Consider the following 46,423-nt stretch of genomic DNA (forward strand, 5'->3'; position numbering starts at 1 on the left):
GAATATCCGGCAGATTGAGTCTAGGTAGTTCGTCTTGTAGCTCCAGGCCAACTGAACCTTCGGGTATCTCAAGCTGAACGCTCTCTTTACGTCCTCAACGACTTTCCGAATTGTCCGTTCGGAAAAAACGTAAAGCGGAGATCCATACTTATCCAAAAGGTCATCCACCTTTACTCCATCAATAAGTGGCATTGGGGCAATTACTGTTCCAGCGCCATGCTTGGATGGCATACCCGGAGTTAAGCGGGTTATTGCTGGTCGTTCAAATGGTAACTTTATCATAGCGTTATATTTTTTATTGTTCAACATTTTAATCGGCCCCTACAGCTCCCCATTAATGGTTAGCGAAGAGTAACGGTCTAAATCGACAATCATGTCGTAGGAGTATCTCACAAACATTTTGCCCACATCATACCGGCTGTATGGCTTAACATCCATCCCCAACGCCAACTTCAATAAAGCCTCGGGAATATTTTGACCAGCTCCAACGGCTAGGTATACCCAAGCTGGAATCCGTGGGTTTATTTCAAGAAGGTAGAGCTTATTATCCGAAGTTCGAATCAGTTCCAACTCCAAGCCCCCTCTCCACTTTGTTTGGGATAGTATGTGCTTTGCCAAGTTGAGCATTTTGGGTTCATCAATGGTGATTCCACCCCAAGCCTTACCCTTATCGGTAATGTATTGCTTGCGCATGGGCACTGCAGCTACTAAATTCCCCTTTCCATCGCCAAGGGCTATAACATTCACCTCTGTTCCCTTAATAAACTCCTGAACAATAACTGGGAGCCCCCACTTTGCCGACATCTTTGAAAAATACTCATCAGCCTGCGCCTCCGAATGTGCTACATACGCGTCGTAGTATTTCCCCTTTATCATCACCGGATACTCCATCGACTTCATCGCATTATGTAAATCAGCATGGCTGAAAACATCAACGCCCTCAGGAACCTCCACACCATATTTCCTCCCAAAGGCAGGAAGATTTGACTTGTGCCGTTCCTCAAACTGCGCCAAAGTTGGGAGGTAGGTTCTAATACCTGCGTTTGCAAGCTGCTGTTCCAACTTAATAAACGAAAAAAGTTCGGCATCGAAATTTGGAATAATAACATCGATCCTCTCCTTGGCATGTATCTCCAGTAATCGTTTCAAGAGAGCATCCTTTCCTTCCGATGGATATGGAATCATATAGGTTTTATCAACCAAGTCGCTCATATAAATTCCTGGCTCTAGATGCTCGTATGCCAGCCCAATAATCCTAGCCTCAAACTCTTTCGATTCTCGAATCCCACGAATTACGGGAATTCCAGGTCCGGGACTATCGATGTTATTAAGCCCCGTTACGGCAACCGTTACCTCCATTCGGCTCATCGCTATTCCTCCAATAGATTGTTAACTCTAAGGTCATTTACAAAGTCAGCCAAGTAACGATCCAACGTTACCTCGTCCACATCGTATTCCTCCTTCATGAAATTGGTAATTTGCTTGAGGCTCTTCCCATCCTTAATGAGCGTAAGCACCACCTTACCCGTTTCATTCAAAGTGAATGAATCTCCAGTCGCCGGATTGAAAACAAATCCGTTGTCGCTCAACGCAATGTTCGCTTTTACTATCATAGCTGTAATATTAAAATCGTATTTAGTAAATCACTCTTTGCATCTTATACAATCCATCTCAAAAACACCCTACTACGCAAATCAAAAGCATTAATTTACAATAAATTACCAAGCAGACCAAACAGGATGATGATGGTCGAAAAGAAGGAACGAATATTAAAAAACAGGATACTCCCGTAGTGAGAAAAGAACGGCGTTTCAGTAAGGCGATAATGGACAGGGGGGGGTAAAAACGCCCGCACAAAAGCAATTGCAAAAAAAGGCTGATCTCCCAATCAGCCCTATACTCCCATTTATGCGATATTTCCTACTGTGCGTTCTTAAACGCCTTCTTGCCTGCAAAGCGTGAAGCCTTGCCCAGCTGGTTCTCAATACGCATCAGCTGATTAAACTTCTCGATGCGCTCGCCTCGACAACCGCTACCGGTTTTCAGGTGTCCGGCATTAACGGCAACGGTTAAGTCGGCAATAAAGCTGTCGATAGTTTCGCCGCTACGGTGCGATACGAAACAGTTATACTTATTGTGGTAGGCAAGCTCTATGGTCTCCAACGTTTCGGTTACGGTACCAATCTGGTTTAGCTTAATCAGAATGGAGTTGGCCACACCTTTCTCAATACCCTCAGCCAGAATTGCCTTGTTGGTGCAGAAGAGGTCATCACCCACAATTTCAATCTTATTTCCTAGGGTTTGTGTAAGGTTTTTCCATCCGTTCCAGTCGTTCTCGGCCAAACCGTCCTCGAGCAGCACAATGGGGTATTGCTTTGCCCAACTCTCCCACAACTTAATTAGATCATCGCTTGTGATGAGCTTACCAGTGCTCTTAAACATCTTGTATTTCCCATCCTCCCACAGCTCGCTGGCAGCAGGGTCGAGGCAAATACTTACCTCTGCTCCTGGCTTGAACCCAGCCTTGGTAATGGCTTCAAGAATAACCTCCACGGCTTCATCGTTCGACTTCAGGTCGGGGGCAAAACCGCCCTCATCGCCTACTCCAGTACTGTAGCCCTTGGCCTTAAGTACTCCCTTAAGCGTGTGAAAAACCTCAATGCCCATCTGGATGGCCTCGGTAAACGAAGAGGCTCCATGTGGGGCAACCATAAATTCCTGAAAGTCAACATTGTTATCGGCATGCTTACCACCATTAATAATGTTCATGCATGGCACAGGTAAGAGGTGGGCATTGCTGCCACCCAGATACTGGTAAAGAGGCATCTTGGCGCTCATAGCCTCGGCACGAGCATACGCCATTGAAACACCCAAAATAGCATTGGCGCCCAGCTTCGACTTATTAGGAGTTCCATCAAGTCCAACCATAAGGTAGTCAAGCTCCCTTTGGCTAACAAAGCATTTACCAACAAGCTCCTTTGCAATTATTTTGTTGACGTTGTCAACCGCTTTAAGCACACCTTTTCCTCCATAGCGTTTCTTATCGCCGTCGCGTAGCTCATAGGCTTCGCGCTCACCGGTTGATGCACCGCTTGGGACCATAGCACGCGCAGTTGTGCCATCCTCAAGCTTCATGTTGACCTCAACCGTTGGATTGCCCCTCGAATCGAGAATCTCGATTGCACTAACTTCTTTAATTTTCATAACCTACATCTTAAAGTTTTACAAATTATGATTATCGATAATTTTTCTTCTTTTCCCATGTCGACCTTATGAGTGAAGAGCATTGTCGCTTTCGGAAAGCAGGCAGAAACTAAGATACAGGAGAAGGAAAGGGGCAACACCCTTTAGCCGACTCTCAAATTTACGGTAATAAATGCTCACATGGCGTTAAAAACACTAAAAAGGTGTTAAACTTAACTTGGTTCCGACTCGGTATGATTTAACATTTCAAGGGTCTCCAATCATTTCACTATGCCACCAGAAATGGCTATCTTGCCATCCATTAGTTAAGTCAAACCAACAGAGCGAAAACCATGTCACCCATACTAATTGCAGGAACCATTATTGTTAATTTTGCACTTTTAGCTTATACCATAGCCATAGTTATTGAACAGCGGAAGCGGCTTATCAATAACCAAGTGCTCACCTTTCTAACCACAGGAGTTCTACTCGATATAACCGCCACCATTTGTATGATTGAGGGTTCTACCCACTCCGCCATTACGCTGCACGGTATGCTGGGGTACTCTGCCCTCCTTGCCATGCTGGTTGACTGCATTTTGCTTTGGAGACATAGACAAACTCAGGATGCAGAGGCACAGGTAGCTCGCACACTACATCTCTATTCCCGTTATGCCTACATCTGGTGGATTGCAGCCTATATCACCGGAGCAGTGCTGGTTGCAGTAAGGCACATGGCCTGAGCAAACCACTTCAGACATCTAGATTGCCAAATGCATTATCCCATTTTCAACAGCCACGGGGATGGTATGCTCATGGACTATTTTCAATGTGGCACCTCGAAAAAAGGCCTTCTCATCTCAACAAAAGAGTACAATTAATTTAGTATAACAATTGTCCAAAACGGCTCCTGCTCAAGCATCTGTATATAATCCACACAAAACTCTTAAGCAGCGAACATTATTAGCTTACATTTAAAACAACATTTGCTGGTAATACCTTATATTTAAGAGCCAAATACCAGACCAGCCATGATTAAATTTTTCATTGACGAAAATTCTCACATCGTAAGCGCCACGTATAATGGAGATATCTCCATTGATGATGTTGAAGAATATTATCGCTCACTCATCAAAAACACCAATCTTCCAAAAAATCTCAGGATTCTTCAAGATGAACGAGTTGGAAATTTTATCGATTCAGATAGAACTATCGATAAAATTGTTCAAATGCTACCACTGATGGTTGAGCGGTTTACAACCGTGCGAATAGCCATTTGGCAGACAAAGCCATTGGAGACAGCCTATAGCAAGCTCTTCATAGGACAGATTAAAACAAAAAATGTTGCAGTGGCTGTTTTTTACACACAGGAGGCTGCGCTGGGATGGCTGTAGTGTTGATCTAATTTTCTACACTTATAAAATCCTCAACTATTTTTCTATTCGCCTGAATAGGACTAAGCCACCACTAACTTACCAAACATGATAAAAAAAGAACCCGTGATAAACACGGGTTCAATTATTAATAGATGAATTCAGGGAAACTATTGCTTCACAAACTGCTTTGTAATTGGTTGTTTCTCCTCATCAATGGAGATAATGTAAACACCCTTAGCAAGGTCGCTCACATCAACGTCGGCTTGACGATCAGTTACAGGCATAACCTTAACCAATGCACCACGCATATCGTAAATGCGCAACATTACCTCTCCATTGATACCATTCAGCTGAACAGTAACATGATCAATTGCTGGATTTGGGAAAACGGTGAATGAAGAAGGAGCCTCGTTGCCGAGAGTTATAGCAAATGGGTTGTTAAACACTGGTGCACCCGAACTTTGAGAAATATTTACTGTATAGTCCTCAACTTCGCCATACGAGAAGGTTTCGCAAGCAGTAGGTGCTGCGTTATACTTCATGGTTACACGCATACGGGTATTCCCAAGCAGTGCTGTAGAAGGAATGGTTACATTATAGGTAAGCGTTGCACTACTTGAAGACGAGCCAGAAGCAACCTTTTCAGCGGTATCGAAGGTACCGTTTTGGTTGAAGTCAATCCATACAGCCCAGTATTCGGTGTAGGATGAGCTGCTGAATCCAGCACTGAGGTAAATTGGTACAGTTGAATTGAGGGATACATTACCAACCATGCTGGTATTGTCTTTATATCCACCATCGGCAGTAGAGGTTCTGTTAATACCTGCAAACTGAACTAGGTCAATCCACTCGTAGCTAACATTGCTACCCTTCGATGCACAGTAGGTTATGCTACCAGCAAGGGTAGTAAAACTCAGCTGAGCGCCGTAGGATGTTCCATTGGTATTAATTGCATAAGCCCTAACGTAGTAAGTAGTGCTGGCAGCCAAACCGGAAAGATTTGCCGTAAACGTACCCGTTCCCGAACCGCTAGTTACCTTGGAGCTGGAGGTGGTTGGGTTCTGCGATGTGCTGTAGCAAACACCTCTTTCTGTAACCGTTGCACCACCATCGGAAGTTACGTTGCCACCAGTAGCAGCAGTGCTAGAGGTAATGCTTGAAACGGTAGAAGTAGAAACAGTAGGTATTGTAGAACCCGTTCCTGCACTAATATACACATTATCAACATACCAGTAGTCGAACTGATAAAGGTTGCCATCTACTACAAATGCAATGTAGGTGGTGGCCGAGTTCAGGTTATGGGTAATGGTGGTGTTAACCGTTGCTGGGCCAACATTGGAGTTGGAAACTGTAGCCAACGACCATGTTTCGTTTGTCCAAGTCACCTTATCGGTGGAGGTTTGAATCCGAAGCGTTGCACCAGCGCCGTAGTCGTCGAGCATGTGCTTAAAGCTCAATGCCAGCTGCGATGCACCAACGGTGTTAATTGCCGGAGTGATTACGCGGGTTGTGCCAGGATTTAGGTTCTGATATGAGCACTTAAGTTCATAGGCAGCACCACCAGCATTGGCAGTATTGGAAAGACTCCAACGTTCCGTAATACCTGTACCTACGTTCTGAGTTGTCCAACCAGTAGGTAGCGAAGAGGTGGCAAAGTTTTCTGTAACCGGCAATGTAAGCGACGTAGGGTTAGCAGAAGTAGTAAAAGTCATATTGCTACCGTAGGTTGTTCCTACTGAGTTAACTGCCTTCACCCTAAAATTATAGGTGGTATTGGCCGCAAGACCAGTAAGTGCAGCTGAAACACTAGTTACTGTAGAACCGGTAACTGACGAAGGTGATCCACTTACTGTGCTACCGTAGCTGGTGGTAGTACCATACTCAAAGGTAACGGTAGTGGTTGCATTGTTAGCATTTACCGTTGCATTAAGAGTTGCAACGGTGGTGGAAATACCCGAAGCGGCCACCGTTGTTGCAGACGGAGCTGTAGGGGTAGCAGATCCACCCATAAAGCTAAAAGTAATAGTCTTTGTGGTGGTGTTCTCTACAATACTGGTAATTGGTTTGGCAGTATTTGCCCCTGCCCACGACTTCATGTTGGGCGTAGTAGCATCGGTAAACGACGTCTTGCTGCTAGTACCAGGGAAAGGACAACCACCACCATTAATGGTTCCGTAGGTGGAAGCCGTTGTGCCTGGATTTGTTGTAGCGCTAGCGCATACCGGATACATCTTCTGTGGATAGCTGGCATTGATGGTGTTGCTTGTGGTAGCTGTGGCAATGCCGCTATGCACGTGGTAAATCATAAGGCCATGGCCAGGAATGTTGGTATCAAATCCAACCTTCTGGCGGTTCTCCATAATCCAGTATTCACCCGAAGTGGTTGAGTTAATCTGGTAGAAGCTTTGATTGGTCTCAGCATTGGCAACGGTTACATTAGCAGCCGAGGAAAGTACAGTAGCCGTAGCCCAACCATACACCTTCACCTTGGTGTAGACATTGTGGTGAGCGGGGGTAATACCGTTGTTGTTCCATGATCCGGCAGCCATAAGATCCCAATAGCCAGTTCCGTCAAACTGTCCACCTGTGCTGTAGTCGGTATCATAGTAGTCAGGGGCTCCAAGCACGTGTCCAAACTCATGGCAAATTACCCCAATGGGACAAATGGTTGTTCCAGAATTTCCGCTAAGTTCGGCAGAGCAGGAGTACTTGCTAATGGTTTTGCCATCCTTGGTAACGGGGGTAATGCTCCAAGCATGGGCCCAAATTGCATCTGCCGAAGCGCCAGCCTCTTCGCCATACCCAGCATAGATAACATAAACACCGTCCACGGTGCCATCGTTATCGTTATCGAAATCGGCAAAGTTAACGGTTGCATCGGCAGCGTTTACCGCCTCTGTAACCAAAGCACGTGGGTTAACATCGTTGCCAGAAGCATCGTTTGCTCCGTAGTAGCTCATGTTGTTAGCCGCTGTGAAAGGGCCTGCAACGGTAACCGTAAGGTTAAACTGGCCCCAAGAGTTCTCTGTGTAGAAGTCCTTTACAGAGCCGGTAGCACCATTGGCAGAGTAGCCAACCTGGTTGAACAGATTGTTCATGTCGGCTTGGGTTTTGGTAAACGCTTTATCCTTATAGCCCATCAGGATACAAACTAGCTTGCGAGAGCCAGTTGTTGGGAATGTCCGCTGGGCATTCTCTCTATCCCGCATTTGCCGAATGGATCGAATCACATCCAGTTGACTGCGGCTAAAGAACAAGCCCTTAGGGGTGGTAGTGAGCAACTGAGCTTCAGCCGCGGTTCTACGAGACTCCTCGCTTACCTTTACTCCTGAAGGGACGATGTCTCCCTTAGAATCAAGCACGGCATACTCATATACGCCTCTGCTGTTGTAGAGAAGAGTATAGCCATCGAGCGTTTGCGCCCACTTGGCAAATTCATCTCCTTTTAGAATAACAGTAACCGTGGTGCCATCGGGCTGGGTTACCTTAACTGGATTTGGGTACGCTGGCGAAGCAGCAGTTGGATTTCCCATGATGCCCATAATAAATAGGCATACAAGGCCAAGTAAAGTTTTCTTCATAAACTTTAGGTGTAGGTTAGTAATTAGGTTTTTGGAAATAGAAAATTATTGGAATCACACTTCCGGAGAAGTTTCTTTAACAGGCAACTGGCGCATAAATAAAGTAATTAGGGTTAGGGACCACTTTTACTAAAACACAGGTGCAATATATGACGTTTTTCGATATAATTATCCATTCGTCAAAAAACACCATGTTATTTATCAATTTTTTTCAGGAAATATTGACAAAATTAATCCGTAGAAATACGAAAAAAGGCTCACGACTATAGCCGTGAGCCTCAATATGAATAAAAAGTAAAAGTGCTACTTTTCTTTTTCTTCCTCAATAATATACTTCTTTGCACCTGGAGTTGCATATATCTTATATGCCCCGGTGGAATCAGAATAGATAAATATGGCATCAAGGCCCTTCACTCGTTCAATAATCTTATTGGAAGGCTCCAGCCCAAGAACCATAAAGGCGGTTGCATAGGCATCGGCGGTACCACAATCATCGGCAAAAACCGAAACGCTAAGCACGCTATGCTGAACTGGGTAACCCGATTTTGGATCAATCTCGTGGGCATACTTAACACCATTCTCCTCATAGAACTTCCTGTAATTGCCCGAAGTCGCCACAGCCTTTCCTGAAAGACCTACTAGTATTTGAAGATCATCACCAGGTAGTGCGTTGTCCACCGGCTTATCGATACCAATAACCCACGGCACACCTTTGTGGTTTACCCCTTTGGCATAAACCTCGCCACCTATTTCAATCATATAGTTCCGAATGCCTTTACTCTCTAGATACTTGGCAATCACATCAACCGAATAGCCCTGAGCATCAGCATCCACATCGATAAACATGCGCGGATCGGCCTTAATTACACGTCCATTCTCAATACGAACTTTGTCCATGCCCACCAGCCGCTTGAGGCTATCAACCTTGGAACTATCGAGCTTTATTCGCTTCTTAAAACCGAATCCCCAAGCCTCAGTGAGCGGACCAATTGTAATATCAAATGCGCCATTAGTATTCTCCCACACCTTGCGCGAAAGATTAAAAACTCCTGTAAAAAACTTATCGGCACGAACCGTAGTGTCGTTGTTATTTATTCGCGTAATGATGGACTTGGGATTGTAGGTAGAGCAGGAGGTATCGAACTCTGCCAGCAGGCTATCGATTTGTGGCTGCAGGTTTCTATTGGCCGAATCAGCATAGGCCATAGAGTAGGTTGTCCCTTGTGCAAATCCCTTTATAGCGATATAGTGCTTTGACCTAGAGCAAGCTAAAGTTGCAACACCTAGCACAGCAAGCAATAAATACCTCTTCATAACAAAATCATATTAGTGGTTGAGAACGAATATAACAGGCTTACTAATACTTTTTCAGCAGCTAAATTACTCACGATTGCTGTTTACGCGTTACCTGAATGAAATTAATCTACAAAAAAACCGGGCGCTATGAGGCCCGGCCTATGTTTATCCACCAAAGTCGTCATAAGCAACCATTTCGTTGGGTACGCCAAGATTGTAGAGCATTTTTTGCACTGCATCGTTCATCATGGGTGGGCCGCAGAGATAGTATTCAATATCTTCGGGGGTTTCGTGCTTCGAGAGGTAGTTGTCGTAAATTACCTGATGGATGAAGCCCGTTTTACCTTTCCAGTTATCTTCCTTTTTTGGCTCTGAAAGGGCAATATGAAAAGTGAAGTTGGGAAACTGCTTTTCTATAGCGCGGAACTCATCTTCATAGAATATCTCCCTTTGGGAACGCGCACCATACCAAAAGGTAGTCTTACGACCAGTTTGAGCGGTTTTGAAGAGGTGGAAAATATGCGACCTCATGGGAGCCATGCCGGCACCACCTCCAATAAACATAATTTCGCTTTCGGTGTCCTTAATGAAGAACTCACCGTATGGACCCGAAATGGTAACCTTATCACCCGGCTTACGAGAGAATATAAAGGAGGAGCAGATACCAGGGTTCACATTCATAAATGTTCCCTTGGCTCTATCCCATGGTGGCGTAGCAATACGAATGTTGAGCATCACAATGTCACCTTCCGCAGGGGAGTTTGCCATGGAGTAGGCCCGAAAGGTTTCCTCTGTGTTTTTGGCCTTGAGGTCCCAAATCTTAAGTTTATCCCAATCCTCATGAAATTCAGGTTCAACAAAGATATCTTTGCTGTAGTCGATCAGGTCATATTTGGGTACGTCAATTTGAATGTATCCGCCCGACTTAAACTTGAGGTGTTCACCAGCAGGAAGTCGAACTACAAACTCCTTTATAAAGGTGGCCACGTTCTTGTTCGAAACCACCTCGCACTCCCACTTCTTTATTCCCATCACCTCTTCAGGTACTTGGATTTTAATATCCTCCCTAATCTTCACCTGACAGCCCAATCGCCAGTTGTTTTGCTGCTGCTTCCGGGTAAAAAAGCCCGTTTCTGTTGAAAGGATACTCCCTCCACCCTCTTCAACCTGGCATTTACACATGCCACATGTTCCGCCTCCCCCGCACGCAGAAGGAAGAAAGATGCCATTGCTGGCTAGGGTGCTCAGGATGGATGAACCGGAGTCGACCTCCAGTACCTTCTCCTCATTAATGGTGACCTTAACTTTTCCCGATGGAGTAAGTTTCTTCTTTGCAAATAGCAACACTGAAACCAGCACCAATGTTACCAAGAAAAAAACGATAACGCCAGACCCAACAATAAGATTATCAACGCTTAAAAGTATCATCACGCAATTTTATTTCGGTTATAACTTAATTCCCATGAAGCTCATGAAGGCAATCCCCATTAATCCAGTGAGAATAAACGTAATTCCCAAACCGCGCAGCGGTGCTGGCACGTTGGAGTATTTCAACTTTTCCCTTATGGCAGCAATGCTCACAATGGCAAGAAACCAGCCCACACCAGAGCCAACGCCAAACACAGAAGCTTCGGCCAAGGTGGCATACTCCCGTTGTTGCATAAAAAGCGAACCGCCAAGAATTGCACAGTTTACGGCAATCAGAGGAAGGAAAATACCCAACTGATTATAGAGTGCTGGAGCAAATTTTTCCACCAACATTTCCACCAGCTGCGTCATGGAAGCAATAACTGCAATAAACATGATAAAGCTAAGGAAGCTAAGGTCTACCGTAGAAAAACTTTGACCAAGCCACGAAAGGGCTCCAGGCGATAGCAGATACTTATCGAGCAAGTAGTCAACCGGAACTGTAATTCCCAGCACAAACACAACCGCTACGCCAAGGCCACTGGCGGTCTTCACTGTTTTCGACACGGCAAGATAGGAGCACATACCTAGGAAGTATGCGAAAATCATGTTGTCGATAAAGATTGACTTGACGAATATGTTAATTAAATGTTCCATAGTTCAAATCTAGTTGTAGGGGTTATTTTTCAATGAGCTTGCTATTGTAGGACCGATGAGCCCAAATTATTATACCCACCAAGATCAGCGCCATTGGAGGTAAAATAAACAGCCCATTGTTAACGTAAAATCCGCCATGTGTAACGTAGATGGATTCAGGAATTACTCTCATGCCCCACACTGTTCCCGAACCAATAAGCTCACGAAAGAAGGAAACAACCAGCAAGATGGCGCCATATCCAGCACCGTTACCAATTCCATCGAGGAAAGAGGGCCAAGGCTTGTTAGCCAAAGCAAAGGCTTCCAAGCGTCCCATTACAATGCAGTTGGTAATAATCAGCCCCACAAACACGGAGAGTTGCTTGCTCACGTCGTACACAAAAGCCTTGAGTAGCTGATCAACCAAAATAACCAAAGCGGCGACAACCACCAGCTGCACAATAATCCGAATCCGGGAAGGGATGGTGTTGCGGAGGTATGAAATAATGAGGTTTGAAAATGCAGTAACCACGGTAACCGACAAAGCCATTACAAATGCAGGCTTCATCTTTACAGTAACGGCTAGAGCGGAGCAAACGCCAAGCACCTGCACAGTGATGGGGTTGTTGGCATTAAGCGGCCCCGTGAGCAGATTAAGGTTTTTTACGGAAAAAAGAGGTTCTTTCTGGCTCATAGCTATTTCTTTTTATTTTTCTGAAAGTAGTATTCGTAGGGACGAAGGCAATCTAACAACATAGCCTCCAGCCCTCTACTGGTGAGAGTCCCACCCGAGATGGCATCTACCTCGTGCATGTTTCCAGGAGTAGCTCCTCCCTTCATCACCTTGATGGAGGTAAAAGTATTTCCCTCAAATATCTTCTTCCCCTTAAACTGGGCTTGGAAAGCGGGAGTATTGATTTCAGCCCCAAGACCTGGAGTTTCACTCTCGTGGTCGAAGGTAGTACCGGCAATAGTATTGAAGTCGGATTCCAACGAAACATATCCCCAAATTGGTCCCCAAAGTCCACGACCTCTAACAGGAATAATGTATAAAACCTGCCCTTTGTCGTCCTTGTACTCAAACACAGGAAGATCCCTGTCTTTTCCAGGTTTAGCAATTTCGGCCTTCATGTCGATGCTAAATGCATCGATGCCTTTCTTGGGATTGCCCAGCGAGTCGATAACAAAGGTATTAACGATGTGCTTGCTGTAGGCATCCTCCGTCCACTTGTCCTTAGAAGCAACATTTTGTGGTGCAATAAGGCCAACCGACCTTAGAATATTCGACTTCTTCTCAATCTCGACATTTTTATCCTGGAATGGCTTAAGGACAATGGATGCTATGGCTAAAACTGCAGCCACCAAGATAACCATTACCGAGGAGTATATAAATATGTAGCGATTACTCTGCTTATTCATGGCTTTTAAAGTTAAAGTTATGCGTTAGTAGCCCTGCGTAACCTGCGCCGGATATTGGACTGCACCACGTAGTGGTCGATAAGCGAGGCAAAGGTATTCAGCAGCAGAATGGCCAACATCATCCCCTCGGGATAAGCCGGGTTGAGCACGCGAATGAGGATTGCCATAACACCGATTAGGAAGCCATATATCCACTTTCCTTTTTCAGTTTGAGCACCAGTAACCGGATCAGTTGCCATGAACACGGCCCCAAAGGCAAAGCCACCCATAATTAGATGGTAGTAGGCAGGAATTTGCATGTATGGATTTGCACCAAACGCATTAAGCAGCAGTGCCATCCCAAAACCTCCAGCAAACACCGAAACAATAATCTTCCAACTCCCGATGCCGGTAATCATAAGTATGGCAGCACCAATAAGAATGGCAAGTGTAGATGTTTCGCCAATAGACCCGGGAATAAAACCGAGAAACATATCGGACGCACTTGGCAAATGACTCACCAACTGACTAACAGTCATATTATGAGCAGTTTCACCAGCACCAGTGGCAGCAATTGCCAAGGGTGTTGCACCTGAAAAGCCGTCGACCATGCCATGCCCCCCGGCTAGTCCAGAAATCCAGACCAAATCACCTGACATTTTCGAAGGGTATGCAAAAAACACAAAAGCCCTAGCCAGCAGTGCCGGATTAAAAACGTTCATGCCCGTTCCGCCAAAAACTTCTTTTCCAATGACAACGGAAAAGGCTGTTGCCAATCCAACCATCCACAAAGGAACGTCCACAGGCATAATGAGCGGAATAAGCATTCCCGTCACTAGGAAGCCTTCATTAACCTCATGATGTCTTATTTGAGCAAAGGCAAACTCAATACCTAAGCCAACAACGTAGGAAACAACTATAATAGGGAACACCTTTAAAAATCCAAACACGAAAGTTTGAATTAGGGTCCAATCTTTAATACCAAATGCGATAGAGTGCTGGTATCCCACATTCCACATACCAAATAACAAGGCTGGCATTAGGGCTATAATCACCACGGTCATGGTGCGCTTCAGATCGATGGCATCCCGGATATGTGCTCCACGGTTGGTAACCTTATCGGGAACGAAGAGGAATGACTCAAAGGCTTCAAAGCTGGAATGAAACATCTGCAGCTTTCCTCCTTTTTCGAACTGTGGCTTTATCCGATCCAGAAAACTTCTAAGGAATTTCATTATATTTTAGGATTTTATTAGCAACTAGTTCATTTCCTTAATCATCAAGTCGAGGCCTTTGCGAACAATTTCTTGCACCTCAATCTTGGAGGTGCATACAAATTCGCATAGGGCAAAGTCTTCCTCGGCAACTTCATAGATGCCCAGATTCTCCATGGCCTCAACATCCTCCGCCAAAATTGCCTTGAGCAGATGAACCGGATAAATGTCCATGGGAAATACCTTTTCGTACTGACCAGTCATTACGAATGCTCTTTCGCCCCCATTCATGTTGGTGTCGAGGCGAAATGATTTTATCGGCAGTAATTTCGAAAAAAAGGTACGGGAAGCGCTATACTTATTGAAACCAGGAGCAGCCCATCCAAGAAACTCAAAATGCTTCCCTTCTGGAATAACAGTAAGTTGATTGTCGTAGAAGCCGAGGTATCCATGCGAAGGAACTCGTTGCCCAGTTAGCACGTTGCCACTAATAAAACGGTTACTGCCATCAGACACCCTACCTTCAATCAGCCTACTTATGGAAGCACCACTAATTAACCTATAGTAGCGAGGCTTGAGTACCTCCGATCCAGCAAGCGAGATAACCTTGCTGGCATCGTAAACGCCATTCAAGAAAAGGCGACCAATAAAAATCACCGTCCATGGGTCAAGTGTCCAAACTACTTCTCCCTTATTTAAGGGTTCAATATGATGAATTTGAATGCCAACATTTCCTGCCGGATGTGGGCCGGTAATTTCGTGCATCTCCACCCCTTTTATCTTTGCAAATACGCTGGTGGCAGAACGATCGGCAGGAATAGTGAGGTGCACCTTCCCGTCGGTGAGCTTATGAAGAATATCAAAACCCTTTTGAAGGGCGCCCTCTTCCCCATTCACAGAAAAATCAAGATCCGGGGCAAGTGGCGATGTGTCCAAACCAGAAATAAAGATTGCTTTTGGTACATCGACAGGGTTGGCCACAATGGCGTATGGTCGTTGCTTGATGCCCGGCCAAATGCCACTCTTTAGCAAAATGGTCTTTACCTCCTCGCGTGATTGCGATTCCTGTGAGGCCACTTCAAACTTTTCGTAATCCTGTGCGCCATCAGCCTCAATAACTACCTCCAAAATTGCCCGGCGCTCACCCCTATTTACCGCCTTAACGCTTCCGCTTATGGGAGAGGTAAAAAGTATTTCCGGTTTATACTTATCGAAAAACAAAGGAGTTCCGGCCTTCACTTTGTCCTCCGGCTTTATCAGCAGCTTAGGCACTAAACCGGTAAAATCGGTAGGCTTTACCGCATAGGTGCTTGATATTTCCAGCCGCTCCAGCACCTTTTCTGCCTTGCCTGCCAATTTAATATCAAGCCCTTTCCGTATTTTTATTACCTTAGACATCCTATATTTGTTGATTAGTTTGAGTTCACAAAAATAGATATTTTGTGTCAAGTTATCTGATTATTGACAAATATCACATGGACATATAATTATATTTTCAAAAACACCTGTTTGCCCATTAAACTGTTAGTTTTAACCACTATCAAAAATTATGAAAGCAAAACATATATTATTTCTAAGTTACCTAACAGCGTTGAGTTTGCCAACAATTTTCTGTTACGCCAATAACAATATTGAGTGTGGAAATGTTCTATGCGGCTCCGAAAAAAATGGAAATTTTACCACGCGTAACGATATTTGCACGGTGCAGGTTTATCCCGAAGGGTTTGAGTTGGGCGATCCCATTCTCGAACTCAATGCCACCAACCCCCTAATTTTCTCATTCGACCAGATAGGTGACACCCCTGATTACTTTACCTATACCATTGTGCACTGCGATGCTGACTGGAATGAGTCAGGGCTTTACTATGCCGACTACATGGATGGTTTTCAAACCAATACGCTGAACGATTACCAGTACTCGTTCAACACAAAAGTGAACTACATTCACTTTTCGCTTAAAATTCCCAACAACCAAGTGCAAATAAAACTTTCGGGCAACTACGTAATCCGAGTTTATGGTCCCGACTCATCCACAGAGCCAATTATTCAGAAGCGCTTTTGCGTTGTTGAGCAGCTTACAACCCTTGCTTTGCGATTGAGGCAAGCTTCGGATCCCAGCCTCGTCCAAACCCACCAACAGCTTGATTTGGAAGTGTTTTATAATTCGCTACAGATAACCGATCCCTATACAGAGATGAAGGTTGTAGCCATTCAGGACAATATTCCTGCCAAGCAGGAACCCCAGCCGGTATTTATCCACAGCAATTCAGTTGTATACAGCAATCCAGACCGCTTACTCTTCAATGGACTAAACGAATGGCGAACGTTTGACACTCGTAGCTTAAACTACAACTCCATTAATGTTGATGAGATTTCCTTTGTAGCCGACAAATACCACGTGCTGCTCAAGACCGACAAAAGCAGGGAGTTCTCCAAATATATGACTCAGCCAGATTTTGATGGTAAAACCGTCATTCAAGCAGAAAAGGGCTACAACCCAGATATCGATCTCGACTATCCAATAATCTACTTCACGCTAGCAGCGGAAACTCCGCTTTTTGGGGATGTCTTTGTTGTGGGCGACTTCACCAACTTTTCGTGCGATGATCGCTACAAAATGGTTTACAACCCAGAAAGGAAATCTTACGAATTAGCGCTTCAGCTAAAGCAGGGCTACTACAACTATATGTATGCCTTTCGTGAAAAGGGCAGCAACGAGCTAAATCTTTCAACACTGGAAGGCACTCATTCCGAAACACAGAATACATACGCCGTATACGTTTACTACCGACCAGCCGGAGGGCGCTACGACAGGCTAGTTGGGTTTGCACATATTGGACAGTAAGCGAATGCTAAAAGCCAAGCTCAGCCTCGATCGGTGTCAGAGCCTCAAGCGAAAGCTGCACAAAGTCGGCCAAGGGAATGCCAATTAGCTCGCATTCCAAAATGCTTTCCCTGCGTACAGAAGCGGCAAAAGCCTTTTCCTTCATACGTTTAACTACCGATTTGGCCTTTACCACAGAAATCTTCTTCTCGGGATAAACATAGGCTGTTGCAAAGATAAGACCGGTTATGGTTTCCCCTGCGGCAAGCGCATGTTCAAACTCGGAAGTTCGGGTTCGGTTAACCGCACTCTCGTTATGCATCCTAATGGCCTCAGCAATCTCAGCGTCGAAACCCAACTCGAGAAGCATGTCCGCACCTATGTTGGCGTGGCGGCACATATCACCCTCACAAAGGTCAATGTCGATATCGTGCAGCAATCCAGCTAAACCCCACCGCTCAACATCGCGTCCCAAATGCCGGGCAATTGCGCGCATTACCGCTTCCGATGCTAGGCTATGGGCAACCATCCTTGTATTTGACACATGTTTGTTGAGCAATTCCAGCGCTTGCGTTCTTGAATATTCAGCCATAGTTATGGAACAATTTTAATTTTACAAATGCGTTATTAGCTACATACAAAGTAAATGATCCTTACGATTCTAACAAATTAGATTTTTTGCAATTCGCTTAGGAAATAATTATGACTGAGTTTATCCAAAATGATGCAGCATTTTTAATGTCAACTAGTTTTTATGCTCGGCTGTATCAAGCTCGGCATGTAGCACGTAACCCCGTTCATCGGTTCACAGGCAGGCTTCATCGAGGATAATTCATTGGTTATCGACTTTATCAATCATCGAATGCTATCAAATCTGTAACTTCGCATTAATAAAATGTAGGAATAACCCTCAAAACCTGAACAACAGTATACTTCAACACAGTAATTTTCAGCAGAATGATTTCATTACAACGATACAAATTCTAAAGAATAGGCCAGGATCGCGCAAAAGCCAAACAAGCAATGAATAGGTAGGCTAATTTCGCAATTGTGTCAAACCATCATTCAGCAATATCAAAACCTAAGACAAATGATTCGACGAAACTTTTTGATAATTCTAATACTAATGATCGCCCACTGCTCCTATGGTCAGGAGAAATATACAGTAAGCGGTTACCTCAAAGATAAAAACAGTGGAGAAACACTTATAGGTGCAACCGTATTTGTAAAAGAGTTGCAAACTGGCGCAGCAGCCAATGCCTATGGCTTTTACTCCATCACGCTTCCAAAGGGAACTTACACTTTGCAGTATTCCTTTATTGGTTATTCGCCTGAAGAAGAAAGGTTAGTGCTTAACTCTAATATTGTAAAAACGATTGAGCTGGCTCCACAAAACATTCAGTTGGAAACTGTAGTAATATCGAGCAAGAAGAAGGATGAGAATGTAACAAGGACCCAAATGAGCATGGTAAAAATGGATACTAAAACCATGAGCACTATACCAGTTTTGATGGGTGAATCGGATATTATGAAGACCCTCCAACTCATGCCCGGAGTGCAGGCGCCTGTTGAGGGATCGAGCGGCTTCAACGTTAGAGGAGGTTCTGCCGACCAAAACCTTATCCTGCTAGATGAAGCACCTGTTTATAATGCTGCCCATCTTCTGGGGTTCTTCTCAATTTTCAACTCCGACGCTATTAAAGATGTTACGCTATACAAAGGTGATATTCCTGCAGCCTATGGTGGGAGACTCTCTTCGTTGCTGGATATTCGAATGAAAGATGGCAACGATAGGGAGTTTCACGGGTCAGGTGGAATAGGCATAATTTCGAGCCGACTTGCGCTGGAAGGCCCCCTAAAAAAGGGAAAAGGTTCCTTTTTTATATCGGGTAGAAGAACCTACGCCGACCTCTTCCTCAAGCTGTCTACCGACTCTACCATAAATAAAAACCAACTTTACTTTTACGACATCAACGCAAAACTGAACTACCAGCTCAACGATAACAACAAGCTCTTCCTCTCCGGGTACTATGGTCGTGACTTCTACGGCTATGGTAAAGACTTTTTCTTCGGATGGGGAAATGCAACGCTTTCGGCCCGATGGAACCATCTGTTTACAAGTAAACTTTTCTCAAACTTCACCGTGCTCTACTCTAACTACCACTATGGCTTGGGCACCAACAGTTCCACACCAAATTTTAATTGGACCTCATCCATGGACAACCTTTCGGCAAAGTATGATTTTACCAACTACTACAGCCCGAACTCTACCATTCGATTTGGCTTGCAAGGCATACTGCACTATATTCAACCGGGGAAGTTTACCGTAACCAACCAAAATAGCGAGTATAAAGTTCCGGATAGAAAGGCATTGGAATACGCTGCCTATATCCAACATGAGCTGAAAGTAAACGAAAAACTTAGCCTGAACTACGGTCTGCGATTTTCCATGTTTCAGAATATTGGTACTGCCACCATTTTTGAAATTCAAAATTTTCAAGTTATTGATACCGTTCACTATGGGCAGAGGTATATCTACCACACCTATATGGGCTTGGAGCCGCGCTTAAGTGCCACCTATCTGCTCGATAGCACCTCTTCGATTAAGGCCTCCTACAGCCGAACTCGACAATACCTTCAGCTGGCCTCCAACTCCGTTGGTGGTTCGCCTCTCGACGTTTGGTTTCCCGCCTCCAGCTATGTAAAGCCTCAAATATCGGATCAAGTAGGAATTGGCTACTTCAGAAATTTTAAACACAATACCTATGAATGCTCGGTTGAAGGATTTTATAAGTACATGCGCAACCAAATAGACTTTAAGGATAACGCCAATCTCATCTTGAACAATCAAATGGAAACCGAACTCCGGTTTGGCAATGCAAAGTCGTATGGAATTGAGGTTTTACTAAGAAAGAATACTGGAAAACTGACTGGTTGGATTAGCTACACCCTATCCAAAGCGTTGCGCGATTTTCCAGACATCAACAACGGGAAGGAGTATGTTGCCGGCTACGACCATCCCAACAACATAGCCATTGTAGCCAGCTATAACCTTTCGCCGCGATTAGTCCTCTCGGCCAACTGGGTTTACTACAGTGGAACACCTGTAACCTACCCAACCATGCGCTACACCTACGGTTCTACAAGCCTGCCTGTATATGGAGATAAAAACGGCAACCGTCTCCCAGCCTACCACCGGTTGGACCTATCTCTTACACTCAAAAATAGGAAAAAGCCAAATCGCCATTGGGAGAGTGAATGGAACTTTGCAATTTACAATGCATACAACAGGGCCAATGCCTACTCCGTTTACTTTGAGCAAGACAAAACCAACCCAGACATTATGCATGCATACAAGATGGTAATGTTTAGATTGATTCCTTCCATCACCTATAACTTTAAGTTTTAGTAAAACTTCTTACTTGTGGAAATGAATTTCAAAAAGGCTTTTCTGCATAAATGCAAACACAGAAAGAAAATGAACCAGATAAAGAAAATACATTTAGTGGCCGTTGCAACATTGCTCCTGTGGGGATGCGGAAAGATTGAATTTGACCCCGGCATTGCTAACCAAAACCAAAATCTGCTGGTAGTGGAAGGCCAAGTTACCGACCAACCTGGGATGCAGTATGTTAAAATCAGCCGTACGGCTAGCTACATGGATGGAACATCTCCAACAAAAATTGACGACGCACTTGTAACCGTTACCAACGATGGTCAAACGGTGGTATTCACCAACAGCGCACCTGGATACTACACCCCACCCTCAGACTTTCTTGGCGAAGTGGGCAAAACCTACAACCTCAACGTACTCGTGGATGGTAAAACTTATGAGGCATCATCAACCATGAACCAAGCGTTAGCACTTGATTCAGTTGGCACCAAAGATTTTGAATTCGACACAAAATATTTTGAGATTAATGCATCATTTACCGACAACCCACAAAAGGGTGAGTATTTCATGTTCAAATATTCGCGCAACGGCGTCCTGAACGACTCCATTGCCAGCTGGTCATACTACGACGATCTTATTGCCAACGACCTTCACTTTACCAACACCCGAATTTTTGCAAATATTTATGGTCATGTGGGTGACACCGTGGTTGTTTATACCTACTCCACCAACAAACTCTACAACACTTTTATTGAATCAGCACAGAAGAGTTTGCAGGAGCCAATCCCATTCATGTCCCAACCCGGAGGTGAGGCGGTTACTAACGTAAGCAACGGTGCAGTTGGCTTCTTTCTGGCTACGGCTGTTAGAATGAAAGGTACGCTACTGCAGCACTAACCATTCACTCATAGTTCTGGAAGGTGCAACTCGCATTACGTGAGGTTGCGGAGCTTTTCGTTGGAGCGAGATGCCTCCCTTAAATCTTTTTTTGGGTGAAATTTCATTCCACACCTCCCTTGCAGCATAGGTTATGGCAAACACCAAAACCCAATAGAAAACAATCCACTAACATTTCTAACCAAAATTATGCCCGGTGGCGAACAACAATTGAAGTTCAACTTAGGCTTTTTATCATTCGGTTTACATTATTGAATTACTATCTTTGAAAAATTCTAACCGAGCCATTCATGATTAGCTTCGAAAAGGCACAGAGCATTGTTCAAAGCTCTTGCAAACTGATGAGTAAAGAGGAGGTTGAGCTGCACCAACTACTGGGTCGCGTGCTGGCACAGGAGGTAGTTTCGGACATGAATATGCCCCCCTTCGACAAATCAGCCGTTGACGGCTACGCTTGCCGAAAAAGTGATATGATGGACCTCCTAGAGGTGGTTGAGGTTGTTCCCGCAGGAAAGGTTCCACGGGAAGTTGTTGGAGAACATGAGTGCACCAAAATAATGACTGGGGCCATGATGCCCAAGGGTGCAGATTGTGTGCTGATGATTGAAGATACAGCCCAAGTTGACTGCCTCCACATTCGCTATAAAAAAGATAGCGTTAAGAATAACATTTGCCTTCTGGGTGAAGATATGAAAACTGAGCAGGTGGCCATCGCCGCCGATGTGGTAATTCAGCCACAGCACATTGCAGTATTGGCGGCTCTTGGATACACAAAAGTCTGGGTATATAAAAAACCAACTGTAGCAATTTTATCAACCGGCGATGAGCTGGTAGAGCCATCGGAAAAGCCAGAGCAGGGACAAATTCGCAACAGCAATGGACATCAGCTGGTTGCTCAGGTGATACGGGCCGGAGGAGTACCAATCTACATGGGCATAGTTGAGGATAACGAACGAGCCACCTTCAACGCAATAAAAAAGGCGATCGACGAAAGCGACATACTGCTGCTCACCGGTGGTGTATCCATGGGAGACTACGATTTTGTTCCATCCGTACTCATCCGCTGTGGAGTGGATCTGCTTTTCGATAGCATAGCCGTGCAGCCCGGAAAGCCAACCACTTTTGGCAAAACGGATAGCGGCAAGTTGGTTTTTGGTTTACCCGGAAATCCGGTATCCTCTTTTGCACAATTCGAGCTGCTGGTTCGCCCAGCCATGCAAGCCATGATGGGTGAAAAGCCAAAGGAACTATTCAAACGTATGAAGCTTGGTGCTGACTATCGGCGTAAGAATACTGAGCGGTTAGCTTTTGTTCCCGCAACCATAACCTTAACTGGAGAGGTATTACCAGCCGAATATCACGGTTCAGCCCACATATTTTCACTTCCAAGTGCCCATGGACTGCTCGCCGTTCCGTTGGGAGTTGCCGAACTAAAAAAAGGAGAAGAGGTAGATGTACGACCCATATAACCGAAACATTTCCTACCTGCGCATCTCAGTTACCGACAAGTGTAACCTTCGCTGCCGGTATTGCATGCCTGAGGAGGGAGTTGTTCATCTTCAGCATAAAGATATACTCACGTTTGAGGAGATAGTTGAAGTGGTAAAATATGCCGTTGCCATGGGAGTATTTAAGGTGCGGCTAACCGGAGGTGAACCACTTGTTCGAAATGGCATTGTTGACCTAGTTCGCATGATCGCAAACAGCCCCGGGATTAAGGACCTCTCCATGACCACCAACGGCGTTTTGCTCGACAGGTTCGCTCAGGAACTAAAGGACGCTGGCTTAATGCGAGTAAACATTAGCCTAGACACCCTCGACCCGGAACAATACACCTATATAACTAGAGGAGGTAACATCGACGATGTATTTCGTGGAATTGAAGCCGCTAAACGGGTTGGCCTCACCCCCATCAAGTTGAACGCGGTGGTGAAGGGACACTCTAGAACACCCGAAGCCGATGCGCTTAGAAAATATGCTGCCGAAAATGGTCTTGAGGTCCGCTTTATAAAGCAGATGAGCCTAGAGGAGGGCAGTTTTTCGGTGGTAGAGGGCGGCGAAGGTGGCGACTGCACCTTTTGCACACGCCTACGCCTTACAGCCGATGGTATTGTTAAACCATGCTTATTCAACGACCTAGGCTATAACGTTAGAGAGTTGGGGCCTCGCGAGGCACTCTATAGCGCCATACGAAATAAACCGGAATGCGGAACACAGAATAGCAGTGGAGAGTTTTACAGCATTGGTGGATAGCCTCTCAACTAAAATATGGAGATTCAGAATTTGCCCATTCCTTGTAATGGCCAAATAATATAGAAGATGGAAAAGAACGAGCTGTCGCACATCGACAAAGCAGGCAAGGCCAATATGGTAGACGTAGGCAACAAGCCACAGCAAACTAGAGAAGCAAAAGCAACCGGCTTTATCCGATTGAATGCCGAAGCAGTAAGGCAGGTGCGCGAGAATGCCAACAAAAAGGGTGACGTGCTCACGGTTGCTGAGGTTGCGGGTATTCAGGCTGCCAAACGAACTGCCGATCTCATTCCACTTTGCCACACCCTGCTCTTAACCAAGGTAGATGTTAAGGCCACCCTTACCAATGAGGGAGTGGAGATTACCTGCACCGCCAAGTGCATTGGCCAAACAGGTGTAGAAATGGAGGCCTTAACCGGCGTAAGCGTTGGACTACTCACCATTTACGATATGTGTAAGGCCGTGGATAAGGCAATGGTCATTGAAAATATCCACCTACTAGAAAAGACAAAAAAGTAAGCTCACATCCAATTAATCTATTAATTAACTGAACAAACCATGTCGACTGTTACGCTAAACGTAGTTTCCGTAAATATTTCAGAGAAGAAGGGCGAGATAAAACATCCAGTAAGCAAAATAGAGCTCAACTCACTTGGTGTGGAAGGTGATGCCCATGCTGGCGACTGGCATCGACAAGTAAGCCTGCTTGGGAAGGAGAGCTTCGACCGGTTTGCCGAAATGGCTGGACGAATGCCTGCATGGGGCGAGTTTGCCGAAAACATCACCACCGAAGGTATGGACGTTTTTAAGACCCACCCAGGTGATATCTTCACCTGTGGCAAGGTGGTTTTAGAAGTTACGCAAATTGGCAAAAAGTGCCATGGCGACGGTTGTGCCATTTACCGCGAGGTGGGAAACTGTGTAATGCCTAAGGAGGGTATCTTTGCTAGGGTAATTCAGCCTGGCACCATACTCCCCGGTGAAACCTTAGAATATCAACCAAAAGTTTATAAAGCACTTGTAATTACCCTTAGCGACCGCGCCAGCAATGGCACCTACGAAGACCTCAGCGGACCGGAAGCGGTAAAAATGCTCACAACCTACTTTCAAAACCTAGGCCTTACCCACGAGGTAACCTACAGGCTAATTCCTGACAATGAGCAGATGCTGCGTGATCTTTTGGAGGAGGCACAACGCGATGGAATAAACGTAGTAATCACCACCGGCGGAACAGGCATAGGTGTTCGCGACATTACCCCCGAAGTGGTTTCCTCCATGCTAGACAAAGAGCTACCCGGTATAATGGAGATGATTCGCGTTAAGTATGGCGCAGAAAAGCCCAACGCTCTCCTGAGTCGTAGTGTGGCGGGTTTAATGGGAGATACTTTTGTTTATACCCTGCCCGGCAGCGTAAAGGCAGTAAGAGAGTATATGGACGAAATTACCAAAACGCTCTTCCACCTCTTCCTTATGCGCTTGGGGATTGACGCCCACTAAATAGTTAACTCATCAAGATGTTAGAACGTGCAAAACCATAGTGAAAAATAGTATCACCACAGATACTCAAGAATTTTTTTCCCTTTTTCACAAATAATTACTGACCGATAAGCATAGGTTTTTCACAATCTTGCCAAACGAACTATATATAAAGGTCTCAAGAGAAACGGAGGCCTATTTCAATTAAACTAATTGATTTACACCACCTCACAGAAAAAAAATCAATACAATTTGTTGTATTATTGTGCGTGTCTGGTTCCTTTTCACTGTTGCGTTATCTTAAGAATGATTGAAAGAAAATTTTCAACCTACAATTCGGCTTTTATGATGTGGATATTATCATCTTTTGTCAAACACAATTTGAAGAAGAATATTATATGGCTGCTTACCCTACTTTGCCTACTCCAACTTCCCCAAGCAAGATTATTGGCGCAAGAAAAAGATATTGAAGAGATGATTCGACAATTAAATGACTCCTCAAAAAATATCCGCAATCCAACATATTTGCAAATTTCAGAAGATCAACTTATCCAACTGTTCGACAAACAGCCAAGTTTTGCAATGTATAAAGACAACTATTTTGTAAGTGGCATACCAACCAACAAAGAAATTAACCATCACACCGCTGATGCAAAATTTCAATTTAGTATACGTCAGCGATTAACAAAATCAATACTTCCGCTACAAACTTTTTTGATGCTGACATACACTCAGAAGTCGTTCTGGAATGTATATGAAAACTCTGCCCCATTTGCAGACAACAACTACAACCCAGGACTTTTATTAGTAAAGCCAATTGTTCAAAACAATGAATTTAAAGGAATTGCCTCATTCTCCATCGACCACGAATCAAACGGACGTGACTCCATCTATTCCCGCAGCTGGAACTACGTTGAATTTTCAGGAGTCTACTTCTTCAATGCTGAGATTTCACTTCAAACCAAAATTTGGTATGGCTTGTTAGCTTCTGAGAACAGCGATCTTTTTAATTATAGGGGCTATGGATTAATCGCAATAAATTACCGCAGCGAAAACGACAAGTTTTGGTTTTCAGCAATAATCAATCCCAATGCAACTTTTTCGAATATCAACACACAGGTGGAGCTTAATTTCAAACCAAGTTACAATGCCAACCAATACTTGTTTGTGCAATGGTATAATGGTTATGGTGAAAGTCTCTTAGATTACAAGGAGTATGGTTCCATGATTCGGTTTGGGATATGTATAAAACCTGCAATGAGAAACTTTTACTAAAAGAGTTGTTTGGAATAAACCTTTACCTTTGGCTCCGATCAAAATGAACGATCATTTGGTTATACTGCATTAGAGATAAAGATATGATAAAGGGAAAAATTATCCTTCATTGCACCGCAATACTGACCGCTTCGGTGCTAATTTCATGCGAAACATCGCACAAGCCCAATAGTAAGGTAAAAGGTAACGTTACCTACGTGGATGCCCTTGTGGTAAAATCTTTACCTGCCGAACGCGTTCTTCAACTTCCAGGAACTATCCTCCCCAACGAGCAGGTTGCACTACAAGCGGAAACATCTGGAAAAATTGTGACGCTAAATCTTGTTGAAGGGACCACCGTAAACAAAGGCGATTTACTGGCACAAATAAACGATAGTGATATTTTGGCAACTCTCGAAAAGAAAAAACTTGACGAGAAACTTGCCGCAGAAGATGTAGCCCGAAAGAAAAAGTTGCTGGATCTACAAGCGCTAAGCCAGCAAGACTACGATGCCGCACTCAATACGCTAGAAGGTATTCGTGCCGACATTGCCCTGAGTAAAGCACAAATAGCAAAAACCGAAATCAGAGCACCCTTTAGCGGAAAGGTTGGTTTACGTAATGTGAGCTTAGGTTCCTATGTTTCACCCAGCACGGTGGTAGCCACCATGGTGCAGGATAACCCTCTCAAGGTGGAGTTCGATGTTCCAGAGCGCTATGTTCAGTTTATTCATAAGGGAATTGAAATTAAGTTCTCCCTTGGCAACAGCGCCGAGCAACATACGGCTAAAGTCTATGCCACCGCCTCAGTCTTAGATCCTGACACCAGAACGCTGAAGGTGAGAGCACTTTTTCAAAATATTGGGGGAAAAATTATCCCTGGAACCTATGCTAGGGTTACCATAGCATTTGAAAATCTGCCCAATGTAATCTCCATCCCGCCACAGGCAATTGTACCAGAGATGAACAAGCAGACCGTGTTTATTGTCAAAAATGGCACAGCCTCAAAAAGAATGGTAATTCTTGGTGAACGTACAGGTGAAACTGCTGAGATATCGAGTGGCATTTCGATGGGAGATACTCTAATTCTTACTGGGCTAACATCACTGCGCGATGGAATGCCAGTATCAATTGAACTGCAAAATTAAGTCGGTAAGTAAAGACAGGCTATGCCTAGGATTAATCCTAAGGTGTAAGGCCTCCTAACTCTCTTGGTTCAACCGTTGTAAAAAACAAAAGCGTGAACATATCATCCCTCAGCATTAACAGGCCCGTTTTGGCCTCAGTGCTATCAATCGTAATTGTTCTCTTTGGGATTATCGGCTTTGGCTACCTTGGGGTGCGCGAGTATCCAAGCGTAGACCCGCCAATAGTAACAGTATCGACCAACTATACGGGAGCCAACTCCGACGTCATTGAGGCCCAGATTACGGAGCCACTCGAAGCCTCCATTAATGGTATTGCCGGCATCAAATCAATAACCTCCGCCAGCTCCGATGGTCGTAGCTCCATCACTATTGAGTTTGACTTAGGAGTGGACATGGAAAGTGCCGCTAACGACGTACGCGACCGTGTTTCAAGAGCCGTTAGAAACTTGCCACCCGATGCCGACCCGCCCATTGTTACAAAGGCCGACGCCAACGCCGAAACCATATTGGCTATTACCGTCCAGAGTAAAAAACGCAACCTCCTTGAGCTCACCGACATTGCCAACAATGTTATAAAGGAGCGAATACAAACTATTCCAGGTGTTAGTCAGGTAAACATTTGGGGAGAAAAGCGCTACGCCATGCGCCTCTACCTCGATCCCAGAAAGCTGGCCTCCTTCAACCTCACCCCGAGCGATATTAAGAATGCTCTTGCACGTGAAAATGTGGAGCTACCTACTGGGCAAATTGAGGGCTACTACACCGAACTCTCCATCAGAACCCTTGGGCGACTAGAAACACCAGAACAGTTCAATAATCTAATCATTAAGGATGTAAAGGGCATACCTATTCGACTTAAAGATGTTGGAGAAGCAGGCTATGGTGCCGAAAATGAGAAAACGCTTTTGCGTGGAAATGGTCTAATACCCATGGTTGGTGTGGCCATAAACCCTCAACCCGGAGCCAACTACATTAATATTGCCGACGAAGCCTACAAGCGCATAGAGCAGCTTAAGAAAGAGTTGCCCTCCGACATCATTATCACCTACGCGTACGACTCCACTGTCACTATCCGCAAAGCCATTTCGGAGGTGGAGGAAACCATACTGCTTGCCTTTGGCCTTGTGGTGTTGGTAGTGTTCTTCTTCCTCAGAAGTTGGAGAACCACCCTCATTCCCATGATAGCCATTCCCATCTCGCTGATTGGCTCCTTCTTTGTAATGTATGTTGCAGGCTTCTCCATCAACATTCTATCGCTGCTGGGAATTGTGCTTGCAACCGGCTTGGTGGTGGACGATGCCATTGTGGTGCTGGAGAATATCTACGCCAAGATTGAGGGTGGCATGGACAACTTCAAGGCCGGCCACCGAGGCAGTCACGAAATTTACTTTGCCATTATCTCTACTACCATTACCCTCGTAGCGGTTTTCATGCCCATAGTTTTCCTGCAAGGAATTACCGGAAGGCTCTTCCGTGAATTTGGACTTGTGGTGGCCAGCTCGGTGCTAATATCTGCATTGGTCTCCCTTACCCTCACCCCCATGATGAGTACCCGGTTGCTGAAGCGGAACCAGAAGGAAGGGCGTATTATGGCATCAGTTGGACGTGGTATCGATAAGCTTTCAGCCTTCTACGGTCGTTCGCTCATAGCCTTTATGCATCGCCGCTGGATGGCCTATGCCATTATGCTGGTTGCCCTAGCAATAATAGTTCTTATTGGACGTATGATACCATCGGAGTTGGCTCCCATGGAGGATAAGAGTCGCCTTTCCATAATGGCTACGGCCCCAGAAGGAACATCGTACGAAGCCATGGATGCCTACATGATGAAGCTAGCAACCTACGTTGATACCATTCCAGAGAAAAAGGCAATTATCGAAGTTACATCTCCCGGCTGGAGCGGTGGCGGTAGCAACAACGGGTTTATTCGGTTGCTGCTCACACAGCCCAATGAGCGTGAACGAACACAAAACCAGCTGGCCAACCAAATATCAGGATTTCTCAAAAAGGAAAGTTTTGCCCGCTCGTTCGTGGTGCAGGACCAAACCATCAGCACCGGACGTGGTGGTGGCCTTCCGGTTCAGTTTGTAATTCAGGCACCCAACTTCGAAAAGTTAAAGGAGGTAGTGCCCGTATTCCTTGCCAAGGCGCAAGCCGACCCCCACTTTCAGGTGGTGGACGTTGACCTTAAGTTTAACAAACCGGAACTAGTTGTAAAAATAAACCGCGATAAGGCTCGAGCATCGGGCATTGCGGTGCGAGATATTGCAGAAGCACTTCAGCTCTACTTCAGCGGACAACGCTACGGCTTCTTTATCCGTAACGGCAAACAGTACTACGTTATTGGTCAGGCCGACCGCATTTACCGCGACAAACCCTCCGACCTCTCGGGAATATACATCCGCAGTAGCAGTGGCGGCTTAGTGGACCTAGGTAGCTTGGTAACCACCAACGAGCAAAGCATTCCGCCGCAGCGCTACCGTTACAACCGATATGTGTCAGCAACCTTTAGCGCCTCAACCGCTCCAGGATACACCCTGGGTCAGGGTATCGATGCCATGCGGGCCATTGCCAAGTCTACGCTCGATGACACCTTTGCCACCACCCTTACCGGAACATCGCAACAGTTTGAGGAGAGTTCCAACAGCTTAGCATTTGCATTCTTCCTAGCGCTAGTGCTGGTTTACCTAATACTATCGGCACAGTTCGAGAGTTTCCGCGACCCACTAATCATTATGTTTACCGTGCCATTGGCATTGGCAGGAGCCGTGCTATCGCTCTGGTTTTTCGGACAAACGCTCAATATATTCAGTGAAATTGGGATTGTGGTGCTGGTAGGTATTGTTACTAAGAATGGAATTCTAATTGTAGAGTTTGCCAACCAAAAGAAGCAGGAGGGAATGAATAGAGTAGATGCCGTAGAGCATGCAGCCCGCCAACGTCTACGCCCCATTCTCATGACCAGCTTAGCAACCATCTTTGGAGCACTTCCTATAGCACTGGCACTCGGTGCCGCCTCCACCAGCCGCGTTCCAATGGGTATAACCATTATTGGAGGATTGCTCTTTGCGCTTGTGCTCACCCTTTACGTTATCCCTGCACTATACACCTATCTTTCCACCACAAAGGCAAATGTTATTAGTCATGAGGAGTAAGTTTAACACCATAAAACTGGCAGCAATGCTTATTTTTCTGCCGGTTGTAGTTTCAGCACAGGATACCCTTAGCCTTGGCACTGCTGTGAAGCAAACGCTGGAGAACAACTTTTCTATCAGAATGGCTCGCAACGATGCCTCCATTGCCAAAAACAACAACAGTCTTGGCAATGCTGGATTTCTTCCTACGGTAAACGCGAATGCCTCTACCAGCAATAGCCGCTCCAATCTCAGCCAGAGTTATTCGGGTGGCACCTCCTACGCTAACTCCGCCTACCCAACCCACAACCAAGCTGCAGGAGTACAGCTGAGTTGGGCACTATTCGACGGTTTTGCCATGTTTGCCACCAGAGAACAGTATGCCACCATGGAGCAGATGGGCGACCTATCGCTCCAAATGGCGGTGGAGGATGCCGTTTCGTCAACCATTCTGGGTTACTACACCATTGTGCAGGAGGAGAAGTTGAAGGACAACTACCGCGAGGTGCTTAACCTTTCGCGCACAAGGCTTAACATTGCCCGCGAAAAAGCAGAAATAGGCGCCGGCTACCAGCTCGCAGCCATGCAAGCCGACGTTGACTTCAGGGCCGACTCTGCCCAGCTACTGCAGCAGAGTAATAACGTTCAAAACTTAAAGGTAAACCTCAACAAGCTGATGGGTCGCGACCCTGAAACCGAGTTTGAGGTTGCACCGGCTATGCCCGAATCGCAGCAAATGGAATTAAGTCAGATATTCGATAAACTGCTAGCCCAGAACAAGGAGTTGCTGCTGGCCAAGATGAATCTGTGCACCAAGGAGCTCTCGTTACGACAGGCACAGGCAAAACGCTATCCAACCATAAGCCTATCGTCGGCCTACAGCTACTCCCGAATTAGCACACCCGACGGATCTACTGAGGTCAATCGTTCCTTTGGCCCATCGTTTGGACTTGGTGCCTCCATCACCCTCTTCAACGGGATGAACGCTAACCGAGCCATAAAGAATGCTCGCCTGCAGCGCGATAATCAGGACCTATCGAACCAGGCCACAACGCTCAACCTGAAGGGTGAGGCCGTTAGCTTCTTTAACGATTTGAGGCTAGCCATAGCGCTGGTCGATCTTGGAAAAAAGTCGGTGGAGATGGCCAAGATAAACGCTGAGGTTGCGCTCGAGAAGTATAAGATTGGTGTGTTTAGCGACCTAGAGCTACGCGATGCCCAAAACCGCTACCTCGATGCCGAATACCGCTACCTTAACGCCCAGCTACAGGCCAAAACTGCCGAGGTAGAGTTGCAGGTGTTAATGGGTGCAGTGGTGATGCCTTAAAAAAATCGTTGGATGGGGAAATACACATCCAACGATCAAACAATTATTTTTCCACTTCAAACACTTTGCCTTACTCGTACTTGAGCGTTTTGGCTGGATTGAGGTGTGCAGTACGAATGGCATGGTAACCAGTAACGAATAGGGCAAGGAGCAACGTAAAGATTGTTGCAGACGCATACAGCCCCCAAGGAGTTAGAATGTGTCGTGAAAAAGTCTCAAGCCAGCGCGTGGTAATAAAGTAAGTTATTGGCCAAGCAATAATGTTGGAAATAAGCAGCAGCAGTGTAAACTCGCTAAACAATAGTCTTACAATATTCATTGTTGTTGCGCCTAATACCCTACGAATTCCAATTTCACGGGTCCGCTGCTCAGCAAGAAACAGGGTTAGCCCTATCAACCCCAAGCTCGCAATCATAATGGCTAGCAGCGTAAGCATGAGCGAAAACTTGCCAAATCGATCCTCATCGGAGTAGAGAGCCTGCAGCTGCGAATTGAGTATCCTATATTCAAATGGCCGAGTCGGGTTAAACTGTTTCCACTTCTCCTCAATAAACTTAATCAGCTCAGGATAGTTATCGGAATTCACCCTAATGGCAATAACGTTTGCAAACACGGCCGGTCTGCGGAACATGTCGAGAATAAAGTTATTCACTGGTCGATGGAGCGACATGGCATTGAAATCACGGAAAACTCCAATCACCCGCTCATTACCGTCCTGCGACTTTACCCGGCGCCCAATGGCCGATTCATTGGTCCACCCCAAATTCTTTGCCATGTGCTCATTAATCATTACGGCGTTAACCGTGTCGCTAGGGAATCTCCGGTCGAATCCACGACCCGAAACAACCTTAATACCGAAGGTTTCCAGAAAATCCCAATCCACCAAAAACGTTGGAATGTAGAAGTTTTGACCAACCGCCGTAAGGCCCTCAACTTCATAGGCCCGTGTATTATGGTTCACTCCCAACACATCTTCAGATCCTGTCACATATTGAATATCCTTGTTCTTGAGTAGCTCCTGTTTAAATGCCTCATAGTTTTGGAACATTTGCCCTGTTCGCTGAACGGTGATGATGTGATCCTTTTTGAACCCCAACTCTGCGTTTCGGAGGAAGTTGAGCTGCGAGAAGACCACCATGGTGCCAATTATTAGGCTTATGGAAATGGTAAACTGAACAACAACCAGCACCTTTCTCGCAACGGACGATCGGGAACCAGCCGAAAGTCTTCCTTTTAGTACAACTAGCGGCTGAAAAGAGGAGAGGTAAAAAGCGGGATAGGCTCCGGCAAGCACTCCTACAACGAGACCTAGAAAAACTAGGTAGGCTATTGATATTGGCTGAAACAGCGCAGCTTCCTCAATACTTTTCCCCGTAAAGCTATTAAAGCTTGGCAGCAACAGTTCTACAAGTACAATTGCAAAGATTAACCCAATATAGGTTTGAAAGATGGCTTCGCCCAGAAACTGTCGTACTAGCTGCGCACGGTTTCCTCCAAACACCTTCTTAATACCAATCTCCTTGGCTCTTCCTGCCGATTTGGCCGTTACCAAGTTCATGAAGTTAATGCATGCCATGAGCAAAACAATAGCAGCAATAATTGAAAGAATATAGACATACATGCTGTTGCCATTCTGGTGCATTTCATATACATGATGCGACTTCAGGTGAATATCGGTTAGGGGCTGCAGATAAATTTTTACATCTTGGTCCTTAAGATCGTCATAGTGATTTTTATAGAACTGGGGAAACTTAGCATCGAGCATTTGCTGGGTAATTCCTGGTCTAAGGAGCACGTATGTCCAGCAAGGATTCCAAATCCACGTTTGTGGAAGCCTTCCACCAGCCAGCAATCGGAAGGTGGTGAGTGAAGCAAGAAAGTTAATTTTAAAGTGCGATTGAGAAGGAATATCCTTAATAACCCCGGTGACCTCAAAGTTTACCCCTTCCTCTATTCGAAGCGTTTTTCCAATGGGCGATTCATTGCCAAAGTAGCGCTTGGCGGTTGATTCGGTAATTACAACGGTGTTGGGACGGTCGAGGGCCGTTCTAGGATCTCCGTCCACAAATGGGAACGAGAATACATCGAAAACGGTAGAGTCAACAAGAAAGAAGCCCTTATTATTGAAACGAACCACCTCGTTGCTGTCCTTCATGTACTCAACGAAAATATCATCGCGCATGAAGTTGAAAAAGCGCATGGCCCTTTCCACTATATCGGGATAATCGAATTCCAACGCCGGAGCACAAGGAAACTCCATGGTAGCAGCATCCTCATTCACGTTGTTGGAGTTATACAACCGATTTACTCGGTAAATACGGTCAGCCTTGGCATTAAACTTATCATACTGTAATTCATCGCTGATGTAAAGCACAATGAATATTACACATGCAATGCCAATGGCCAATCCGCTAATGTTTATCAGCGAGTATTTCCAATACTTGTTGATGTTGCGAACTGCAATGATGATGTTGTGATTATTCATGGCTGCCAATATTATATGAATGTCGTCTTATCCTCCAACTCACACACCCTCTTCTTGGGTAAAAGCCACAATTCTATATAAAGAGTTCAAATAATCAGCATCTTGCAATATGTCCTTGGCTAAAAATGCACCACATCATTTAAATTAACAGCTAAAATGCCGAACACGTCAAAACCATGATTAATAATTAATTGGAAATTTTATCCCCTGTGCTTACTGTTCGGAAACGTTACACATGGTGCTCAAAAACGAACAATGGAAAATGGAGGAAGAAATGGAGCAATATGCCAGAATGCCAATGGGACATTTGGCTGTTTTCTAAATCTTTAAATAGTGATGGGGAAATAACGGAGGTTCGAAAATTGGAGTTGTGCGGTAGCGCACCCACCGTATTTAACATAAAACCACTTCGGGGATGCAGCAAACAATTCCAGGAACAGTTTCAACGAGCCGTCATAGCCCACGGTTTTAACCGTGGGAACCCAATGCAGCAGCAATACCTTAAGATTAATCCATTTCTAGCTATTCCTAGATGCATTATGGAGCATAATAAGCTCATCATACTCCTCAGGGAAAACATCATATTTATCAAATCAACCCTGTGCCAACCGCTTTGCCATTCCTCTGAATATGCAACCATGCAGGGGCAATACCGCGTACCAATATGCCCTACCGAGTAGCCCAAGCGGTCGAAAGGTAGCCGTTTGGGTAAGCACGCTGTTCTCTATCCTAAACTCCAGCCAAGCCTCGCCGGGCAGCTTCATCTCGGCATAGAGCAGCAATCGCTTTTCTTCCCGGTTGGCCAGCAGCACCCTCCAAAAGTCCAAAGCCTCCCCTGCCGCAATATTGGTATCGCTCTTCCGACCGCGCCGCATGCCCACGCCACCCCAAAGCTGGTCGAGAAAGCCGCGAATTTCCCATAACCAATCGCCATAGTACCAGCCCGTTTTTCCACCGATGGCCCAAATGCGCTGCAACGCCGCGTTGGTGTCGACCACGGGAACCTTGCGTATATCCCTAAAGCAGCCGTTCACCGGCATCTCCACAAAGTGCGAAATACCCTTTTGCAGCAGTGCGCTGGTTTGCGCATCCTTCCAGCTCGAGAGCACTTGGTTTTGCTCAATTTTATCGAAGGCCATCCGAATGGAGGATTGGTAATCGATGAGCGAAATGCCGAGCATGGCAGCAAGGTTGTTGGGTTGGCACACCACCTCCACCTTCATGCTGTTAACCAGATTCTGCGCCAGCGCAAAGGAGGTTGCGGTAACAAAGTAGAGCCAGTAGGACGATATTTTCGGAGTCATTACCGGCACCACCAAAATCCGTCGCTTGAGGCCCCGCACCTTGGCAAACTGCAGGAGCATCTCCCTATAGCTCAGGATATCGGGTCCACCGATATCGAAGCTCCGGTTGTAGGTCTCCGCATTGCCCATCACTCCACTCAAAAACTCCACCACATTTCGAATGGCAATGGGTTGCGTGCGAGTTTTTAGCCAGCGCGGCGTAACCATAACGGGCAGCTTCTCCACCAGGTCGCGAATAATTTCGAACGATGCGCTACCCGAGCCCACAATGATACCCGCGCGCAGGGTGGTCAGCGCAAAGCTACCCTCCGACAGGATATCCTCCACATTCTTTCTGGAGGCAAGATGCTTGGAGAGCGCTGCATCGTTTACAATGCCGCTCAGGTAAATCACCTGCTTGGCGTTGGTTTGCTCCAATCGCTCGCGGTAGTTAAGGGCGCACTGCTGCTCCATATCGCCAAAGTCGCCCCCCTGCGTGGCCATGGAGTGAATGAGGTAGTAAGCCACATCAATGTCGTTGGGAATGCTGCTCAAGGTCTCCCTCTTCAGAAAGTCCGCCTCCACCACGCTCAGGTTTTGGGTTGAATAGCCATGGTAGTTGAAGCGCTTGCCATCGCGCACGCAGCAAACCACCTGATGGCCATTTTGCAGCAGAACAGGCAGCAATCGCTGGGCAATGTAGCCGGTTGCTCCGGTGAGAAGGACTTTCATTTGCAGCTGTTTAGGTTTACCAATCTCGCAACGAAGGGTATAACATCAGCGGCATTGCAATGGTTTAGAAAGGGTGAAATTAAAAACCTGCAGCCAATAGCCCATGGGATGACAACCATATTCCCAAATTTGATTTGGTGACAAGAAGCCAGCTTTCAGGTTACAAAGTTTGGTAGCATTGCCTCTTCGGGAAGCCCTAAGTGCTTTCCGGGTAACTTCAACACACCAACATAGCGCACAGTTTTAACCGTAGGTAATCAATGCAGCAGCAAAATCTTAATGGATTTATCCATTTACCATTTCTTCGGTTAGGATGAAATTATGAATGAGCGGCAAATCCTAATCTCCTAACAACCTAAATTCCTACCCCCTTCCCTACAGCACTCCCGAAAACATGGCAATAAGCTTGGCCGCGGGTATAAATAGCAGCTGGGCAACCAGCGTTCCGAGAACTCGCGCAACCACCATGTAAACAATGTACTTCCGAAATACCGACTCCTTGCACTTTCCCAGCACCACCTCGTCAGTCATCATCGACAGAAACGGGTCAATAAACACAAACATCAGGATGGTGGCTAGGCCATTTATTACGGAGGAGAGCGTGCTTGAAGTTGTTCTTAAATCGGGATTGAGATAACCTGCATAGAGCGACGAGATCACCCCAACGGTAATAATTGCCACCGCCACAATGTTCATTATAAAAACCCTCCAGGGGAAATTCTCCTTGAAATCGAGCTGAGTTATGTTCTTCACATCGGGAGCGACAATATTTTCCTTGAGGTAGGCAATTCCACCCTTGGTAAAACCGTAGTAGAGCACCTTGGGCATCGACTTATACACGCTGAACCGGTTAACGGCAACCGACAGAATGCGCTGAAAGGATGGAATGAGCAGCGCGCCAACGATGGTAGCCACAGTGCAGGAGAAAATGATTAGCCGAAAATCGAACAGGTTGCTCCCAATGCCCATCTTTATGTTCTTTTCGATGGTGCTTGCCAGCAGCGGTGCCTGAAACCCGTTGGCAGTGCGCGAAATCAGCACCAGAATATTGAACAGCGCAAAGGAGATGGCAACCCTTCCAGTTCGAATACCCACAATTCGAACGGAGTAGGAAAGCGTGGTGATAAGGTTGATAAGGAAGGTAAGAACAATTACAAAAAAAATGGAGAGGCTCATGGGGGTATGGCAATTATAGTGATAGCATTTTATTCCGCCCCTATTACCTCAACAATCTGTTGGTGCAAATCAGGAATTTTATTCTTTACAACATCCCAAACAATGGAGTAATTAACACCCATGTAGTCATGAATCAACCGATCCCTCATTCCTGCCATATTCTTCCACATGATCGTATTCCACTTAACTTTAAAATCGGCGGGAATTTTTTTTGTTGCCTCACCAATTATTTCAAGACTTCTAACAACGGCTCTCTTCAGCGTTTCATCTTGCAAAAAAGTCTCCTTAGTTACATCGTTTGTGATAACAGAAAGTATGAAGGAACTCTCGTCTCTAATGTGCTTCAGGTATTCAATAGGCTCTTTAGACATACTCTACCTCATTTAAAATCTTAGGACCTATATATGGGCTCAATCCATTTTTTGTAACTATTTCAACCTTCTCATTCTTGAAGATCGCCTCCAAAATATCGTATGCAGCCATATAGTTATCAAAATTCTCCATACCCGGTTTAAACTCTATTAGAATATCGATATCGCTTTTGCTCGATTGCTCACCTCTTAAGTATGATCCAAAAAGTCCAATGCTTTCAACCCCCAATCTCGAAAGCTCGGGTTTATATTTTTTAATGGAAGATAGTATAGTCTCTTTTGTAGTCATATTCAAATCTTTATCACAAATATAGCAAACTTTGATGTGAGTAGTGTGCCATTCTCAGAATAGCCAGAATCGCAATTTAAATCTTGCAATAATTACACGCTTTTTTTCTTTGCGTGTAACATGTTGAAACGGTTTATTGCTTTAAACTCATTTTGTTCCCTACGGTTAAAACCATCGGCTATAATTAATTCGCCTATTCAGTTTTTTTGGACTGCCGCCCCAGCTCTCCAAAATAGTGCTTTACGCGCTGCAGCTGCTCCGGCTTAAGGTCCGCCACGTTAATCACCCTTACGACATTGGCGAGGGTAAGCTCTACCTTGTGCTCGTGCACCGCTACATCCCTAATATCGGCAACGGGTATGGTCTCCCGCCGGTAGTCGTCCGGCATGTAGAACCTAACAGTGGTGCTGTCCCACTCCACAAAGCACCGCTCCCTTTTAAAGAAAAGTATTCCGAAGAGTATGGCCATGGCCCCCTGAAATATTGCGGTGAGGAAGAACCAGTCCTCTTCCTTAACGTTGGGCCCAGCCCCCCTCACCAGTATGAACAGGGAGGTGGCAAAGCCAAACACAAAGCAGAGAAACACAAACCCAAAAATAAGCTTAACAAAGCCTCTGTTGTTGCTAACCTCAACTCTTTCCATCGTGAACCATTTGTTTCAAACGAAAGTAGGAATAATCGAGATAGGACCGGGTAGATGTGGTAACAATTTTGTGGAAAGTTAAAAGATTTTAGCCTTCAACATGGGTTAGTAATTCTGTAACCTACTGTAAATACTCGGAATAACTTATTACCATTTCAGCAACTAATCAGCCATTCAAATGCTACCCGTTCATCCAACTTTTTAGTGCCATGGCCTTATCGCGGCTAACGATAATCTTCTCGCCGAGCTTGTTTTTGAGGTGCAGCGCCAGTTTTCCGTTGAAGTAGGCCTCAAATTTCTCAACGGCATTTAGGTTGATAATGGCTTGGCGGTTGGCCCTAAAGAAGAGTGCCGGATCGAGCTCCGGCTCCAGCTTGTCGAGCGAAGCGGAAATAGGATACTGCTTGCCATCGAAGGCCACCACAAAGGTCACCTTGGTATCCACATAAATGTAGGCCACCTCGGCCATGGGGAGCGAAAAGAAGGCTCCCTTTTTCGAAACCAGAATGCGTCGGCGGTAACTCAGCTGCGAGCTGGTTATCTCCTGCGCCAAGGTGCGGTAATCAATGGCTATGGATTCTTCCGGCTGAATAAGCTCCAATATCTTCTCAAACTTAAAAATAGCCTGCTCCAGCTCATCCTTCTTAATGGGCTTTAGCAAATAGTGGATGCTATTAAGCTGAAATGCCCTAAGCGCATGCTCGTGGTAGGCGGTGGTGAACACAATGCCGCTCTCCACCTCCATCTCGTTAAAAATCTCGAAGCAGCTGCCATCGGCCAGCTCAATATCCATAAAGATGATTTCCGGATGCTCATTGGCGGATAGCCATGCCACCGTATCCTTCACACTCTGAAGCATGGCTAGCACACTCCAATTTGGACGTAGCTCGGCAATCATGGTTCTCAACATGGCTCCAGAGTGCACCTCGTCCTCAACAATAACCACTTTAACGTCCATTTTCCATCTGAATTAGGGGTAGCTTAACGGTAAAGTGCTGCTCGTGCTTTTCAACCACAATGGGGTTGCTGGTTAGAAACTGAAAGCGCTTCTCTATGTTTTGCAATCCCGTATTGGTAGAGTAGGTAGTTTTTTTAGGGTTTAGGTTGTTGGTTACCATTACATGCCCATCGTGCGCCTTCACCTCAATATGAAGCGGTGAAGCGAGCGTGGCCACGTTGTGCTTAATGGCATTCTCCACCAAGAGCTGGAGACTGAGCGGTGCCAGCTGGTGGTTGAGCAGGTCGTTATCGATGGAGAAGGTTACCGTAAGGCCATCGCCCAGCCGAATTTGGTGAAGGGCAAGGTAGGCCTTGATAAACTTCAGCTCATCCCCCAGCGAAACCGACACCTTATCCTTGCTCTGCAGCACATAGCGGTAAACATCGGAGAAATTTGTTGCCATAGAAACAGCGCTATCGGGGTCGCTCTTTATGATGGCAATGAGCGTGCTAAGGTTGTTGAAGAGAAAATGGGGATTAATCTGGTCCTGCAGTGCCACGTAGTCGAGTCGAAGCTTCTCCTGCTGCAGCTTCTCATTTTCCAGCATTACGGCGGTCAAACTCTGGTGGTAGTTATATACAATGAGTAAACTAACGTAAATAAGTACAAACATTATAAAAAGGGAAACACTCAAGTAGAACTGGCTCGGCTCCATTGCCAAATCTTCACCAAACATGGGCTTAAACCACATAGCTACGAAGAACCACAGCACAAACCAAACTGTAGAGAAGGCAAAGAGCATGGCGAAGCGCTTCCGTGTTTTCAGATGCCAAGGATACTTATGGGCAATCACCTGGTTGAAGACAAAGATCCCCTCGCTTATCACAAACATAATGGAAAAGAGGAAGAGTGGACCACCCCAAGTAAAAGGCTCATGAGGGAACATCAGCTGCTTAATAATGGTAATCATGAGCGCTGTGGTAACTACCCCAAAAAGCAACCGCGACTTGAAATCGAAGAAAACGTGTGGACGAATATCCTTCCACTCCTGTAGACAGTCTTTCCCCTTTACAATACTCTTAATTAACTTCACTGAGTGCATCCTTTGTTTCCCCTTAGGTAATGTTCAAATATACACATAAAGCCAATGTTCCACACCAACTCCTACTCTGATACGGTGAGTTCGCCAATGCCCTTAAGGTAAACAGACTTGGCAATTTGGTAAGATGATACTGCCTCAACATAGGAGGCATGCGCCTTTTGCCATGAAGCCTGAGCATTTAGAAGATCGGTGGTGGTATTTAACCCTGCATTAAAGCTGGCCTGCACCTCACTGAGACTCTCCTCCGCCTCGGCCTTGCTCTTGGCAGCCAAGCCAATGGTTTGGTATGCCTCATCGAACTGAAGCCACCGCTGCTGAATTTCCAACCTCATGAACTCACGTGCATCGTCCTGTTTCAGCTTCGACTGCTCCAGCTTGTAGCGGGCTGCCTTCAACTTTTGTCGCTTCTCGCCCCAATGCACAATAGGAACTGAAAGTTGAGCCGAAGCAATTGTGTTCCATCCACCGTTGTAAAGATTTGGCACATAGTTGTAACCATAGCTCACCTGTACACCCAGCGTGGGCATAAATTCAGCCATGGCATTCTTGCGCTGGTAATCGGCAATGGCCACCTGTCCTTCCAGTATTTTTGTTTCGGAACGAGCATCCAGCGCCTTATCAACATCCAACCCTGCTGCGGGAAGCTGTGGTTCACCTAAATTATCTACGGTAACGGCAAGGTTGGTGGAAAGATCCACCCCAATCTGCCTGCAGAGATTCATGCGAGCAAGCTGAAGCCCATTGCGAGCCTTGAGCAGGTTGATGCTGGCCTCATTTCGCTGAACAGCAACCTTTAGTTGCTCACTCTTGGGTATTAGGCCCAGCTGGTAAGCAGTAACCAGCTGGCTCTCCAGAGAGTCGAGCATGGTAACATAACGTTCAGCCACCTTTACCTGCTCCTGAATGGATACAAGCTGCCAGAATGCCTGATCGGTGTTCATTACCACCTCCGAAGCGGTAAGCGCCGTTGCTTGGTCGGCAATCGCAACCGCCTCATTGGCCATCTTATTTGCATTCCGCACCTGTCCCCCAGCAAAAAGTGCCTGTTTGGCCACTATTTGAGTCTGGTAGATGGTTAGATTTTTCGTTCCCAAATCGATGCCGGGAAAGTATACATTGCTCTCCCCGCTATACTGGTGATTGGCTGCCTCCGTTGCGCTATTGGCCGTTGGTAGAAAGAACCCCGGAACACTGATGTTCTTCATGTCGGGTAAGTTCATTATGCTACCACTTCCGTCAATCTGAGGAAGGTAAGAGGCACGGGCCTCCTTCTGGTGTGCTACGGCAATGCGCTTATCCAACTCCGACTGCTTTACATTTCGATTGTTCTGCAGCGCCTGCTCCCTGCACTGCTGTAGGGTAACTACTTGCTGTGAATAACCTGCCGCGACTATGGCTGCAAGGGCAATGGTTACTGCTATTTTTTTCATTATGACCGAATTAATTTTAAAAGGGTGTAACGAAACTCTCATGTTGCTGATTCTGCTATCATCGCGCTTACAGCTAAAACCAAAAGTTTCCACAGGTGTCGTCATTTGTTTTTAAGAAAGCGTGTGCTCCCATTATGGCAATCATTGCACTCTGGGAGTCACACGCCATCACCTAACCAATGCTTTCAAGGTTTCGGGTATTCACCTTATAAAAAATGGCATACAGTACTGGAACCACCACAAGAGTGATAATGGTTCCCACCAGCAACCCAAACATGATTGCTATAGACATTGATCCGAAGATATCATCGAATACAAGCGGAGCCATACCAAGAATGGTGGTGAGTGAGGCCATCATTACTGGGCGAACACGTGATGTAGCCGAATGGATTATCGCCAACAGGGTTGCCTTTCCTGACTTAACTTGTATATTGATCTCATCGAGCAACACCACCGCATTTTTTATCATCATCCCTATAAGACCGAGAGTGCCTACAATTGGCAAGAATCCGAAGGGGGCACCAGTAACCAAAAATCCAATGATAACGCCAATAAAGGCCAATGGCACAATGGCAAATATGATAATAGGCTGCTTAAAGTTGCCGAACAACGCCACTATAATCAGAACCATGAGCAACAACGCAAGAGGGAAATTTGCCATTAGCCCCTTGTTTGCCTCATTGCTGTCCTTTTGCTCGCCAAGCCACTGCAAGCGATATCCCTGTGGCAGGTGAATGGCATCCACCTGAGGTTTAACGGCGTTGAACAGATCGTTGGCTGTAACCCCAACCGCCGGATCGCACTGAGCCTTTATGGCACGCTGCCCATTGTAGCGCATAATGGTATTGGTTTCCCAAGTCATATCCACGGAATCGACCACTTGGCCTAGCGGAACGCTGCTTGCCGAGTTGGACCACACCGGAATATTCGACAAACCAGAAAGATCGTTGTTGAGTGAACGGTTAAGCCGTAGCATTACCGGAAGCCGATACTCTCCATCGTAGTAAACCCCAATTGGTAGACCCATAGTTGCAACGGCAAGAGCATTGGCTACATCGGAACGGCTAACCATTAGACGCCGCGCCTGATCCTGCGAGTAGTATGGACTAAGCACCATTGCCTCATTCTTCCAGTTATTGGTAATAAAGGCAGCCCGAGGATCCTTCCGGAAGATATCTTCCGCCTGGCTTGCCAGCTCGCGAAGCACCTTTTCATCGGGACCAGAAAACATGGCCTCAACCTTATAATCGCCACCCACCGCAATGTAGCCTCTTGCCCGACCAATCGCTTGGGGGAAACGTTTAGCCACATACTTATCGGCACGCTGCATTATCTCATCGGTATACTTCTTGTCGGCAGTGGTTATTATTAGCTCTCCATACGAAGGGCTGTATCCGCTCATAGGGCGCATAAGGGTGTAGCGTGCGGGAGTTCTTCCAACAGCCGAAACCACAGAGGAGACATGTTTCCACGTGTTAATTTCATGCTGAATGGTATCCAAATCGGTACTTACCTGATTGATGTCGCTTCCAAGAGGCAAACGGTATTCCATTACAAACTGGTTGTAGGTTACCCCGGGAAAGAAGTCCTGCTTCACAAAGCGAAAGGCCCAAAATGAAATGATCAAGGCAGCAAAAGTCAGCAGTGAAATCATTGTTTTGTGCCAAAGAGCGTATCGAATTATCTTATTATAGAAACGGTAGAATTTCCCACTATACACATCCGACTCGGTTTGCTTTTCTGTCAACGGCTTGCGCGGCTTACGGTAGAAATAGTTGGCCATAAATGGCGTTTGAACCATTGCCAGCACCCAGCTGAGGAATAGTGAAATGGCTAAAACATAAAAGAGCGATTTCAAAAACTCCCCTACACCAGTTGGGTTAAAAGCCAGCGGCATAAAGGCTAAAATGGCCACCAACGTTGCCCCAAGCAGAGGCATGGACGACTTATTTGCCGAACTAACAAAGGCAATCTTTCGCGGCTTTCCCCGCTTAAGGTCTATAAGAATTCCATCGACAACCACAATGGCGTTGTCAACCAGCATACCCATGGCAATAATAATGGCCGCCAATGAAACACGATGCAGCTCAATTCCAGCGGCACTCATCACAATAAAGGTACCCAGAATGGTAAGCACCAGCCCACTGGATATAAGCAATCCGGCACGAAGCCCCATGGCCAGCAGCAGCACCACAACCACCACCAACACCGACTCAATAAGGTTTATAACAAAGTTGTTGATGGACTCCTCCACCTTTTGGTGCTGGTAGTATATGGGATGGAACTCCACACCCACGGGCAAATCCTTCGACAGTTCGGCCAGCTTATCCTCCACGGCTTTGCCCAAAACTATCACATTTCCACCGCTATTCATGGATATGGCAAGGCTTATGGCCTCCTTCCCATTAAACTTAATTTGCTCCGAAAGTGGTTGGTAGAAGCCGCGTGTCACCGTTGCAATCTCGCCTAACCGGTAACGTGCACCGGAGGGCAGCTTTACCTCAAAGTTCTTAATCTCATCGAGCGACTGAAACTTGTTGCCTATATTCACCCTGATACGATTACCACCAAAGGCAAAGTCGCCAGCGTTTACAATGGAACCCTGATCGTTAAATGCCTGAAAAATGAGCATGGGGTTTATTCCCAACGAGGCAAAGTAGTCGTTGTTGAAGTCGACGTTTACCACCTCAGTACGCTTGCCAAAAAACTCCACACGCTTTACACCTGGAACGGTAAGCAGCTGCTGACGCACATGGTCGGCGTAGTTCAGGAACTCCTTGTAGGAATAACCATCGTTAGTCATGGCCAAGAAGATCCCCGACACATCGCCAAAATCGTCGTTAACAATTGGGGTATACGCTCCCTGTGGCAAATCGCCCTTTATATCATTCACCTTCCGACGAAGGTTGTCCCACAGCTGAGGAAGCTTGGACGATTCATATCCCGATTTAATATTTACGGTAATTTCGGAGTAGCCCGGCATCGACCTCGACTGTATGTTGTCGATATTATCAAGCCGCTGGATGGCCTTTTCGAGTACGTCGGTGACCTCCGTTTCAACTTCTTGTGCGCTGGCACCCGGATACACCGTAACCACAACTGCTGCCTTCACAGGAATCTCAGGGTCCTCAAGCTTCCCCATTGAGGAGTAGGACATAATGCCGCCAATGACGAGCGCAACAAACAGGAAGGAGAGAAACGCCTTCTGCTTTAATATCTTATTCAGCATAACTGGCGCTTATATAGAGTTTGGATTTAACACCCTTACCTTCTCATTGTCGGTAAGCTTATTCACGCCAGCAATCACAATGGATTCTCCGGCAACTAACCCATGCCTTACAAGCAGCATCCCATTGCGGCCATTGGCTTCGAGAGCAATAGTTCGGCAAGCCACCACCTGCGTAGCGGGGTTGTAAATCCAAACGCTCGACTGTCCGTTGCGCGAGAATACTGCAGCAACAGGCACCTGCACCTGACTACCCGACTGGGAAGGTAGCTGGATTCGTACCGTTGCCGATAGCCCAGGACGAAGCATCCCGTTGGGATTGGCTAGCGCCAACTTAACCTCGAACAGGTTGCTTGCACCCGCTTTTCTGTTAACCGATACGATGGAAGCCGGTAGGTTAAAAGCGTTGGCATTGGGCACATCGCACACAATTCGTCCAAAGTTGGAAGCATTTTTTATTTGTGACTCGGCCAAACCAAAGGTCACCTCCACCTGGCTCACATCAATGAGCGAAACAATGGTCTGTCCTAGGTTAACCGTTTCAAACTGGTCAACTTTCTTCTGAAAAATATATCCCGTAAATGGGGCTACCAATCGAGTGTCGTTGAGCGCATTTTGTGCTGCTTCAAACGAGCTCTTGGTGGACAGGTAGGCCGCCTTCAGCTTCTCGTAGGTGTTGGCGGGGAGTTTTCCCTGCTCAAACAGCTGGCGGTTGCGGCTATACTCATCGGTAATTTGGTCATACTGTGCCTTGGCAGACTGAAGACGTATTTCATAGTCGCGGGGGTCAATCTGGGCAATCACCTCTCCCTTCTTCACCAAGTCGCCCTCCTTAACCGAAAGCGAAAGGATGGGGCCACCAACCTTAAAGGAGAGCATTACCTCCTGCTTCTCCTTAATTACACCGCTAATTTCCAACGGCAACGAGGTTGACTCCACGCTTACCGG

37 protein-coding genes are annotated in these 46,423 nt (G+C 46.0%); 13 read left to right on the plus strand and 24 right to left on the minus strand.

Annotated features, from left to right (window positions below):
- The 4 genes from VMW01_17385 to eno all read right to left on the minus strand — a co-directional run.
- Positions 1-282: hypothetical protein (locus VMW01_17385; GenBank protein HUW08014.1), on the minus strand; the 282-nt coding region annotated here is incomplete at its 3' end.
- Positions 283-321: 39 nt separating this feature from the next.
- Positions 322-1,359 (minus strand): ATP-grasp domain-containing protein, encoded by a 1,038-nt coding sequence (locus VMW01_17390; protein ID HUW08015.1) that lies wholly within the window; start codon positions 1,357-1,359, stop codon positions 322-324.
- 11 nt (positions 1,360-1,370) lie between these two features.
- Entirely contained in the window at positions 1,371-1,613 is a 243-nt protein-coding gene (locus VMW01_17395; protein HUW08016.1) for a PqqD family protein, read from the minus strand.
- A gap of 307 nt (positions 1,614-1,920) precedes the next feature.
- Positions 1,921-3,204, minus strand: coding sequence for a phosphopyruvate hydratase (gene eno / locus VMW01_17400; GenBank protein ID HUW08017.1), 1,284 nt, complete (start codon positions 3,202-3,204; stop codon positions 1,921-1,923).
- Positions 3,205-3,536: 332 nt separating this feature from the next.
- Here eno and VMW01_17405 point away from each other — a divergent pair, with 332 nt between their 5' ends.
- Positions 3,537-3,926 (plus strand): hypothetical protein, encoded by a 390-nt coding sequence (locus tag VMW01_17405; GenBank protein HUW08018.1) that lies wholly within the window; start codon positions 3,537-3,539, stop codon positions 3,924-3,926.
- Positions 3,927-4,214: 288 nt separating this feature from the next.
- Positions 4,215-4,577, plus strand: a complete 363-nt coding sequence (locus VMW01_17410) for a hypothetical protein (GenBank protein ID HUW08019.1) — start codon at positions 4,215-4,217, stop codon at positions 4,575-4,577.
- A gap of 149 nt (positions 4,578-4,726) precedes the next feature.
- Here the strand turns inward: VMW01_17410 and VMW01_17415 are convergent, their stop codons facing one another.
- The 8 genes from VMW01_17415 to VMW01_17450 form a co-directional block, all read right to left on the minus strand.
- Positions 4,727-8,140, minus strand: a complete 3,414-nt coding sequence (locus VMW01_17415) for a M6 family metalloprotease domain-containing protein (GenBank protein HUW08020.1) — start codon at positions 8,138-8,140, stop codon at positions 4,727-4,729.
- A gap of 303 nt (positions 8,141-8,443) precedes the next feature.
- The gene (locus VMW01_17420; GenBank protein HUW08021.1) at positions 8,444-9,454 is read right to left on the minus strand and encodes an FAD:protein FMN transferase; all 1,011 of its coding nucleotides are present in this window, start codon (positions 9,452-9,454) and stop codon (positions 8,444-8,446) included.
- Between the two features lie 147 nt (positions 9,455-9,601).
- The gene (gene nqrF, locus VMW01_17425; protein ID HUW08022.1) at positions 9,602-10,864 is read right to left on the minus strand and encodes an NADH:ubiquinone reductase (Na(+)-transporting) subunit F; all 1,263 of its coding nucleotides are present in this window, start codon (positions 10,862-10,864) and stop codon (positions 9,602-9,604) included.
- Positions 10,865-10,882: 18 nt separating this feature from the next.
- On the minus strand, positions 10,883-11,500 hold the full coding sequence (gene nqrE / locus VMW01_17430; GenBank protein HUW08023.1) for an NADH:ubiquinone reductase (Na(+)-transporting) subunit E: 618 nt from the start codon (positions 11,498-11,500) through the stop codon (positions 10,883-10,885).
- A 22-nt stretch (positions 11,501-11,522) separates the two neighbouring features.
- Entirely contained in the window at positions 11,523-12,173 is a 651-nt protein-coding gene (locus VMW01_17435) for an NADH:ubiquinone reductase (Na(+)-transporting) subunit D (GenBank protein ID HUW08024.1), read from the minus strand.
- A 2-nt stretch (positions 12,174-12,175) separates the two neighbouring features.
- Positions 12,176-12,898: an NADH:ubiquinone reductase (Na(+)-transporting) subunit C gene (gene nqrC, locus VMW01_17440; protein HUW08025.1), complete on the minus strand. Its 723-nt coding sequence runs from the start codon at positions 12,896-12,898 to the stop codon at positions 12,176-12,178.
- Between the two features lie 17 nt (positions 12,899-12,915).
- The gene (locus VMW01_17445) at positions 12,916-14,112 is read right to left on the minus strand and encodes an NADH:ubiquinone reductase (Na(+)-transporting) subunit B (protein ID HUW08026.1); all 1,197 of its coding nucleotides are present in this window, start codon (positions 14,110-14,112) and stop codon (positions 12,916-12,918) included.
- 24 nt (positions 14,113-14,136) lie between these two features.
- Entirely contained in the window at positions 14,137-15,489 is a 1,353-nt protein-coding gene (locus VMW01_17450) for a Na(+)-translocating NADH-quinone reductase subunit A (GenBank protein HUW08027.1), read from the minus strand.
- 199 nt (positions 15,490-15,688) lie between these two features.
- Between VMW01_17450 and VMW01_17455 the strand changes: the two genes are divergently transcribed.
- Positions 15,689-16,936 carry a DUF5103 domain-containing protein gene (locus VMW01_17455; protein ID HUW08028.1) on the plus strand — a complete coding sequence of 416 codons (1,248 nt, stop codon included), beginning with the start codon at positions 15,689-15,691 and terminating at the stop codon, positions 16,934-16,936.
- A 7-nt stretch (positions 16,937-16,943) separates the two neighbouring features.
- On the opposite strand, the gene VMW01_17460 is transcribed toward VMW01_17455, so the two are convergent.
- On the minus strand, positions 16,944-17,507 hold the full coding sequence (locus tag VMW01_17460) for an HDIG domain-containing protein (GenBank protein ID HUW08029.1): 564 nt from the start codon (positions 17,505-17,507) through the stop codon (positions 16,944-16,946).
- Between the two features lie 498 nt (positions 17,508-18,005).
- Between VMW01_17460 and VMW01_17465 the strand changes: the two genes are divergently transcribed.
- The 10 genes from VMW01_17465 to VMW01_17510 all read left to right on the plus strand — a co-directional run bounded on the left by VMW01_17465 (position 18,006) and on the right by VMW01_17510 (position 31,798).
- Entirely contained in the window at positions 18,006-20,324 is a 2,319-nt protein-coding gene (locus VMW01_17465) for a TonB-dependent receptor (GenBank protein ID HUW08030.1), read from the plus strand.
- Positions 20,325-20,393: 69 nt separating this feature from the next.
- Complete coding sequence (locus VMW01_17470) at positions 20,394-21,206, plus strand: DUF4249 domain-containing protein (protein ID HUW08031.1); 813 nt, start codon at positions 20,394-20,396, stop codon at positions 21,204-21,206.
- 290 nt (positions 21,207-21,496) lie between these two features.
- The gene (gene glp, locus VMW01_17475; GenBank protein HUW08032.1) at positions 21,497-22,675 is read left to right on the plus strand and encodes a gephyrin-like molybdotransferase Glp; all 1,179 of its coding nucleotides are present in this window, start codon (positions 21,497-21,499) and stop codon (positions 22,673-22,675) included.
- Positions 22,659-23,459, plus strand: a complete 801-nt coding sequence (locus VMW01_17480) for a radical SAM protein (GenBank protein ID HUW08033.1) — start codon at positions 22,659-22,661, stop codon at positions 23,457-23,459. Before glp ends, VMW01_17480 begins: the two co-directional genes overlap by 17 nt.
- 66 nt (positions 23,460-23,525) lie before the next feature.
- Entirely contained in the window at positions 23,526-23,978 is a 453-nt protein-coding gene (gene moaC / locus VMW01_17485; protein ID HUW08034.1) for a cyclic pyranopterin monophosphate synthase MoaC, read from the plus strand.
- Positions 23,979-24,017: 39 nt separating this feature from the next.
- Entirely contained in the window at positions 24,018-24,956 is a 939-nt protein-coding gene (locus VMW01_17490; protein ID HUW08035.1) for a molybdenum cofactor synthesis domain-containing protein, read from the plus strand.
- Between the two features lie 360 nt (positions 24,957-25,316).
- Positions 25,317-26,210 carry a phospholipase A gene (locus VMW01_17495; GenBank protein HUW08036.1) on the plus strand — a complete coding sequence of 298 codons (894 nt, stop codon included), beginning with the start codon at positions 25,317-25,319 and terminating at the stop codon, positions 26,208-26,210.
- Positions 26,211-26,293: 83 nt separating this feature from the next.
- Positions 26,294-27,337, plus strand: a complete 1,044-nt coding sequence (locus VMW01_17500; protein ID HUW08037.1) for an efflux RND transporter periplasmic adaptor subunit — start codon at positions 26,294-26,296, stop codon at positions 27,335-27,337.
- A 92-nt stretch (positions 27,338-27,429) separates the two neighbouring features.
- Positions 27,430-30,492, plus strand: coding sequence for an efflux RND transporter permease subunit (locus VMW01_17505; protein HUW08038.1), 3,063 nt, complete (start codon positions 27,430-27,432; stop codon positions 30,490-30,492).
- The gene (locus tag VMW01_17510; protein HUW08039.1) at positions 30,482-31,798 is read left to right on the plus strand and encodes a TolC family protein; all 1,317 of its coding nucleotides are present in this window, start codon (positions 30,482-30,484) and stop codon (positions 31,796-31,798) included. Before VMW01_17505 ends, VMW01_17510 begins: the two co-directional genes overlap by 11 nt.
- Before the next feature lie 70 nt (positions 31,799-31,868).
- On the opposite strand, the gene VMW01_17515 is transcribed toward VMW01_17510, so the two are convergent.
- From VMW01_17515 to VMW01_17565, 11 genes are all read right to left on the minus strand, one after another.
- Positions 31,869-34,283, minus strand: a complete 2,415-nt coding sequence (locus VMW01_17515) for an ABC transporter permease (GenBank protein ID HUW08040.1) — start codon at positions 34,281-34,283, stop codon at positions 31,869-31,871.
- Positions 34,284-34,876: 593 nt separating this feature from the next.
- Positions 34,877-36,298, minus strand: a complete 1,422-nt coding sequence (locus tag VMW01_17520; protein ID HUW08041.1) for an SDR family oxidoreductase — start codon at positions 36,296-36,298, stop codon at positions 34,877-34,879.
- A 375-nt stretch (positions 36,299-36,673) separates the two neighbouring features.
- Entirely contained in the window at positions 36,674-37,474 is an 801-nt protein-coding gene (locus tag VMW01_17525; GenBank protein ID HUW08042.1) for a lipid II flippase Amj family protein, read from the minus strand.
- Positions 37,475-37,503: 29 nt separating this feature from the next.
- A complete protein-coding gene (locus VMW01_17530) occupies positions 37,504-37,845 on the minus strand; it encodes a DUF86 domain-containing protein (GenBank protein HUW08043.1) in 342 nt (113 codons plus the stop codon).
- A complete protein-coding gene (locus VMW01_17535) occupies positions 37,838-38,134 on the minus strand; it encodes a nucleotidyltransferase family protein (protein ID HUW08044.1) in 297 nt (98 codons plus the stop codon). Before VMW01_17535 ends, VMW01_17530 begins: the two co-directional genes overlap by 8 nt.
- A 193-nt stretch (positions 38,135-38,327) precedes the next feature.
- Complete coding sequence (locus VMW01_17540; protein ID HUW08045.1) at positions 38,328-38,777, minus strand: hypothetical protein; 450 nt, start codon at positions 38,775-38,777, stop codon at positions 38,328-38,330.
- A gap of 181 nt (positions 38,778-38,958) precedes the next feature.
- Positions 38,959-39,735, minus strand: coding sequence for a LytTR family DNA-binding domain-containing protein (locus VMW01_17545; protein ID HUW08046.1), 777 nt, complete (start codon positions 39,733-39,735; stop codon positions 38,959-38,961).
- The gene (locus VMW01_17550) at positions 39,725-40,810 is read right to left on the minus strand and encodes a histidine kinase (protein ID HUW08047.1); all 1,086 of its coding nucleotides are present in this window, start codon (positions 40,808-40,810) and stop codon (positions 39,725-39,727) included. Before VMW01_17550 ends, VMW01_17545 begins: the two co-directional genes overlap by 11 nt.
- Positions 40,811-40,881: 71 nt before the next feature.
- Positions 40,882-42,249 (minus strand): TolC family protein, encoded by a 1,368-nt coding sequence (locus VMW01_17555; protein ID HUW08048.1) that lies wholly within the window; start codon positions 42,247-42,249, stop codon positions 40,882-40,884.
- Positions 42,250-42,421: 172 nt separating this feature from the next.
- On the minus strand, positions 42,422-45,478 hold the full coding sequence (locus VMW01_17560) for an efflux RND transporter permease subunit (GenBank protein HUW08049.1): 3,057 nt from the start codon (positions 45,476-45,478) through the stop codon (positions 42,422-42,424).
- Between the two features lie 9 nt (positions 45,479-45,487).
- Positions 45,488-46,423, minus strand: a 936-nt coding sequence (locus tag VMW01_17565) for an efflux RND transporter periplasmic adaptor subunit (protein HUW08050.1), incomplete at its 5' end; no start/stop codon positions are given.

Origin of the sequence: Williamwhitmania sp. (genome assembly GCA_035529935.1) — a bacterium.
Lineage (GTDB): Bacteria > Bacteroidota > Bacteroidia > Bacteroidales > Williamwhitmaniaceae > Williamwhitmania.

Bases quoted from the DNA above. Each gene is read 5' to 3' on its own strand.
- VMW01_17390 (HUW08015.1), bottom strand. From the start codon at position 1,359: ATGGAGGTAACGGTTGCCGTAACGGGGCTTAATAACATCGATAGTCCC.
- VMW01_17395 (HUW08016.1), bottom strand. From the start codon at position 1,613: ATGATAGTAAAAGCGAACATTGCGTTGAGCGACAACGGATTTGTTTTC.
- eno (HUW08017.1), bottom strand. From the start codon at position 3,204: ATGAAAATTAAAGAAGTTAGTGCAATCGAGATTCTCGATTCGAGGGGC.
- VMW01_17405 (HUW08018.1), top strand. From the start codon at position 3,537: ATGTCACCCATACTAATTGCAGGAACCATTATTGTTAATTTTGCACTT.
- VMW01_17410 (HUW08019.1), top strand. From the start codon at position 4,215: ATGATTAAATTTTTCATTGACGAAAATTCTCACATCGTAAGCGCCACG.
- VMW01_17415 (HUW08020.1), bottom strand. From the start codon at position 8,140: ATGAAGAAAACTTTACTTGGCCTTGTATGCCTATTTATTATGGGCATC.
- VMW01_17420 (HUW08021.1), bottom strand. From the start codon at position 9,454: ATGAAGAGGTATTTATTGCTTGCTGTGCTAGGTGTTGCAACTTTAGCT.
- nqrF (HUW08022.1), bottom strand. From the start codon at position 10,864: ATGATACTTTTAAGCGTTGATAATCTTATTGTTGGGTCTGGCGTTATC.
- nqrE (HUW08023.1), bottom strand. From the start codon at position 11,500: ATGGAACATTTAATTAACATATTCGTCAAGTCAATCTTTATCGACAAC.
- VMW01_17435 (HUW08024.1), bottom strand. From the start codon at position 12,173: ATGAGCCAGAAAGAACCTCTTTTTTCCGTAAAAAACCTTAATCTGCTC.
- nqrC (HUW08025.1), bottom strand. From the start codon at position 12,898: ATGAATAAGCAGAGTAATCGCTACATATTTATATACTCCTCGGTAATG.
- VMW01_17445 (HUW08026.1), bottom strand. From the start codon at position 14,112: ATGAAATTCCTTAGAAGTTTTCTGGATCGGATAAAGCCACAGTTCGAA.
- VMW01_17450 (HUW08027.1), bottom strand. From the start codon at position 15,489: ATGTCTAAGGTAATAAAAATACGGAAAGGGCTTGATATTAAATTGGCA.
- VMW01_17460 (HUW08029.1), bottom strand. From the start codon at position 17,507: ATGGCTGAATATTCAAGAACGCAAGCGCTGGAATTGCTCAACAAACAT.
- VMW01_17465 (HUW08030.1), top strand. From the start codon at position 18,006: ATGATTCGACGAAACTTTTTGATAATTCTAATACTAATGATCGCCCAC.
- VMW01_17470 (HUW08031.1), top strand. From the start codon at position 20,394: ATGAACCAGATAAAGAAAATACATTTAGTGGCCGTTGCAACATTGCTC.
- glp (HUW08032.1), top strand. From the start codon at position 21,497: ATGATTAGCTTCGAAAAGGCACAGAGCATTGTTCAAAGCTCTTGCAAA.
- VMW01_17480 (HUW08033.1), top strand. From the start codon at position 22,659: ATGTACGACCCATATAACCGAAACATTTCCTACCTGCGCATCTCAGTT.
- moaC (HUW08034.1), top strand. From the start codon at position 23,526: ATGGAAAAGAACGAGCTGTCGCACATCGACAAAGCAGGCAAGGCCAAT.
- VMW01_17490 (HUW08035.1), top strand. From the start codon at position 24,018: ATGTCGACTGTTACGCTAAACGTAGTTTCCGTAAATATTTCAGAGAAG.
- VMW01_17500 (HUW08037.1), top strand. From the start codon at position 26,294: ATGATAAAGGGAAAAATTATCCTTCATTGCACCGCAATACTGACCGCT.
- VMW01_17510 (HUW08039.1), top strand. From the start codon at position 30,482: ATGAGGAGTAAGTTTAACACCATAAAACTGGCAGCAATGCTTATTTTT.
- VMW01_17515 (HUW08040.1), bottom strand. From the start codon at position 34,283: ATGAATAATCACAACATCATCATTGCAGTTCGCAACATCAACAAGTAT.
- VMW01_17520 (HUW08041.1), bottom strand. From the start codon at position 36,298: ATGAAAGTCCTTCTCACCGGAGCAACCGGCTACATTGCCCAGCGATTG.
- VMW01_17525 (HUW08042.1), bottom strand. From the start codon at position 37,474: ATGAGCCTCTCCATTTTTTTTGTAATTGTTCTTACCTTCCTTATCAAC.
- VMW01_17530 (HUW08043.1), bottom strand. From the start codon at position 37,845: ATGTCTAAAGAGCCTATTGAATACCTGAAGCACATTAGAGACGAGAGT.
- VMW01_17535 (HUW08044.1), bottom strand. From the start codon at position 38,134: ATGACTACAAAAGAGACTATACTATCTTCCATTAAAAAATATAAACCC.
- VMW01_17540 (HUW08045.1), bottom strand. From the start codon at position 38,777: ATGGAAAGAGTTGAGGTTAGCAACAACAGAGGCTTTGTTAAGCTTATT.
- VMW01_17545 (HUW08046.1), bottom strand. From the start codon at position 39,735: ATGGACGTTAAAGTGGTTATTGTTGAGGACGAGGTGCACTCTGGAGCC.
- VMW01_17555 (HUW08048.1), bottom strand. From the start codon at position 42,249: ATGAAAAAAATAGCAGTAACCATTGCCCTTGCAGCCATAGTCGCGGCA.
- VMW01_17560 (HUW08049.1), bottom strand. From the start codon at position 45,478: ATGCTGAATAAGATATTAAAGCAGAAGGCGTTTCTCTCCTTCCTGTTT.